Source organism: Streptomyces sp. NPDC002779 (genome assembly GCF_042888685.1).
GTDB lineage: Bacteria > Actinomycetota > Actinomycetes > Streptomycetales > Streptomycetaceae > Streptomyces.
The window spans coordinates 276,830-333,537 of the sequence record NZ_JBIAQC010000006.1; the positions used below are offsets into that span (position 1 = coordinate 276,830).

Annotated in this window: 49 protein-coding genes and 2 tRNA genes (2 of these 51 running past the window's edge); 26 read left to right on the forward strand and 25 right to left on the reverse strand. The window is 70.9% G+C overall.

Annotated elements, in window-relative coordinates:
• Together ACFYW5_RS19360 and ACFYW5_RS19365 are read right to left on the reverse strand one after the other, a co-directional pair.
• Positions 1 to 1,721, reverse strand: the 5' portion of a protein-coding gene (locus ACFYW5_RS19360; RefSeq protein ID WP_389418430.1) for an MFS transporter. The gene continues 148 nt to the left of window position 1, outside the view; 1,721 of the gene's 1,869 nt are visible here — the first part of the coding sequence; its start codon is at positions 1,719 to 1,721; its stop codon lies beyond the left edge, outside the window.
• A gap of 196 nt (positions 1,722 to 1,917) precedes the next feature.
• Complete coding sequence (locus ACFYW5_RS19365) at positions 1,918 to 4,434, reverse strand: D-alanyl-D-alanine carboxypeptidase (RefSeq protein WP_389418231.1); 2,517 nt, start codon at positions 4,432 to 4,434, stop codon at positions 1,918 to 1,920.
• Positions 4,435 to 4,652: 218 nt separating this feature from the next.
• On the opposite strand from ACFYW5_RS19365, the gene ACFYW5_RS19370 reads away from it, so the two are divergent.
• The 3 genes from ACFYW5_RS19370 (at position 4,653) to ACFYW5_RS19380 (ending at position 6,967) form a co-directional block, all read left to right on the forward strand.
• Positions 4,653 to 5,408: a GPP34 family phosphoprotein gene (locus ACFYW5_RS19370; RefSeq protein WP_389418232.1), complete on the forward strand. Its 756-nt coding sequence runs from the start codon at positions 4,653 to 4,655 to the stop codon at positions 5,406 to 5,408.
• A 292-nt stretch (positions 5,409 to 5,700) separates the two neighbouring features.
• Positions 5,701 to 6,558: a helix-turn-helix transcriptional regulator gene (locus ACFYW5_RS19375; RefSeq protein ID WP_250072021.1), complete on the forward strand. Its 858-nt coding sequence runs from the start codon at positions 5,701 to 5,703 to the stop codon at positions 6,556 to 6,558.
• 217 nt (positions 6,559 to 6,775) lie between these two features.
• The gene (locus ACFYW5_RS19380) at positions 6,776 to 6,967 is read left to right on the forward strand and encodes a DUF397 domain-containing protein (protein ID WP_389418233.1); all 192 of its coding nucleotides are present in this window, start codon (positions 6,776 to 6,778) and stop codon (positions 6,965 to 6,967) included.
• A gap of 230 nt (positions 6,968 to 7,197) precedes the next feature.
• On the opposite strand, the gene ACFYW5_RS19385 is transcribed toward ACFYW5_RS19380, so the two are convergent.
• Together ACFYW5_RS19385 and ACFYW5_RS19390 are read right to left on the reverse strand one after the other, a co-directional pair.
• Positions 7,198 to 7,707 carry a glutathione peroxidase gene (locus ACFYW5_RS19385; RefSeq protein WP_389418234.1) on the reverse strand — a complete coding sequence of 170 codons (510 nt, stop codon included), beginning with the start codon at positions 7,705 to 7,707 and terminating at the stop codon, positions 7,198 to 7,200.
• A 231-nt stretch (positions 7,708 to 7,938) separates the two neighbouring features.
• Positions 7,939 to 8,904, reverse strand: a complete 966-nt coding sequence (locus ACFYW5_RS19390; protein WP_389418235.1) for an ArsR/SmtB family transcription factor — start codon at positions 8,902 to 8,904, stop codon at positions 7,939 to 7,941.
• A 77-nt stretch (positions 8,905 to 8,981) separates the two neighbouring features.
• On the opposite strand from ACFYW5_RS19390, the gene ACFYW5_RS19395 reads away from it, so the two are divergent.
• The gene (locus tag ACFYW5_RS19395; protein ID WP_389418236.1) at positions 8,982 to 10,178 is read left to right on the forward strand and encodes an MFS transporter; all 1,197 of its coding nucleotides are present in this window, start codon (positions 8,982 to 8,984) and stop codon (positions 10,176 to 10,178) included.
• 88 nt (positions 10,179 to 10,266) lie between these two features.
• Positions 10,267 to 11,913 carry a cellulase family glycosylhydrolase gene (locus ACFYW5_RS19400; protein ID WP_389418237.1) on the forward strand — a complete coding sequence of 549 codons (1,647 nt, stop codon included), beginning with the start codon at positions 10,267 to 10,269 and terminating at the stop codon, positions 11,911 to 11,913.
• Positions 11,914 to 11,991: 78 nt separating this feature from the next.
• On the opposite strand, the gene ACFYW5_RS19405 is transcribed toward ACFYW5_RS19400, so the two are convergent.
• Positions 11,992 to 12,831, reverse strand: a complete 840-nt coding sequence (locus ACFYW5_RS19405) for a helix-turn-helix domain-containing protein (protein WP_389418238.1) — start codon at positions 12,829 to 12,831, stop codon at positions 11,992 to 11,994.
• 112 nt (positions 12,832 to 12,943) lie between these two features.
• Between ACFYW5_RS19405 and ACFYW5_RS19410 the strand changes: the two genes are divergently transcribed.
• A complete protein-coding gene (locus tag ACFYW5_RS19410) occupies positions 12,944 to 13,543 on the forward strand; it encodes an NADPH-dependent FMN reductase (RefSeq protein ID WP_389418239.1) in 600 nt (199 codons plus the stop codon).
• Positions 13,544 to 13,557: 14 nt separating this feature from the next.
• Here the strand turns inward: ACFYW5_RS19410 and ACFYW5_RS19415 are convergent, their stop codons facing one another.
• Positions 13,558 to 13,914, reverse strand: coding sequence for a hypothetical protein (locus ACFYW5_RS19415; protein WP_389418240.1), 357 nt, complete (start codon positions 13,912 to 13,914; stop codon positions 13,558 to 13,560).
• 270 nt (positions 13,915 to 14,184) lie between these two features.
• The gene (locus ACFYW5_RS19420; protein ID WP_389418431.1) at positions 14,185 to 14,436 is read right to left on the reverse strand and encodes a hypothetical protein; all 252 of its coding nucleotides are present in this window, start codon (positions 14,434 to 14,436) and stop codon (positions 14,185 to 14,187) included.
• Positions 14,437 to 14,605: 169 nt separating this feature from the next.
• Between ACFYW5_RS19420 and ACFYW5_RS19425 the strand changes: the two genes are divergently transcribed.
• Complete coding sequence (locus tag ACFYW5_RS19425) at positions 14,606 to 15,091, forward strand: DUF5994 family protein (RefSeq protein WP_389418241.1); 486 nt, start codon at positions 14,606 to 14,608, stop codon at positions 15,089 to 15,091.
• Positions 15,092 to 15,140: 49 nt separating this feature from the next.
• Here the strand turns inward: ACFYW5_RS19425 and ACFYW5_RS19430 are convergent, their stop codons facing one another.
• The 5 genes from ACFYW5_RS19430 to ACFYW5_RS19450 all read right to left on the reverse strand — a co-directional run bounded on the left by ACFYW5_RS19430 (position 15,141) and on the right by ACFYW5_RS19450 (position 23,520).
• On the reverse strand, positions 15,141 to 15,707 hold the full coding sequence (locus ACFYW5_RS19430) for a Uma2 family endonuclease (protein ID WP_389418242.1): 567 nt from the start codon (positions 15,705 to 15,707) through the stop codon (positions 15,141 to 15,143).
• A 263-nt stretch (positions 15,708 to 15,970) separates the two neighbouring features.
• Entirely contained in the window at positions 15,971 to 19,435 is a 3,465-nt protein-coding gene (locus tag ACFYW5_RS19435; RefSeq protein ID WP_389418243.1) for a type ISP restriction/modification enzyme, read from the reverse strand.
• A 676-nt stretch (positions 19,436 to 20,111) separates the two neighbouring features.
• Positions 20,112 to 20,184, reverse strand: a tRNA-Arg gene (locus tag ACFYW5_RS19440).
• A gap of 59 nt (positions 20,185 to 20,243) precedes the next feature.
• Entirely contained in the window at positions 20,244 to 21,818 is a 1,575-nt protein-coding gene (locus ACFYW5_RS19445) for a helix-turn-helix domain-containing protein (RefSeq protein ID WP_389418244.1), read from the reverse strand.
• Positions 21,819 to 22,242: 424 nt separating this feature from the next.
• The gene (locus ACFYW5_RS19450; protein ID WP_389418245.1) at positions 22,243 to 23,520 is read right to left on the reverse strand and encodes a M6 family metalloprotease domain-containing protein; all 1,278 of its coding nucleotides are present in this window, start codon (positions 23,518 to 23,520) and stop codon (positions 22,243 to 22,245) included.
• Positions 23,521 to 23,798: 278 nt separating this feature from the next.
• On the opposite strand from ACFYW5_RS19450, the gene ACFYW5_RS19455 reads away from it, so the two are divergent.
• Together ACFYW5_RS19455 and ACFYW5_RS19460 are read left to right on the forward strand one after the other, a co-directional pair.
• A complete protein-coding gene (locus tag ACFYW5_RS19455; RefSeq protein WP_389418246.1) occupies positions 23,799 to 24,446 on the forward strand; it encodes a TetR/AcrR family transcriptional regulator in 648 nt (215 codons plus the stop codon).
• Between the two features lie 94 nt (positions 24,447 to 24,540).
• Complete coding sequence (locus ACFYW5_RS19460; RefSeq protein ID WP_389418247.1) at positions 24,541 to 26,070, forward strand: MFS transporter; 1,530 nt, start codon at positions 24,541 to 24,543, stop codon at positions 26,068 to 26,070.
• Between the two features lie 127 nt (positions 26,071 to 26,197).
• Here the strand turns inward: ACFYW5_RS19460 and ACFYW5_RS19465 are convergent, their stop codons facing one another.
• The gene (locus ACFYW5_RS19465; protein ID WP_389418248.1) at positions 26,198 to 26,755 is read right to left on the reverse strand and encodes a MarR family winged helix-turn-helix transcriptional regulator; all 558 of its coding nucleotides are present in this window, start codon (positions 26,753 to 26,755) and stop codon (positions 26,198 to 26,200) included.
• Between the two features lie 100 nt (positions 26,756 to 26,855).
• Here ACFYW5_RS19465 and ACFYW5_RS19470 point away from each other — a divergent pair, with 100 nt between their 5' ends.
• Complete coding sequence (locus ACFYW5_RS19470; RefSeq protein ID WP_389418249.1) at positions 26,856 to 27,641, forward strand: dioxygenase; 786 nt, start codon at positions 26,856 to 26,858, stop codon at positions 27,639 to 27,641.
• A 38-nt stretch (positions 27,642 to 27,679) separates the two neighbouring features.
• On the opposite strand, the gene ACFYW5_RS19475 is transcribed toward ACFYW5_RS19470, so the two are convergent.
• Positions 27,680 to 28,210: a GNAT family N-acetyltransferase gene (locus ACFYW5_RS19475; RefSeq protein WP_389418250.1), complete on the reverse strand. Its 531-nt coding sequence runs from the start codon at positions 28,208 to 28,210 to the stop codon at positions 27,680 to 27,682.
• 169 nt (positions 28,211 to 28,379) lie between these two features.
• On the opposite strand from ACFYW5_RS19475, the gene ACFYW5_RS19480 reads away from it, so the two are divergent.
• The gene (locus tag ACFYW5_RS19480) at positions 28,380 to 29,378 is read left to right on the forward strand and encodes an RNA polymerase sigma factor RpoD/SigA (RefSeq protein WP_389418251.1); all 999 of its coding nucleotides are present in this window, start codon (positions 28,380 to 28,382) and stop codon (positions 29,376 to 29,378) included.
• A gap of 401 nt (positions 29,379 to 29,779) precedes the next feature.
• A complete protein-coding gene (locus ACFYW5_RS19485; protein ID WP_389418252.1) occupies positions 29,780 to 30,460 on the forward strand; it encodes a TetR/AcrR family transcriptional regulator in 681 nt (226 codons plus the stop codon).
• A 96-nt stretch (positions 30,461 to 30,556) separates the two neighbouring features.
• Here ACFYW5_RS19485 and ACFYW5_RS19490 read toward each other — a convergent pair whose 3' ends face one another.
• Positions 30,557 to 31,522 (reverse strand): helix-turn-helix transcriptional regulator, encoded by a 966-nt coding sequence (locus ACFYW5_RS19490; RefSeq protein ID WP_389418253.1) that lies wholly within the window; start codon positions 31,520 to 31,522, stop codon positions 30,557 to 30,559.
• A gap of 63 nt (positions 31,523 to 31,585) precedes the next feature.
• Here ACFYW5_RS19490 and ACFYW5_RS19495 point away from each other — a divergent pair, with 63 nt between their 5' ends.
• The 5 genes from ACFYW5_RS19495 (at position 31,586) to ACFYW5_RS19515 (ending at position 37,904) form a co-directional block, all read left to right on the forward strand.
• Positions 31,586 to 33,097 (forward strand): MFS transporter, encoded by a 1,512-nt coding sequence (locus tag ACFYW5_RS19495; protein ID WP_389418254.1) that lies wholly within the window; start codon positions 31,586 to 31,588, stop codon positions 33,095 to 33,097.
• Between the two features lie 222 nt (positions 33,098 to 33,319).
• A complete protein-coding gene (locus tag ACFYW5_RS19500) occupies positions 33,320 to 34,081 on the forward strand; it encodes a DeoR/GlpR family DNA-binding transcription regulator (protein WP_389418255.1) in 762 nt (253 codons plus the stop codon).
• Entirely contained in the window at positions 34,078 to 35,025 is a 948-nt protein-coding gene (gene pfkB, locus ACFYW5_RS19505; protein ID WP_389418256.1) for a 1-phosphofructokinase, read from the forward strand. The genes ACFYW5_RS19500 and pfkB overlap by 4 nt, the downstream gene beginning before the upstream one ends.
• A gap of 154 nt (positions 35,026 to 35,179) precedes the next feature.
• Positions 35,180 to 37,543, forward strand: a complete 2,364-nt coding sequence (locus ACFYW5_RS19510; protein WP_389418257.1) for a fructose-specific PTS transporter subunit EIIC — start codon at positions 35,180 to 35,182, stop codon at positions 37,541 to 37,543.
• Between the two features lie 106 nt (positions 37,544 to 37,649).
• The gene (locus ACFYW5_RS19515) at positions 37,650 to 37,904 is read left to right on the forward strand and encodes a hypothetical protein (RefSeq protein WP_389418258.1); all 255 of its coding nucleotides are present in this window, start codon (positions 37,650 to 37,652) and stop codon (positions 37,902 to 37,904) included.
• A gap of 13 nt (positions 37,905 to 37,917) precedes the next feature.
• On the opposite strand, the gene ACFYW5_RS19520 is transcribed toward ACFYW5_RS19515, so the two are convergent.
• The 3 genes from ACFYW5_RS19520 to ACFYW5_RS19530 form a co-directional block, all read right to left on the reverse strand.
• Complete coding sequence (locus ACFYW5_RS19520; RefSeq protein WP_389418259.1) at positions 37,918 to 38,664, reverse strand: DUF6227 family protein; 747 nt, start codon at positions 38,662 to 38,664, stop codon at positions 37,918 to 37,920.
• Positions 38,665 to 38,821: 157 nt separating this feature from the next.
• A complete protein-coding gene (locus tag ACFYW5_RS19525) occupies positions 38,822 to 40,039 on the reverse strand; it encodes an Ig-like domain-containing protein (protein WP_389418260.1) in 1,218 nt (405 codons plus the stop codon).
• A 163-nt stretch (positions 40,040 to 40,202) separates the two neighbouring features.
• Positions 40,203 to 41,243, reverse strand: a complete 1,041-nt coding sequence (locus ACFYW5_RS19530) for a P1 family peptidase (RefSeq protein ID WP_389418261.1) — start codon at positions 41,241 to 41,243, stop codon at positions 40,203 to 40,205.
• Between the two features lie 124 nt (positions 41,244 to 41,367).
• Between ACFYW5_RS19530 and ACFYW5_RS19535 the strand changes: the two genes are divergently transcribed.
• Positions 41,368 to 41,550 carry a hypothetical protein gene (locus tag ACFYW5_RS19535; RefSeq protein WP_389418262.1) on the forward strand — a complete coding sequence of 61 codons (183 nt, stop codon included), beginning with the start codon at positions 41,368 to 41,370 and terminating at the stop codon, positions 41,548 to 41,550.
• Positions 41,551 to 41,590: 40 nt separating this feature from the next.
• On the opposite strand, the gene mscL is transcribed toward ACFYW5_RS19535, so the two are convergent.
• From mscL to ACFYW5_RS19565, 6 genes are all read right to left on the reverse strand, one after another.
• Positions 41,591 to 42,067, reverse strand: a complete 477-nt coding sequence (gene mscL, locus ACFYW5_RS19540) for a large conductance mechanosensitive channel protein MscL (RefSeq protein ID WP_389418263.1) — start codon at positions 42,065 to 42,067, stop codon at positions 41,591 to 41,593.
• Positions 42,068 to 42,205: 138 nt separating this feature from the next.
• Positions 42,206 to 42,754: a hypothetical protein gene (locus ACFYW5_RS19545; protein WP_389418264.1), complete on the reverse strand. Its 549-nt coding sequence runs from the start codon at positions 42,752 to 42,754 to the stop codon at positions 42,206 to 42,208.
• A 212-nt stretch (positions 42,755 to 42,966) separates the two neighbouring features.
• Positions 42,967 to 43,800, reverse strand: a complete 834-nt coding sequence (locus ACFYW5_RS19550) for an S-methyl-5'-thioadenosine phosphorylase (RefSeq protein ID WP_389418265.1) — start codon at positions 43,798 to 43,800, stop codon at positions 42,967 to 42,969.
• A gap of 101 nt (positions 43,801 to 43,901) precedes the next feature.
• Positions 43,902 to 44,222 carry an FmdB family zinc ribbon protein gene (locus ACFYW5_RS19555; RefSeq protein ID WP_389418266.1) on the reverse strand — a complete coding sequence of 107 codons (321 nt, stop codon included), beginning with the start codon at positions 44,220 to 44,222 and terminating at the stop codon, positions 43,902 to 43,904.
• Between the two features lie 67 nt (positions 44,223 to 44,289).
• Positions 44,290 to 45,582, reverse strand: a complete 1,293-nt coding sequence (locus ACFYW5_RS19560; RefSeq protein WP_389418267.1) for an MFS transporter — start codon at positions 45,580 to 45,582, stop codon at positions 44,290 to 44,292.
• A gap of 293 nt (positions 45,583 to 45,875) precedes the next feature.
• Entirely contained in the window at positions 45,876 to 47,384 is a 1,509-nt protein-coding gene (locus tag ACFYW5_RS19565; RefSeq protein WP_389418432.1) for a potassium/proton antiporter, read from the reverse strand.
• Positions 47,385 to 47,652: 268 nt separating this feature from the next.
• Between ACFYW5_RS19565 and ACFYW5_RS19570 the strand changes: the two genes are divergently transcribed.
• Positions 47,653 to 50,424 carry a penicillin acylase family protein gene (locus ACFYW5_RS19570; RefSeq protein WP_389418268.1) on the forward strand — a complete coding sequence of 924 codons (2,772 nt, stop codon included), beginning with the start codon at positions 47,653 to 47,655 and terminating at the stop codon, positions 50,422 to 50,424.
• 30 nt (positions 50,425 to 50,454) lie between these two features.
• Here ACFYW5_RS19570 and ACFYW5_RS19575 read toward each other — a convergent pair whose 3' ends face one another.
• Positions 50,455 to 51,075: a 5-formyltetrahydrofolate cyclo-ligase gene (locus ACFYW5_RS19575; protein ID WP_389418269.1), complete on the reverse strand. Its 621-nt coding sequence runs from the start codon at positions 51,073 to 51,075 to the stop codon at positions 50,455 to 50,457.
• Between the two features lie 93 nt (positions 51,076 to 51,168).
• Between ACFYW5_RS19575 and galU the strand changes: the two genes are divergently transcribed.
• The 7 genes from galU to ACFYW5_RS19610 all read left to right on the forward strand — a co-directional run.
• Entirely contained in the window at positions 51,169 to 52,071 is a 903-nt protein-coding gene (gene galU / locus ACFYW5_RS19580) for a UTP--glucose-1-phosphate uridylyltransferase GalU (protein ID WP_389418270.1), read from the forward strand.
• A 5-nt stretch (positions 52,072 to 52,076) separates the two neighbouring features.
• Positions 52,077 to 53,399, forward strand: a complete 1,323-nt coding sequence (gene glp, locus ACFYW5_RS19585) for a gephyrin-like molybdotransferase Glp (RefSeq protein WP_389418271.1) — start codon at positions 52,077 to 52,079, stop codon at positions 53,397 to 53,399.
• Positions 53,400 to 53,516: 117 nt separating this feature from the next.
• Positions 53,517 to 53,996: a cyclic pyranopterin monophosphate synthase MoaC gene (gene moaC / locus ACFYW5_RS19590; RefSeq protein ID WP_389418272.1), complete on the forward strand. Its 480-nt coding sequence runs from the start codon at positions 53,517 to 53,519 to the stop codon at positions 53,994 to 53,996.
• The gene (locus tag ACFYW5_RS19595; RefSeq protein WP_389418273.1) at positions 53,993 to 54,508 is read left to right on the forward strand and encodes a molybdenum cofactor biosynthesis protein B; all 516 of its coding nucleotides are present in this window, start codon (positions 53,993 to 53,995) and stop codon (positions 54,506 to 54,508) included. Before moaC ends, ACFYW5_RS19595 begins: the two co-directional genes overlap by 4 nt.
• Positions 54,509 to 54,528: 20 nt before the next feature.
• Positions 54,529 to 55,149, forward strand: a complete 621-nt coding sequence (locus tag ACFYW5_RS19600) for a GNAT family N-acetyltransferase (RefSeq protein ID WP_389418274.1) — start codon at positions 54,529 to 54,531, stop codon at positions 55,147 to 55,149.
• 173 nt (positions 55,150 to 55,322) lie between these two features.
• The gene (gene glpR / locus ACFYW5_RS19605) at positions 55,323 to 56,582 is read left to right on the forward strand and encodes a gephyrin-like molybdotransferase receptor GlpR (protein WP_389418275.1); all 1,260 of its coding nucleotides are present in this window, start codon (positions 55,323 to 55,325) and stop codon (positions 56,580 to 56,582) included.
• Between the two features lie 59 nt (positions 56,583 to 56,641).
• Positions 56,642 to 56,708, forward strand: a tRNA-Ala gene (locus tag ACFYW5_RS19610); it runs 7 nt beyond the window's last position.

The following is a 56,708-nucleotide window of genomic DNA, read 5'->3' on the forward strand; positions in this document are numbered from 1 at the left end:
TCGTACGCCTTCGGCTCGCCGTCGGGACGGTCCTCGGAGGCCTCCGTCTCCCGGGGCGGGTCGAGCTTCCTGCCCTCGGCGTCGACGATGCTCAGCCACGGCGAGTACGGAATCCGGATCAGCACCCGCCCCGGCTTGCTCACCCGCATCGTCCACTCGCCCTGCTCGGCCCGCTCCACCACCGTGTTCGGCTCGGCCAGCGGCGCCGGGTCGAGCACCCGGAACAGCTGCCAGTTCGCGTCGCCCCACACCTGCTTCAGATACGGCATCCCGCGCTGCACCAGCTGCCGCTCACGCTCCCCGCCGTCCCCGTCCGGCTTGTCCTTCGGCAGCACGACGTAGTGCACGGCCCACCGCCTCAGCCACTCCAGATAGTTGGCCGAGTTCAGGGTGTCGTCGTAGAAGAGCGGGTTGCGCTCCATGTCGGCCTGGCGGTTCCAGCCGCGCGCGAGGTTGACGTACGGCGCGAGCGCGGAGGCCTCCCGGTGCGAGCGGACCGGTACGACCTCCACCCGGCCCTTCTCGGCGCCGACCTCCTGGAGCTCGTTGACCAGGGGGGCCAGCTCGCGGGCCCAGGAGGCGGCGGGCGTGGTGTGCACGATGTCGACGACCGACTTCACGCCGATCCACACGTTGAACCCGACGACCGACAGGACGATCGCGTACCACTTGCGCGAGCGCGGCACCGTGAACGGCAGCGCCGCCACCAGCGCCACCCCCGCGAACAGCATCGACAGCCGGGTGATGTTGGAGCCGATCTGCGAGCTGATCAGCCACACCAGGACGACCGACAGCGCGTACACCGCCGAGGTCAGCCGGACCGTCGTCCACTCCTTGGGGACGAGCAGCAGTACCAGCACCGCGGAGGCGAACGGCAGCAGCACCGAGAACACGTTCATCGGCTGCGTCCCGGAGAACGGGAACAGCCACGCCGACACCGCCACCACCGCGGTCGGCGCGAGCCCCAGCGCCCAGGCGCCCGGCCGCCGCTTCTGCAGGAACAGCGCCACCGCGACCAGCCCCACGAAGAGACCGGCCACCGGCGAGGCCATCGTCGCGAGGGCGGCCAGCGGGGCGGCGCACAGCGCCTTAGCCCAGCGCTTGTAGCGCCACGGGTACGGCCAGCAGAACACCACCGCCACCGCGCCGAGCGCGAACATCATGCCGAGCCCGAAGGTGACCCGCCCCGAGGCCGCGTTGCACAGCAGCGCGAACACCCCGGCCAGCGCCGCCCACAGCGGATTGCGCACGGAACGGCTGCGGATGAGGACGAGCGTGAGCAGCCCGGCGGAGACGGTCCCGGCGATCATCATCGTCGTACGGACGCCGAGCACCGACATCAGATACGGCGAGACCACGCTGTACGACACCGGGTGCATGCCGCCGTACCAGGCGAGGTTGTACGCGGAGTCCGGGTGGCGGCCGACGAACTCGGCCCAGGCGTCCTGGGCCGCGAGGTCGCCGCCGCTGTTGGCGGAGGTGAAGAACCAGACGATGTGCAGGACGCCGGCCAGGGCGGTGACGGACAGGACGGGGTGCCGCAGCAGGCGCTCACGTACGGTGAGGAAGGCGGCCTTCGCGCGGGAGTTCGCGGGGGAGGGAGGGTCCTCCTGGCGGTCCTTCTCGCGGTCCTGCGGGGAAGCTTCGGGTACGCGTATTCGCGGGCCGGCTTCCGGGCCCGGATCGGCGTCGTCGGCGTGTTTCGGCTCGGCGGTGGCCACCGTCAAGGCACTCCCGTGGTGTCCTGGCTGCTGTTCTGGCCGCGTCCCGTTTCCCGCGTGTTGTCGGCCCTGTCCCTGCGGGTTCCCCGGTCGCGCCGTGTGAACGACGACCTGACCCGATTCGTGACGCTAGCACGCAGCCCGCCGGGCGGCTCCCGGGGTGGGGGCCGCCCGGCGGGCTGCGCTGTGCGGCGGGTCAGCCGATGCGGGTCAGCCGGTCCGTGAAGCCCGGCTCGACGAGGTCCGACTTCAGCGCCACCGGCACCTTGACCGCGCCCGCGGTGCCGCCGTCGCCCACGGTGAGCGTGCCGACCTTGGTGCCCGCCTTCGCCTCGTGCGGTACGGCGTCGGCGGCGAAGTCCAGCTCCACCTTCAGGCCCGCCCAGCCGGCCGCCTTGACGTCCTTCGTGGCCACGACGGGAGTCCGGCCGCCGAGGCCGTCGTCCACGTAACCGACGACGTCGCCCTTCTTCAGCAGCGTCGCCGACTCCAGCGCGCCCTGCGCGGCCCGGATCAGCCGGTCGCCGGAGTCGAGCGCCGCGGCGAGGATGCCGCCGCCCGTGTCCGGCTGGCGCACCACGGCGCCGACGATGGTCCGCATCTCACCGCCCACCTCCTGCTTCGCGGCGAACACCAGGTTGCCGAGGGCGGAGGTGGTGGTGCCGGTCTTGATGCCGACGACGTTGTTCTTGCCGACGAGCTGGTTCCAGTTGCCGTGGTTCTGACCCTTGTAGTCGTCGTACGACATCATCGCGGAGACCTCGCGGAAGACCGGGAACTCCATCGCGGCCTTGGCGAGCTTGACCTGGTCCACGGCCGTGGAGACCGTCGTGTTGTTCAGGCCCGAGGGGTCGGTGTACGTCGTGTTGGTCATGCCGAGGTCGTCGGCGGCGGCGTTCATCTTCTCCACGAACCCCTTCTCCGACCCGGCGTCCCAGCGGGCCAGCAGGCGGGCCACGTTGTTCGCGGACGCGATGAGAATGCTCTCCAGGGCCTCGCGCTCGGTGATGGAGTCACCGGCGAAGACGTCCACGGTGGACTCCTGGCCGGCGTCCGACTGCTCCTCGGCGGCCTGGTCGATCTTGATCTTCGGGCCGTCCGCGCCGCTCTTGAGCGGGTGGTCGCGGAGGATGACGTACGCCGTCATGACCTTGGCGACGCTGGCGATCGGGACGGGCTTCTGGTCACCGGAGGAGCCGAAGGAGCCGATGCCCTGCACATCGAGCGCGGCCTGTCCGTCGGCGGGCCAGGGGATGTCGACCCGGGAGCCGTCGAAGGTGTACGTCGACTCCGCGGTGAGGTCCAGCGTGGGTGTCGGGAGCGGCCGTACGGCCTGCACGATCGCGAACACGACGATGAGCAGCAGGACGAGGGGGGTCCAGATCTTGACCCGCCTGACCAGAGTGCGGACAGGGGTCTCCGGCGGCGGCGGAGTGTTCGTCAGCTCGGCGAGCAGGTCCAGCGGGGGCTTGGGCGGCAGCGGCTGCTGCGTGGTGCGCTCGGGCCCGACCTGCGGAACAGCGGTCGTGACCTCCGACTTCGCCGGCATGTCCGGCTTGAGGGCGACGAACTTGCTGGTCGGCTGATCCACGGCGGGCCGGGGCCGGGACTGGGGCTGGGGCTGGACGGCCCGGAAGGCGGTGGTGGGCTGATCAACCCGACCGACTCCGCCCGCGGCGGCGTCTTGCTTCCCACCCGCACCGCCCGTGCGGCTTGCGTCGTCGCCTGCGGGTGGCCCCGCCGGGGGGACCTCGCCGTCGGCGGCTGCGGGGGTGTCCCGCGGGTCGGTCTTCCCGGCAGGCTGGGCATCGGCCGTCTGCGGCTCGACGTCCGCGTCGGTCTTCGCGTCAGCGGGCGCGCCCTTGGCGCCGTCCGGCTCCGCGTCGGCGGGAGCCTTGGCGTCCGAGGTGGGCGCGCCTGCGGCGGAAGCGGCGGCCGGGGTCTGCCCCGCGTGAGGGGCGTTGTCGTCGTCCACGGGAGGCTTGGCGTCCGTGGCGGTCTTCCCGCCCGCGGCAGCGCCCTTGGCGCCGTCCGGCTCTGCGTCGGCAGGCGTAAGGCTCTCCGCGTCCGTGGACGCCTCCGGCTCCGGGCGGTCGTCCTCGGGGGCCGCAGGCGCGTTCCGCTCCGAGGTGGCGTCCTCCGTGGCCGCAGGCGCGTCCCGCTCCGGTGTGGCGTCCTCCGTGGCCGCAGCCGGGGCCGCCTCGGCGTTGCCGCTCTCCGGCAGCTCCTCGGGCGTCCCGGTGGCGGCTTGCGCCGTCTCCTCAGCGTCGGCCTTGCCGCCAACGCCAGCGTCGGCCTTGCCGCCAACGCCAGCGTCGGCCTCGCCGCCGGCGCCGGTGTCCGCCTCGGCCTCGCCGCTCTCCTCGGCCGTATCCGACGCCCCGGCCCGCTCCTCCGCGCTACTCGAACCCTCCGCGCTACCCGGGCCCCCCGCCGGGTCGGTGTCCGTGGCTACCCATGCTGCTACCGCCGCGCGCAAGCGGTCGTCGTCGGGCTTGGGGGCGGCGGGCTCCGGGTCCGGCGTGGACTTCCTCGCGTCCGCCAGCTCTCGGGCCGACAGGACCCGCGTGGCCGTGTCCACGGCCGCGCGGGCCATGGCGAGACGGGGGTCGGTGGATTCGTTCCGCGCCTCCGGAACCGGACCCGCGCTCCCCGACGTCGGTTCTTCCGACGACTCGCGCTGCTTCGAACTGTCGGGGGACTCGCCCGCCACCGATGCCTCCTAAACCGTGCTCCGTCTGAACCGCCGCCGCCCGGGACACCGCTCCGCAGCGCTGTCCGAACCATGTACCAGTGTCCTGTGTGCGGGCTTGACCGACGCGTTAGACGAGAACGACATACCTACTGGTTCCCTTACAAACAGGTCACGCACCCTCGACAGACCAATGTGAGAGGGGTCACCCTGTCATTCATCCACGCGGGGAGGCATGGATGGGCAGGAGCCGCAGAACAATTCCGGAGGAGCTTCTGCTGCTGGCACTGGACCCGGCCACGGGTACCACTGCACAGCCGCAGTCGCTCGACCTCGGTCTGGCCGGAGCACAGCTAGTGGAGCTGGCGCTGGCCGGACGGATAGCCCCAGATGGGGATCGTATCGCCGTGGTGGTACCACGGCCGACTGGAGATCCGACTTTGGACTGCGCATTGGAGTTGCTGCGAAGGCGTGGCGCTCCCGTGCGTGCCGTCCACTGGATCGGCGGGCCCCGCCTGGGGCTGCGCCAGACCTACCTCTCGCATCTGGAGCGGTGCGGCATGGTGCATGCCGTGGCGGGACAGATGTGCGGGGTGCTGCCGACGACTCGCTACCAGGCGACCGACAACGAGATCAGCAGGGAGATCAGATCCCGGCTGGACTCCGCGATCCGCACCGGCGTACCACCGGACCCGCGGACCGCGGCGCTCGCCGCACTGGCGCACGCGGTCGGTCTCGGCAAGCACCTGTATCCGGGCAACGAGGGACGTTCCTCTCGCTCCCGGCTGCGGGACCTGATCAGACACGACCCCATGGGCGGTCTCGTCGCGCACGCCGTGATGGACGTCCAGAACGGCGTGGCGGCCCAGCCGCGCCGCAGCCCGGCACCGGCGGGCCGTCAGCCGTCCGCCGGAGGCAGGGCCGCACCGGAACCCGCCCGCGGTGTTCCGATGCAACCGCGCCGAGGTTCGATGGCGCGTGTCGTGGCGCACTGAGCCGCAGCTCCACGACGTGCACCACCGCATTCCGCACGACTGAGCGCCGCACCGCAGTCCCCTAGGCCCGGTACGGGAGCCGCTGGTCCGCGCGGGGTGGCGAGGCCGTATGTGTCCGGACGACGACACGGCCCCGCCGCCCCGCGCGGCCGCATGCGCAATGTGCCCGAACTGACGTGTACGCAGCGCATATCCACCGTTTCCCAGCGGTAGAAAGCACCTTGGTGGCAATCTGCTCAACAGCAGATACGCAAAGTCGCAAGCAGTACTTGCAGCCGGAGGTGCACGTCCCGTGGCGTCCAATGTCAATCCCACTGTCAGGCGCCGCCGTCTGGGTCAGGAGTTGCGCCGGCTCCGCGAGCTCAAGGGCATGACGGCCGAGGAGGTGGCCGAGCGGCTGCTGGTCTCCCAGTCGAAGATCAGCCGGCTGGAGAACGGCCGGCGCAGCATCAGCCAGCGCGACGTCCGTGACCTGTGCGGGGTCTACGAGGTCGAGGACGTCCGGATCGTGGACTCCCTGATGCAAATGGCCAAGGACTCCCGCCAGCAGGGCTGGTGGCACTCCTTCGGCGACATCCCGTACAGCGTCTACATCGGCCTGGAGACGGACGCGGCGAGCCTGCGGGTGTACGACCCCCAGGTCGTTCCGGGCCTGTTGCAGACGAAGAGCTACGCGGAGGCCCTGATCTCGGGCGCGCTGCCGGAGGTCGCGCCGACCGACGTCGACAAGCGGGTCCAGGTGCGCCTGCGCCGACAGGAACGTATCTCTGCCCCGGAGAACCCGCTCCGCCTGTGGGCCGTCCTGGACGAGGCGGCGCTGCGCCGCGAGGTGGGCAGCCGGCACGTGATGATCGAGCAGCTGGAGCACCTCATCGAGATGTCCCGGCTGCCCCATGTCACCGTGCAGCTCATCCCGTTCACCATGGGCGCCCACCCCGGCGTCAGCGGCCAGTACGCGATCCTGGAGTTCCCGGACGCCGCCGACTCCAGCGTGGTCTACATCGAGGGCGTGACCAGCGACCTCTACCTGGAGAAGGCGCAGGACGTACAGAAGTACAGCGTGATGTACGAGCACCTGCGCGCCCAGGCGCTGAACGCCGACCAGAGCCGCGAGTTCATCGCGAACGCGGCCAAGGACTACGCCCGCTGATCCGCGGCGCCGGAAGATACACCTTCGGCCAGTCCCGGCGGAAGTCCCCACTGGAATATGCCATCCAGTCGAGTGAATAGTCGCTCCGCGCATCGGTGGTGGCGAGTAGCGTCGATCACGCCACCGGACAACACCGTTGGCGAAAACGTGCCGTGCGGACCTCGAGACACCCGTCCGGCACGCGGACAGCACTCAGCAACTGGTTACCGGAGCGAACATGGCAATCAAGCAGGGCGTCACCGACACGTGGATCAAGTCCTCGTACTCGCAGGGCAATGGCGCCTGCGTCGAGATCAAGTCCCCGGTCCTGTCGGCAATGGCCGTCCGGGACTCCAAGGTCACCGAGGGTCCCGTCCTGGCGTTTCCCGCGACCGCGTGGAACGCCTTCGTGGCCTCGGTCAAGGCGTAAGGGGGGCTGCTTCCCTGAGTCCCGACCGACGATGACCGACAACTCCACAAGCACGACCCAAGAGCCCTCTCGACGAGCCCGCCGTCCTTGCCGAGGGGGCTCGGCTCGTGCCCGGCAGCCGCACACCGCGCCTGCCGGGCACGGCCGTTCACCTCACCGGGAAGGCGACGTCGCACACCGGGTCCCCGGCGCCCGCCGCGTCCCAGCGATGCGCCGGGCAAGGTCAACCGCTACTGGCCGAGGGCCTTCTCCACCGCGGTGACGATCTCCGCGGCGTCCGGCTCGGTCTGCGGGGAGAACCGGGCGACGACCTGGCCGTCCCGCCCGATCAGGAACTTCTCGAAGTTCCAGCGGACGTCACCACTGTGCCCCTCGGCGTCGGCGAACCCGACGAGCCGCTCGTACAGCGCGTGCCGCCCCTCACCGTTCACCTCGACCTTCTCGGTCATCGGGAAGCTCACGCCGTACGTCGCCGAACAGAACTCGGCGATCTCCGCGGCGCTGCCCGGCTCCTGCCCGAGGAACTGATTACAGGGCACCCCAAGCACGGTGAACCCCCGCTCCGCGTACCGCTCCTGCAGCCGCTCAAGCCCGGAGTACTGCGGCGTCAGCCCACACTTGGAAGCCACATTCACCACGAGCACAACCTGCCCAACGTACTGCTTGAGCTGCGCGGAACCCCCCTGCAGCGCCCCGATCTCCACACCAAGAGGACCACCATTACTGCCATCTACAGTCATACGGCGATGCTAGCCCCGTAGCCCGGCAGCCCCGTAGCCCCCTAGCCGCGGGCAGTCGTGCCGCAGGGCGGCACGGGTGGGCGCGGCGGCACCCCGCCAGCGCGGGCAAGCGGACCCCCCGTCCTGCGTAGCCCCTGGCACCGGTCAGCTCTCGCCGCCCCCTTCAGCCCGTGGCGGCACCTCACGAGCGCGGGCAAGCCGAATCCACCACCGGCAAAGCCCCGGTACCGGTCACGTCCCCGCTGCCTCCACCAGTACCTCCCCCGCCGCCGTACGCGCGTACAGCACCGACCGGCCCGCTCGACGCCGCTCCACCAGCCCCGCGTCCAGCAGCACCCGCAGATGCCGGCCGACCGACCCGAGCCCCTGCCCGGTCACCGCGACCAGCTGGCTCGTGCTCATCGGCGCCCCGAGCAGGACGAGCACCCCCGCCCGCGCGGAGCCCAGCAGCGCGCCGAGTCCCGTCGGCACGGCATGGCGGTCGTGCTGCGAGGCCAGCACACCTGTGCAGGGGTAGACCACCGCGTACCGCTCCCGCCCCTCCCACGACACCCACCCCGTCTTCGGCGTCACCGGCACGAACACCAGCTCCGCCCCCGAGATCTCCCGCGGCGGATACTCGTGCCGGTTCACCTGGAACCTGCTCCCGCCGAGCCACCGCGTCCCCGGCCGCAGCGAATCCAGCACCGCCGCCCAGCCGCTCCGGCTCACCTGCACGGTCCGGGCGACCACATCCGCCTCCAGGACCCGCCGGCGCCGGTCCCAGTCCGGCCGTACGGTCTCCTCCCAGACGTATCGCAGCAGCGCCGCCGCCCGCTCGGGCAGATCGTCACGGTCCAGCCCGGCGGGCAGCGGACCGGCGAGGGAGAGGACGAGATGGGCGCGCGCCTCCTCGGGGCGGGCCGCCCGCACCCGGGCCACGCCCTCCTCGAAGCTCTCCCCGTCCAGCGGCGTGGGGGTGAGGAAGTCGGCGATCCAGTCCCGCCCGAGCCCGGCCCGCACCAGCAGCCCGGTCACCGGATCGGCGGCGAGCAGCGCCCGGTAGCCGGGCAGGTGCGCGCGCAGCCAGTCCCGTTCCCCGGGATGCGCGCCCACCCCCGCGTGCAGCAGCTTCAGGCTCGCGAAGGTCTCCGCGAGCGGCGAGAGCACGAACCGGCTGCGCGCGAGCGTGTCCGCGTTGACCTGCCACCAGCCCATACCCACTCCCCCCGCATACTTTCGCGCCTGCGCGAAACATTAACCGCCCCTCCGAGCACCGCCCGAGACTCCCGCACATGCGCAGCGACAGCTACCAAGTCCTTTTCCGCACCCCCGAATTCACCCCCCTCTTCCTCGCCTCCTCGGCCCAGATCGCGGCCCAGACGGTCGGCGGCCTGGCACTCGGCACCCTCGTGTACCGGGCGACCGACTCCCCGCTGCTGTCGGCGGTGAGCATGTTCGGCCCCTCGCTCGCCCAGGTGCTGGGCGCCTCCCTCTTCCTCTCCGGCGCCGACCGCCTCCCCCCGAGGGCGACCCTGACCGGCCTCTCGGCGGCCTTCGCCGTGGCGACGGCGCTCCTCGCGGTACCGGGCCTGCCGATCTGGGCCGTCTTCGCCGTCCTGCTGGCGCAGGGCCTGATCGCCTCGCTCGGCGGGGGAGTCCGCTGGGGCCTGCTGAACGAGATCCTCGCCAAGGACGGCTACCTGCTGGGCCGTTCCGTCTTCAACATGACGAGCGGGCTCCTGCAGATCGCCGGATACGCCACGGGCGGCGCCCTGGTCGCGGTCCTGTCCCCCCGCCTGGTACTGCTGCTCTCGGCCGCGCTGTACGTCCTCGCGGCGGCCACGGTCCGCCTCGGACTCAACCCCAGGCCCCCGCGCGCCACCGGCCGCCCGTCGGTCGCGGCGACCTGGCGCACCAACGCCCTGCTGTGGTCCTCCCGCCCCCGCCGCACGGTCCTCCTCGCCCTGTGGATCCCCAACGGCCTGGTGGTCGGCTGCGAATCGCTCTACGTCTCCTACGCCCCCGAGTCCGCCGGCACCCTCTTCGCCTGCGCCGCCCTCGGCATGCTGGCCGGCGACGTGGCCGTGGGCCGCCTGATCCCGCCCGCCCGGCGCACCAGGCTCGGCGTGCCGATGCTGGTGCTGCTGGCCTCCCCGTACCTCCTGTTCGTGCTCGGTCCACCGGTGCCGCTCGCCGCGGCGGCCGTGGCGCTGGCGTCGGTCGGGTTCGGGGCGAGCCTGGTGCAGCAGGAGCGGCTGATGGCCCTCACTCCGGACGAACTGAGCGGACACGCCCTGGGTTTGCACTCCGCCGGGATGCTGACCATGCAGGGGGTGAGCGCGACGCTGGCCGGGTCGGTGGCCCAGCTGACCTCGCCCGCGACGGCGATGACGGCCATGGCGGCGGCGTCGCTGGCGGTGACGGCGTGGCTCGCGCGAGGGCTGCGCGCACCGGTGGCCGCGGAAAGCGAGGAGCGCGCATTGTCTTGACGTGTCCCTGGCGTAGTGGATACATGTGTGGGAGCGCTCCCACATTTTTCTTCCGAAGCTTTCCGGTGCTCATTTCTCAGGAGTCGCAGTGAGAACACACAAAAGCTCGGTGGCGGCGACGCTGCTGACGGCGCTGGCCACCCTGTTAGGTCTGCTGGTCCTGGGCGCGACCCCGTCCCAGGCCGCGGAACCGCGGGAGGTCGGGCCGCAGGCCGTGGGCCTGCACATCAGCAACGGCCGCCTCCTGGAGGCGAACGGCAACGACTTCGTGATGCGTGGTGTGAACCACGCTCACACCTGGTATCCCGGCGAGACCCAGTCGCTGGCCGACATCAAGGCGCTGGGCGCCAACAGCGTCCGGGTGGTCCTGTCCAACGGCCACCGCTGGACCCGTAACACGCCCGAGGACGTGGCCGCGGTCATCGCGAGCTGCAAGGCGAACCGCTTGATCTGCGTACTGGAGGTGCATGACACGACCGGCTACGGCGAGGAGGCGGCGGCCGCCACGCTCGACTCGGCGGCGGACTACTGGATCGGCCTGAAGGACGTCCTGGCCGGCCAGGAGGACTACGTCATCGTCAACATCGGCAACGAACCCTGGGGCAACACGAATCCGGCGGGCTGGACGGACCCGACCATCGCCTCGGTGAAGAAGCTGCGGGCGGCCGGTCTGCAGCACACGATCATGGTGGACGCGCCGAACTGGGGCCAGGACTGGCAGAACGTGATGCGGACCAACGCCCAGGCGGTGTACGCGGCGGACCCCACCGGCAACCTCATCTTCTCCATCCACATGTACAGCGTGTACGACACGGCGGCGGAGATCACGGACTATCTGAACGCCTTCGTGGCGGCGAAACTGCCCATCTTGATCGGTGAGTTCGGCGGCCCGGCGGACCAGTGGGGCGATCCGGACGAGGACACCATGATGGCCGCGGCGCAGCGGCTGGACCTCGGCTATCTGGCCTGGTCCTGGAGCGGCAACACCGATCCGATCCTGGACCTGGCGATCGGCTTCGACCCCAACCGGCTGAGCTCGTGGGGGCAGCGCATCTTCCACGGCGCGAACGGCATCGCCCAGACGTCCGAGGAGGCAACGATCTTCAGCGGCGGGGGCACCGACACCCAGGCCCCGACCGCCCCCGGCACCCCCACGGCGTCCGCGGTGACCTCGACGTCGGCGACGCTGAACTGGCCCGCGTCGACTGACAACGTTGGCGTCACGGCGTACGAGGTCGTCCGGGTGACGGGGACGACGGAGACCGCCCTGGCGGCGTCGACGACGACCTCGGCGGCCCTCACCGGCCTGTCCCCGAACACGACGTACACGCTGGCGGTGTACGCGAAGGACGCGGCGGGCAACCGCTCGTCCCGCTCGGCGACGACGACGCTGACGACGACCAGCCCGCCCACCGGCACTTGCGCGGTCGCCTACCGCGTGGTGAACGAATGGCCGGGCGGCTTCCAGGCGAACCTGACCGTCCGCAACACCGGCACCGCCCCGGTCAACGGCTGGACCCTCGGCTTCTCCTTCCCGGCGGGCCAGACGGTGACCAACATGTGGGGCGGAGTTCCGACCCAGACGGCGGCCGCGGTCCGGGTGGCCCCGGCGTCGTACACCACGACGATCCCGGCGTCGGGTTCCGTCACGATCGGTTTCACCGGCACGCGGGGCACGACGAACCCGTCCCCGACGGCCTTCACCCTGAACGGCGCGACCTGCACGACGAGTTGACCGTCCGATCCCACGACGAGTTGACCTTCTGATCCTTCGGGAGGGGCCCGCGGCCGGCGCCGCGGGCCCTGCCGTCCGTCAGGAGATGGCCCGCAGCCGGCCGCCGCCCGGCGGGCGCCGGAGTTCCTCGACGGCCCCGGCCGTGGCCTCGTCGGCGGGCAGGAGGACGACCAACTGCTGGTCGTCCGCAGTGAGTTCAAGAATCTCGCGGCGCAGCCGGAGTTCGGGTCCGGCGGGGTGGTTCAGGCGCAGCTCGCCCCGGTGCGGAACGGTGTGCCGGTTCAGCCGACGGGTGAAGTCGGGCCCCGCGACGGGGGCGAGTTCCGATGTGAACCACTCGGAGTTCTCGATGGAGGGCGCGAGCCACAGATCGAAGACCTGCTCGTCGGCGATGTCGTCCCAGTCGGCGAAGAACGCCCGGGCGCGCGGGTCGGTGAAGAGGTACCGGGTGAGGTTCGGGGCGTCGGAGTCGAGCAGCCCGGTCCCCCTGGTCACCGCCTCGTATCCGCTGGTACGGGCGAGGAGGTCGCCCAGCCTGTTGGTCACCACCGCGATGCCCGGCTCCAACAGGCGCAGGGTCTCCAGGACGGTCGCACGGACCTCCCGGCGCGGGGGCGCGGGCCGGCTGTGCGCGGTGCACTCACCGCCGGTGATCTTGGCGAGGTAGCGCAGGTGGTTGCGTTCGGCGGGGTCGAGGCTGAGGGCGTCGGCGAGCGCGTTGACGACCGCGATGGAGGGATTGCGGTCGCGGCCCTGTTCGATACGGGTCAGATACTCGACGCTGATACCGGCCCGGCCGGCGAGATCGAGCCGCCGCAGCCCCGGTGACCGGCGGCGCCCGCGCTCGGGCAGCCCCAGCGACGCGGGCTGGATGCTGTCGCGCTTGGCTCGGATGAAGTCCCCCAGTGGCGTGCCCATACCGGGAGCATAGGTCGCCGCCGTCCGCTCGCGGAGGGCTCAGCGTGGCCCTGCGGGGGCCAGCCTGAACACGGTCTGGCTGCCTCCGGCGCGCGCCCTGATCGTGGTGGGTATGCAGAAGACGAACAAGCACAAGCTGGTGGTCATCGTCGGCAGCGTCCGGGACGGACGCTTCGGCCCGGTCGTAGGTTCATGGGTCGCCGAACAAGCCGCGGCGCACGGGGGGTTCGAGGTCGAGGTCGTCGATCTGGCCGACATCGACCTCCCGTTGGCCCTGCCGGCGGCCCCGCCGAAGTTCGCGGGCGACGACTATCCCCGTCCGGCCGGGATGGCGCCGCTGACGGCGGCCCTGGAGAGCGCGGACGCGTTCATCGTGATCACCCCCGAGTACAACCACAGTTACCCGGCCTCGCTGAAGACGGCCATCGACTGGCACTTCACCCAGTGGACGGCCAAGCCGGTCGCCTTCGTCAGCTACGGCGGAGCGGCGGGCGGCCGCCACGCGGTCCTCCACCTGGAGAACGTCCTGACGGAACTCCACGCGGTGACCATCAGGGACGGCCTGGCCTTCCCCATGTACTTCACCACCTGGCAGGACGGCCGCCCCCTGGACCCCGAGACCCCCGGCTACGCCAAGACCCTCCTGGACCAGCTGTCCTGGTGGGCAGGTGCCCTGCGCACGGCACGAGAGGCGGCCCCCTACCCGGGCTGAGCCCTCCCGCTCCGCTAGAGCTGGAGCATCCGCTGGGTGATCTCCCGGTACTGCCGCAGCGCCTGCCGTAGATCGTCCTGCGCGCCGGGCTCCTGGTCCTGCCACCCGGCGCGCAGCAGGCGTCGCCGTTCCGCGAGGGCGTTCACCAGGTGGGCGGTGGCCTCGTCGTAGGCGTTCTCTGCCTCTTCCAGCGCCTCGCGCGGACTGTCGGCGAAGGTGTTCATGGCGTGCCGAAGGCGCGTGAGGACCTCGTCCCTCTCGGCCGACGGCAGCAGCGGCTCCGGGCCCTGGGGACGCCGTTGGGCGGAGCCCTGGCTCTGGCTCTGGCCCTGGCCCGCGGGCTGCTGGGCGCGTGTCTGGTCGTACATCATCAAGGACCGCTTCCGTTCCGCCCGAAGGCGCCGTCGGTCTCCGCGACGGCCTGTTCCAGCACACGAAGACCCTGTCGACCCTGCCGCGGCACCGAGGCCGCCTGTCCCGACTGCCCCCGCACCGCCCGGTCAGTCAACGTCCGGCGGCACCGCATGTCAACGCGGCGACCTCGCGTCCGACGGAGGAGCGAGGTCCGGGACACGAGGGAGGAGCCCGCGGACCCGCTCATGGCGGTGGCGACCGGTGCCCCACACCTCATCCGCGCCGGCTCACTCCGCTTCGCGGTCGTCCTCCCCGGAGCGGCTGGTCTCCAGCCAGGACCGTGCCGGTTCCGCGGGGCGGGTGGTGTCCACGGTGAGCTGAAGCCGGGTCCCTCCCTTGCCGTCCGCGGGATAGCTGCGCTGCTCGGTGGCGGCGAAGCACTGACGGAGAACCTCCGCGACACGACGGGCGACCTCGGGGGAGGCCGCGACGATACCTACCTCGGCGTACCCGTCCGGGGGTGTTTCCGTGGACTGCATGGAGACCTCGACATGGCGCACTGAGCAACGGGAAGGATCTTTCACTCTACTCCCGCCCGCCCCGTGTTCCTCGCGCCTGACCGGCAGGCCAGGGCATCGGCCCGGGCTGCGGAGTACGGTGAAAGCCAGGCAGTCACTGCGTTTTCCTCCTGTCAGGCAGGCGAGTGCGATGTCCGACTCCGGCTCCCCGCGCGTGACCAGGCTCCCGCCGGACGCCGTCCACCAGGCCGTGCGCCCCGGGACGGCAGTCGTACGGCTGGAGACGACACAGGACCGCCAGGCTGTTCTCGACGGAGCGTGGTGGCCGTGGTCCCGGGACATCACCGCGGAGCTCCCCAGCCTGATCGCCGCCCTGACCGAGCACGTCGGACCGGTCACCCGGGTCGGCCTGGACGCCAGTGCGTGGGAGGCGCTGCCGACGAGGCTGGTCATCGATGACCGGGTCGTCCACATCGACTCCTTCCCGGTCGGCGACGACACGGTCCTCATCACCCCCGCCGAACAGGACCTCTTCTCCCTGCTGGTGATCCCCCCGCACGCAACCCCGGACGCCGCACGCGCAGCAATGACCGAAGCCGTCCGCACCGGCAACATCACCCAGGCCGACCAAATCCTCATCCACACGGGCACGCACAGGGCGGCACCGGATCCCTGAGAGCGACCGGACGAAGCCGAGACCAGCGGGTGGTCAGACAGCCAGATGGTCAGACCTGGCCGAGGTCGATCTCCACGGGGAAGGGGGCCGCTGCCTTGACGACGCCGGTGAACACGTCTCCGTCCCGGTAAGCCTTCGTCGCGGGGTCGAGAATGCAGGTGTACACGAGAGGAACGCCGGTCGCGGCCTGCTCGACCCTCCAGTAGAAGCCGATGCCCGCCTTGGCGTACTGGTCGACCTTCACGATCCGGTCGGTGGTCTCCGAGCCCGGCGACACCACCTCGACGACCATGAGGATGTGCTCAGGCCGGGTGGGGCTGACGTCGATCGTGTCGGCGCGGTACACGACGACGTCCGGGCGGCGATTGGTGAGCGGGACGTCCTGCAGCCGGACGTCGAAGTCCGTGTCAGCGTTCCACTCCGGGCCCGAGGCGGCATCCAGGGCGTTCGCCAGAATCCGGGCCAGTCGGCTGTGCCGCTTGGACGCACTCGGACGCACTACGGCCATCCCGTCCACGATCTCGATGCCGGCGCACTGCTCATCGGACCAGGACTCGTACTCCTCCGCCGTGATCTGCTCATGCATCCACGCCGGAGCCATCATCTCGGCCGCCATGAAGCACCTCCCGAACACGTCTGCCGCGGGCCCGACCCCACTGGCTTCAGCGTACTGTCCGCCCTTCACCCGGCACGCTGATCTCGCTCACGCGGCCGACGCCGGGCCGCTGCCCTGCGGCCCACCCATCATGATCAGGGCCGTGCTCGCTGACCTGAACCTGCAGGTGCCCCAGCGCGTACAGACCCGCTGCCGGGCAGAGCAGCACCCGTCTCTCACATAAACGGCCCCGGACGATGATCGGTCCGGGGCTTCCTTACGTGTCAGGTCCGACCACGATGCCGTCGGTTACGAGGGCTGGGCCGCACAGGTGAGCGTCGCCCGGGAGCCGCGGCACCTAGGGAGTCACTCGGGGGGGACAGGGGCTCGACCGGCCCAGGCGGTTGGCCATCGACTGTTTCCAGGCCGGGCAGAAACGCGTGGTCCGGGCCAGGGCGTGCGCTCTCGGCGCGCTTAGGTGCCGGGAGGACGCGGCGTCGATTCAGCTCAGCCACATCGATCAGGGGTGCGGCCACGATACGGTCGAGCAACTCTGCCTGCTGCGACTCCAAGGCAGTTAGATGACTGAGTACGGCGAGTATCTCCACGAGTTCTCGACTCCATTCGTGCTCCCAGTGCTCGGGGCGCTCGCGGTCGAGTTCGCTGGTCACCTTGCCAGCCGTGCGGCTGCTGCGGTAAGCGAACCAGCTGTCGAGTACGTTGCGTCCGCCGGTGGTGTAGTTACGCATGCGCGGCGTGACGCCAGTGAAGACGCCCCCTTCGATGATCAGGTGTTCGTTTTCGGAGTCGTAGGTGATCGTGGAGGGGAGTGCATCAGGCGCAACTTCTCGGGCGTACGTTATCTCGGGATGCAGGCGTCGCCACCAACTTGAAGTGCCTGCGGGGCGGCCGTCACCTGGGTTGATGCTCCGTGTACCGAAGGTGGAGGCCCACAGTATGTGGTGTCCCAGGCTGACGGCCTCACGCCAGAGGCCACCAGCGGCGGTCAAAGGGACGCGTACGCCGAGTGAGTTGAGGTCATCTGCATACCGCTCCGTGAAGGTGGAATGGGCGGTGACGGCGGCGATGTAGGCCAGCACGTCTTCTGGAAGAACCCTTTGTAGGCCGTATGAGTTGGCGAGATGGTGCAACAGCCCTGGGGCCATGTTGGGGGTGCCGTCCGCGTGCAGGAGCGGCAGCACACGACCGCCGTTGCCATTGAAGTAGTGCATATCGGGGATGAGAGCGGTGAAGAGCAGCGCCGGGCCCTTCTGCAGCCGTTGCGAGTGCTGTTCCACAACGAAGACCTGGCCGTCGATGGCGGCTTGCCACAGCTCCGGGCGGGCAAAGTCGATGACTCGCCCGTCGGGTATGAGCCATTGGCGGTCTAGGGCCCTGCGAGCGATGCGTATCGGAGCAGGACAAGGGCCGTGCTCGTCGCGGAGGAGGGTCGGTGGATGGGGGTGACCGGGTATCTGTAGGGCCGCCTTGTCCAGGGTGCGGTCGCGAGTCTCTTTGAACAGCGCCTTCTGCGCCTCGGCGTCACGTTCATGGACGAGGCGTTCCCATCGTCGGCGCAAGGTGGACTTGGATGGGCTAAAGACCCAGTTCCGATTGGGCTTTATTCCTGGTTTCCGCCAGGGCATGAGGTCGGTGAGCGCGGGAAAGGCATCCCAGCCACTGTGGGAGGCGGGTGTAAAGGGGGCTTGGTTGGCAGGCCGGGAGGTGCGCCAGGTGGGACCGTTGATGTGCAGGTTGTGCAATTGCTCTTCCTTGTCCTCGCGAGTGCCATGGACAGCTGTGTAGTGGACGGGAGCTAGCTGGTCTTGCTGCTCGCCCTGTTTTCGAACAAAAATGGCGATGGCCAATTCCTGCTGGACGCCGGGAAAAAAGCGGCTGTTGAGTGGAGGTCTCTTCGTTTCGGGGGTGAGGTCGATGACCCAGCCCTCGGTGCAAGTGCGGCGCAGGTATGAACGCATGCCCTGAAAGCCGGCGCCGCGGATGAACCCGCCGGTACTGACGAAGCAGACAACGCCGTGACGGTAGTCGTCATATTGGTCGAACACCTTATGGGTGGCCCAGCGCCAGAAGTAGGTGCACAGGCTTTTCAGCTTGTTCTCGTACACCCCGGCCGCACCATGCAGCCGGAAGGCGTCCAGCGGTGGGGCGCCTCGGTCCGGTGAGCCATTTTCGATCCATCCACCCTGGCCTTCCGCCTGTTCCCGGTGGGGAGGATTGCCGATGACGACAGTGATGCGGCCTTCACGCTGGATGAAGCTGGCGGCTTCAGCGTCGTCGCGCAAGGGACCCCACAGGGCGCCGTAGCGGTTGAAGAGTTCGCTCGGCCGCCAGGGGTCGGCAAGGGTGTCGGCTAGATGTAGGCGCATGTCGCGCAGTCGGACCCGGGCGTTTAGAGAACGCAGCATTTGCCCCACACGCATCTGTGCAACGGCGAAAGCGCCCATCTGCTTTTCGAAGCCGACCAGCCGGCCTGCGAGCTCTTGGACGGATTCGGCGCGGAAGCCATCATTGCCACCCTCGGACTGCTTGCGGGCGACGAGGTCGATGATGCCGGTGAGGAAGGTGCCGGTGCCCATGGCCGGGTCGATGATGGACACGCCGGGGTCGGCGAAACCGTCCGGACAACCCAGCGTAGTGATCAAGACTTCGTCGACAAGACGGATCATCTCCTCCATCAGCGGCGCTGGGGTGTAGTAGGTGCCGGAGTCCTTGCGGAGGTCGGGGTCGTACTCCTGCAGGAAGTGTTCGTAAAGGTGGATGTGGAAGCCGGGTTCGCTGGCCAGCGCGTTCCGCCAGTCGATGGCGTCGATAACGCGAACGAGCATGTCGAGGCTGTCGCGAAATTCTCCCTCGACCTGGTCGGTGAGGATCTGCAAAGCGCGCCCCATGACGGAATGCTCCGCTCCCAGGCGGCGGCCGACCTCATGCAGGCTCATCCTGGCCAGGGAGCTGTCATGGCCATCGGCGGCGTCCGAACTGGCGAGCAGGAGTGCGAAGGTGACGGATTGGGCGTAGCGGTCGGCGAAGGCCGCGCGTTTGTCTCGATCATCGGTGGTGGGAAAGAGATCTATTTCGAGAGTGGAGGCCAGGTCTGTGAAGGGACGCCGGTGGCGGGGGAGGCTGGCTTCGGCGTCGAGCCGGTCGTGGACGGCATCGCGCAGGAGGGTGCACAGCGGGGCTACGTGAGCGACAACTTCGCGCATGGATGTCAGTGGATGCGGCTGCCAAGTGAAGAACGCCGTCAGCATTGATTCGAAGGCGGCTTCGCTGGCTGCCGGTAGTCGCAGGCGGGAGCCGGCCGTACGCAGATCGCCCTCGAAGTGGATGGTGTCGCCGTGTTGCCGACCTGAGCGATACATGATCCAGGTCTGGCCGTTGGTGTAGATCAAGTTGGGGAGCTTCGCCATACCCTCCCACTGCCGTCGATCGCGTTGGTTGAGCCCGCCAGGATGGATCACGCTTTTGTCGGGGCTCTTCAACTCGACGTAGCCGACGATGTTGCGGGATAACTTCCCGATCCGCACAGCCAGGTCGGGGCGGATTCGGTGCGCGGCGATTGCTACTTCGGCATGGAGAACGGCCCGTAACCCCAACACGTTCGCTCCGTCAACAAGAAGCGTCTCCACGGCACGACGGATCGCGGCTTCCTTTTGCCCGTGTAGCAGTGCCTGCTTGCACGCTGCACCGAACTCGCTGATGATCCGCCGAAACCCGTCCCTGCGCTGCATCCCGCCCCCAGAGGCCAGCACACTCCCGGTATCCAACTCAACACACGGTAAGTGCAACATCACCGACCGTCGAGAGGGCGTCAGGCGTGGACGCAAGCCTGTCACCTGGTCATGCAGGGGTGTGCCAGATGCCAGCGCAAGCCCTCATCCCTGACCTTGCCATCGCACTCGGGGCATACGACCGACCCCGCAGTCATCTTCACTGAGTCTGTTGCCTCAGCGAGGGCGAGGGGCAGGTCGGCGCGCTCGAAGATTCGCTGACTCAGCAAGCAGCATCACCCGCAGCAGTTCGCTGACCTCCCTTGTGAGGCCTCGCAGTGGGCGTACCCGAAGAATCTTGCGTCGACGGCGTGGGCCTTCGGGTGTCAGCCGAAACGACCGCCGCCTTGCGTGCAGCACGACGGACGTGCCCTAGTTCGCCACGCTCCTCAAGATCGCCGCTGGTCAGGATCGGCTGCACGTAGTAGCCCCAGTAGCGCGGTTCACGAAGGCTGCATCAGGCCCTCCATGCGGTCGACCTGCTTCTCATAACGGTGCCGAGCCGACTCGTCCTTCGCGGGCCCGTCGAGTAGGTCCCCCCACCTGCCCGCAGCTGCATGTGTGCCATATGTGTGCTGCGAGTACGAAGGCCCTTCCGTCCGCCGGACGGAAGGGCCTCTGGGCAGATGTTTCTCTGTGCCCCCGGCAGGATTCGAACCTGCGACACCCGCTTTAGGAGAGCGGTGCTCTATCCCCTGAGCTACGAAGGCGGACGGGGTGCCCCCGGAAGGGCACAGGCGTCAGGGTACCGGATTGCGTCGGGGTGGGGTCAGGTGATCGGGACGCGGGTGAAGCGGGAGGCGGCGTGGAGGTCCGCTTCGATGGCCTGGGCCGTTGAGCGGAGGGGCGGGAGCATCGTGCGGACGCACTCCTCGGGGGTGTGGCGTGCCGCGTGCATGGCCACGCCGACCGCGGCCACCCGGGTGCCCGTGCGGGCGTCATGGATCGGGACGGCGAGGGTGCGCAGGCCCGCCTCCCGTTCCTCGTCCAGCAGGGCGTGGTCCCGGTCGGGGGAGAGGAGTACCTGGCCCAGTGCCGTTTCCGCGGCCGGGGCCCGGGTGCCCGGGGGGATCGTCACGCTCATGACGCGGTGGGCCGTGGCTTCCGCCGTGTGGACGATCTCCTTGCCGTCGGGGGACAGGGTCGCGAGGGTTGCCGACTCCTGGAGCCGGGTCGTCAGGTCCGTCAGGTGAGGGGTCGCCAGGCGGGGGAGCGTCGTTCGGGAGAGCGGGGGGAAGCCCAGCGACAGGACCCTGGGGGTCAGGGCGTACGTGCGCTCGTCCGGGCGGGTCACCAGGCCCAGGTGCTCGTACGTGATCAGTGCTCTGCGTGCCGTCGCCCTGGCCAGGCCCGTCGCCTGGGCCACCTCCGTCAGCGTCAGGCGCGCCCGGCCCTCGCCGAACGCCGTCAGGACCGTCAGGCCCCGGGCCAGCGACTCCACGAAGTCCCGGCCCAGTTCCCGCTTCGACCCGCCCGTCCAGGCCGCCAGGGCGGAGGGCGGCGGGGCCGGTGCCGCGGCGGGGGCCCTTCTCAGTTCCCGTTCCATCGTCGCCACCGCCCGCCGCAGCCTCGGCAGCAGCGCCTCGCGCAGGTCCGTCGCCGGGTGGCGGCTCGTGTGGCTCACCACGCTGGCCACGCAGGCGATGCGGTGCGTGCCGGGAGCCCGTACCGGAACCGACAGCGCCACCAGTCCCGGTTCGATCAACTGATCGTCCAGCGCCCAGCCGTCCTCCCGGGCCCGCGCCACCCGGTCGGTGAACTCCTCGTCCCCGCAAGGCCGTTCCCTCGGCGGTACGGCCGGGAAGGCCCTGTTCTCCGGGTCCCGCGCCCTGCGCGCGCGCCAGCCGTGCCAGTCCTGCTCCGTCCACTGCGTGCCGAACAGCGGTCCCGGGGCGGTGCGTTCGGCGGGGAGGAGGTCGCCGATGCGGAAGCTCAGGGACATCGCGCGGCGGCGGGTGGCCTGGTGGATGAAGCGGATGCCGTCGGCGTCGGGCACGGCGAGGGAGACCGACTCGTCCAGTTCGTCGGCCAGCGCGTCGGCGTGGGCCGCGAGGAGTGCGGGCAGGCGCAGGGACGCCAGGTAGGCGTTGCCGAGGTCCATCAGACGGGGGGCCAGGATCACGTCCCGGCCGTCGAGACGGACGTACCCCATGCGGGCGAGGGTGGAGGTGATGCGGTCGACCGTGGAACGGGCGAGGCCCGTGGCCCGCTCCAGCCCGCTCGGGCTCATCGTGCCGCCGGCCTCCGTCAGCTCCCGCAGCACCGAGACCCCCCGGATCAACGGCGCGACCACCTCGGCCGGCACAGCGGCCTCATCGACGACGGTCGTGGTCTGCACGGGCATCAGCCCTCCGATACGGCGATCTCACCACGCCTACGGTAATCCCACGCCGGAACCGCCACGCCCGCGAGCCCGCGCCCCGCGCCCCTCGCCCCTCGCCCGAGCCCGCTGTGCCCGCGCCGCCGCCGACGCCTGCAGTGCCCGCCGACTCCGAGCCGCCAGCCGGAGCCCGTACCGCCCGCCGGGCCCAGCACCGCGCCCCGGATCCCGCCGCCCGCTCCCGCCCGAGCCCGCAGCGCTCGCCGGATCCCGCGACGCCGCTGATCCCGCGCCGCCCGCCGAGCCCGCAATCCCGCAACGTCCCAGGATCCCGCGCCGCCCGACCGAGCCCGTGCCACGACCCGTCCCCCACACCCGACCTGCCCCCGCGCGCGAGCCTCACGCCTCCTCCCCCGACGCCCTCCTCCCCCGACCCCCTCTCACCCCCTCACTTCCGGGTAACCCGCACCACATGGTCCCCCGACAGTTGCGCTGTCACCGTGATGCGGATCCCCCGTTGTGGGTCCTTGAAGTTTTCGCCGGGGCGGAAGGGGGCGTCCGAGAGTTCCGCGTGGACGTTCGGGCTGCGGGTGCAGCCGCCGCTGTCGCGGGCGCTGTCGAAGACCCGTACCGGACCCTGGCCGGTGTCCACGTCCGCGTCGACCTTGTAGATCAGTACTCCCGGCCGGCAGACCGCCTCGTCGTTGCCGCCGCGGGTGCGCAGTTCGACGGCGTATCCGGTACGGCCGTCCAGCGGGACGAAGACCAGCTTCGGGCCGCCGGCGCGGGACAGCGGGGTCAGCCGGTACTCCGATGTCCCGGGCGCCGTCGCGCAGCGGACCTGGTCCGCGTCCAGCCAGCCCAGCTTCCATTTGTGCCAGCCGAGCAGGTCGTTGTTGGCGCCCCAGTCCTCGCTCATGATGTCCCAGTGGCCGACCGCGCCCCCGCCCTCCTGGGTGTAGAGGTCGGGCAGGCCGAAGACATGGCCGTTCTCGTGGGGGAGGACGCGATAGCCGGTGCGGTCGTAGGTGCCGGAGCCGTCGTCCTGGCGGGAGTAGACGAAGGAGGCGTTCGCGACGGGGACGCCGTCGGCGACCGGCGCCTCGGTGTTGCCGGCGAAGGTGACCGACAGGACCGTGTCCAGGGCGGAGGGGCCCGCGTTCGGGGTGACCAGGACGTTCAGGAAGTCGTAGCGCCGGAAGTCCACCTTCGGGTCGGCCGCGGCCACGATGTCCTGGACCAGCTCCCGGTAGCCGGGGTCGAAGGGGGCGCCGCGTTCTATGCCGTACTCCGCGAAGGGCTTCGGCATGCGCAGCCAGCCGGGTATCGGGGTCTCGGCCCGGTAGTCGAGGCGGCCGTAGGAACTGGTGCGGAACCAGTCCCGGGTCTGCGGGAAGAACTCGCGGAAGCGGTCCCGGGCGCGGCCCTGGCCGCGGGCGTCGGAGAAGTCGACCATCAGGGTCAGGGCGCGGACCGTGCCGGTGGAGCGGGAGTAGCCGCCCGGGGTGGGGACGCCCTCGGACATCTGGACCGAAGGGCTGCCGCTGATCATGCAGGGGCCGAGCGCGGAGGTGCGGGACAGGGCTATCGGGCCGGCCTTGGCCGTCGTACCGCCCGCCGAGAGGTGTCCGGAGCCGGCCGAGGTGCTGATCGCGAAGGTCAGCGCGGTCACGGAGGCGAGGGCTGCCGCCCGGCGGGGGCGTATCCGACGGTTGGACGGCTGCATGCAGGGGCCCTTCGTCCACGGCAGCCGCCGGACCGGCTGCGCCCTTGCGATCACCCTCGGCCGAGGGGAGCGCGGGCGCGCGCTGGATGAGCCCGAACGTGGCACTCGGACAGCCCGAACGAGCCCCGACAGGATGTGACTCAGGTCACAGGAAATCTCTCCTAGGGCGGGAAATAACCGGGGATCGTTTCCCCGTTTAGACCTGTGTCCGCCGCGAAACGGGGAGAGGTTCCCCGGATCGCATCACAGCAGCAACACAAGCCACTCTGGAGTACGCCGTGCAGACCGCAGCCCCCGCGCCGCACAAGGTGACCCGGCCGCGCGCCGACGCCCTGCGCAACCGGGAGCGGATCGTCACCGCCGCCCGGGAGATGTTCGTCGAGCACGGTCCGGACGTGCCGCTCGACGAGATCGCCCGCCGGGCCGGCGTCGGCAACGCCACGGTGTACCGCAACTTCCCGGACCGCGACGCGCTCGTCCGCGAGGTCGTCTGTTCCGTCATGGACCGCACGGTGGCCGCGGCCGAGACCGCGCTCGCCGAGAGCGGCGACGCCTTCGAGGCCCTGGAGCGCTTCGTGCACACGTCCGCCGACGAGCGGATCAGCGCGCTGTGCCCGATGATCTCCAGCACCTTCGACCAGAACCACCCGGACCTGGAAGCCGCGCGCGAGCGCAGTGAGCAGGTCATCGAGGCGGTGATGGAGCGCGCCCGGGCGGCCGGGCAGCTCCGTACGGACGTCGGTGTCGGGGACCTGATGGTCGCCGTGGCCCAGCTGAGCCGGCCCCCGGCGGGCACGGGCTGCATGGACGTCGACCGCTTCGTCCACCGCCACCTTCAGCTCTTCCTGGACGGACTGCGGGCCCCGGCCCGTTCCGTCCTGCCCGGCACGGCCGTGACCCTGGAGGACCTGCGCCAAGCCGATTAGTCCAGCCCGCGACACCAGTCCCTGTCTGCATCGCCTTATTCACACCTCTTTATTCACACTCTTTCCGTCACGAAGTCCCGAAGTGGGTACCCCCATGTCTCAAGCGGCCGTAAAGGCTCCATCCGTTCCTGATGCCAACCGCTGGAAAGCGCTCGTCTTCATCGCGCTCGCCCAGCTGATGGTCGTCCTCGACGCCACCATCGTGAACATCGCGCTTCCCTCCGCCCAGCAGGACCTCGGCATATCCGACGGCAACCGGCAGTGGGTCGTCACGGCCTACGCCCTCGCCTTCGGTGGTCTGCTGCTCTTCGGTGGCCGGATCGCCGACCTGTGGGGCCGCAAGCGCGCCTTCGTCGTCGGTCTCGCCGGCTTCGCCGTGGCCTCCGCGCTCGGTGGCGCCGCCACCAACGAGGCGATGATGTTCGGCGCCCGCGCCCTCCAGGGTGTCTTCGGCGCCCTCCTCGCGCCCGCCGCGCTCTCGCTGCTCGCCGTGATGTTCACGGACGGCAAGGAGCGCGCCAAGGCGTTCGGCATCTACGGCGCCATCGCCGGTGCCGGCGGTGCCGTCGGCCTGATCCTCGGCGGCTTCCTCACCGAGTACCTGGACTGGCGCTGGACGTTCTTCGTGAACATCCCGTTCGCCGTGGTCGCCGCCGCCGGTGCCTGGTTCGTCATCCGTGAGCCCGAGGGCGCCCGCAACCGCAACCCGCTCGACATCCCCGGCGTCCTGCTGTCCACCCTGGGCCTGGTCGCGCTGGTCTACGGCTTCACCCGCGCCGAGTCCGAGGGCTGGGGCGAGTCGGTGACGGTCGGCATGTTCGTCGCCTCCGTGGTCCTGCTGGCCGCGTTCGTCGTCACCGAGGCCAAGGTCAAGGCCCCGCTGCTGCCGCTGCGCGTGATCACCGACCGCAACCGCGGCGGGATCTACCTCTCGCTGGGCCTCGCCATCATCGGCATGTTCGGTCTGTTCCTGTTCCTGACCTACTACCTGCAGATCGTGCAGGGCTACTCGCCGGTCAAGACCGGCTTCGCCTTCCTGCCGATGATCGTGGGCATGATCACGGGCTCGACCCAGATCGGCACCCGGCTGATGACCCGGGTCGCGCCGCGGCTGCTGATGGGCCCCGGCTTCCTGGTCGCCGCGGTCGGCATGCTGATGCTGACCCAGCTGGAGGTCGACTCCTCCTACACCGCCCTGCTGCTGCCCGCGATGCTGCTGCTCGGCCTCGGCATGGGTACGGCGTTCATGCCGGCCATGTCCCTGGCCACCATGGGCGTCAAGCCGCAGGACTCCGGTGTCGCCTCCGCGATGGTCAACACCTCCCAGCAGGTGGGCGGCGCGATCGGTACGGCGCTGCTGAACACGATCGCCGCCTCGGCCACCACCACCTACGTCGCCGACCACATCGGCGGCGCCGGCACCCCGGCCCAGCAGCAGCTGGTCCAGCTGGAGGCCATGGTCGAGGGCTACACCACCGCGATCTGGGCGGCCGTCGGCATCCTGGTCGCCGCCGCGCTGATCGCCTTCACCTTCGTCAACGCCGGCAAGCCGGGCACCGGCCCGGTGGCCTCGTCCGAGGACGGCGCCGAGGAGGAACTGCCGGTGCCGGTCGTCGCCCACTGACGACGGACTGACGACGGACCCCTTCGGGACGACTGACCCCTTCGGGACGACCGACCCGTACGGACGGGGAAGGGGACGCCCCAGACGTACGACCCAGGATCTGCCCTGGTTTCGCTGAGTGAGCGGCTCAGCGGAGCCAGGGCAGGTCCGCACCCGCTTCATCGGGCTCCAGTCCCTCGGCGACGATCCGCATGATCTCGCCGAGGGACTTTCGCTGTTCCGGGGTGAGCCGGTCGAAGAGCGCGCCCCGCACGGCGGCCACATGGCCCGGCGCGGTCCGCCGCAGCACCGCGAGCCCCTCGTCGGTCAGCACCGCGAACTGGCCGCGCTTGTCCGAGGGACAGTCCTCGCGGCGCACCCAGCCGTTCTTCTCCAGCCGCGCGACGGCGTGGGAGAGCCGGGAGCGGGTGATCTTCGCGTACATCGCCAGCTCGGTCATCCGCAACCGCCGCCCAGGGGAGTCGGCGAGCTTGACCAGCAGTCCGTAGTAGATGTGCGGCATGCCCGCGTCGCGCTGGAGCTGGCGGTCCAGGTGGTCCTCCAGCAGCGTGGTGGCCTGGAGGTAGGCGCGCCAGACGCACTGCTCCTCGTCGGTGAGCCAGCGGGGCGCTTCAGCGGATGCGGAAGCGGACGTGAATTCGGGCGCGGACGCGGACGCGGATTCGGGTGCGGATGCCGTGTTCATGGCTTCACTCTACGAGCCGCCTCCTTGAAACTTAAAACAAATCCCCCTACTCTGGGCGTGAGGTTTAGACTTCAAGTAATCGTCCGGAGGAGCCGCCGCCATGTCCGCCGCCACCCAGGAGCGCATGCCCGCGCTCTACCTCAGCCACGGCGCCCCGCCCCTCGCGGACGACCCCGTCTGGCCCGGCGAACTCGCGGCCTGGTCCGCGCGGCTGCCCCGCCCCAAGGCGATCCTCATGGTCTCCGCCCACTGGGAGGAGGCCCCGCTCGCCCTCGGCGCGGTGCAACCCGTCCCCCTCGTGTACGACTTCTGGGGCTTCCCCGACCACTACTACCGGGTGACCTACGACGCCCCCGGCGCCCCCGCCCTCGCCGAGTCCGTACGCAAACTGCTGCGCGCCCCGGGCATGCCCGTGCAGGACATCCCGGACCGCGGCCTCGACCACGGCGCCTACGTCCCGCTGGTGGAGATGTACCCGGCCGCCGATATCCCCGTCCTCCAGATCTCCATGCCGACCCTCGACCCGGCCCGGCTCATGGGGACCGGCCGGAAGCTGGCGCCGCTGCGCGACGAGGGCGTCCTCATCGTCGGCTCCGGCTTCTTCACCCACAATCTCGCCGCGCTCCGCCAGAGCGGCATCCCCGCCTGGTCCGCGGAGTTCGACGACTGGGGCCGACGGGCGCTGGAGGACCAGGACTGGGACGCGCTGCTGGACTTCCTGCACAAGTCCCCGGCCGGGCGGTACGCCCATCCGCGCACCGAGCACTTCGCCCCGCTGTTCGTGACCATGGGCGCGGCCGGGGCGGGGGGCGATCCGGCCGTGCCGAAGTCGGTGATCGACGGATTCTGGCTGGGACTGGCGAAGCGGTCGGTGCAGTTCGGCTGAGCCGGGGCGATCCGGACGGCAGGGCCCGGACGCCGCGCTTACAGCGGCTTCTCGTACCAGGCCACGTCCCAGTACCGGCCGAACTTGCGGCCCACTTCGCCGTACGTCCCGACGTGCTGGAAGCCGAAGCGCTCGTGCAGCCGGGTGGAGGCCTCGTTCGGCTGGGCGATGCCCGCGTAGGCGCGGTGCAGGTCCTCGTCGGCCAGGGCCGCGAAGAGCGCCTGGTAGAGCAGGGTGCCGACGCCTCGGCCGCCCGCGTCCGGGGCGAGGTAGACCGTGACCTCCACGGACGTGGCGTACGCGGGCTTCGGCCGGTAAGGGCTGGATGTGGCGTACCCCAGAATCCGCTGTGAGTTCCCTGTGGGGTCCCCCTCCACGGCAACCATCAGCCGGTACGGCCCGTCTTCAGGGTGGGAGAGCAGCCAGGGGCGGCGCTCTTCCGGAGTGAAGACCGCCGTGTCGAAGGTGATCGGCGTGTGTCGTACGTAGTGGTTGTAGATGTCGGTGAGGGCTCCGAGGTCACCCTCGACTCCCGCCCTGACCTGCACCTCTGTACGTGCCGTCAACATCACTCCTCCCTGTGTGGCCGGACAGGGTACTGCATGATCAGAAAAATAGGGGGACGCGGTGGGAATTCTGTCCTGATTCCAGTCGTTGTTTCCATCGGAAGCAGGGCACCCGGGAGAGTGCCGGGCAACCAAGGACCACCCGCCAGCCCACCATCGCAAGGGAGCACGCATGGCAACCCGTGCCGTCGCCCGTCGTCAGTCCGCCACCGGCGGGACGACCGATGCGGCAAACAGTGTTCGCGCCCATGGCGGCGAGATCGCCGATCGCGACCTGGTCGGCATGTACCTCGACGAGATCGCGCGCACACCGCTGCTCGACGCCGCCAAGGAGGTCGAGCTGTCTCAGATCATCGAGGCGGGTGTGTTCGCGCAGCAGGTGCTCGACGGATACGAGGAGTCCAAGGCGGACGCCTCCCGTCAGGAGCTCGAGGCGCTGGTCGCCGAGGGGGAGCGTGCCAAGGACGTCTTCATCCGCTCCAACCTCCGCCTGGTCGTCGCCGTCGCCCGCCGCTACCCGCGCAGCGGACTGCCGCTGCTGGACCTGATCCAGGAGGGCAACGCCGGCCTGGTGCGCGCGGTCGAGAAGTTCGACTACCGCAAGGGCTTCAAGTTCTCGACCTACGCCACCTGGTGGATCCGCCAGGCGATCACCCGCTCGATAGCCGACCAGTCCCGCACCATCCGGCTCCCCGTCCACCTGGTGGAGGAGCTGGGCCGGATCCGGCGCGTGCAGCGCGAGTTCAACCGTGAGCACGGCCGGGACCCGGAGCCCACCGAGATCGCCGCCGAGCTGGCCACCACCCCGGAGCGCGTCACGGACGTCCTCGACTGGGCCCGCGACCCGGTGTCGCTGAACATGCCGGTGGACGACCAGGGCGAGACCCAGTTCGGTGACCTGCTGGAGGACACCTCCGCGGTGTCGCCCGAGCAGTCGGTGCTGACGCTGCTGCGCAGCGAGGAACTGGACGATCTGATCGGCCGCCTCGACCAGCGCACGGCCTCCATCATCAAGATGCGATACGGCATCGAGGACGGCCGCGAGCGCACCCTGACCGAGGTCGGCAAGGAGCACGGTCTGACGCGCGAGCGCATCCGGCAGATCGAGAAGCACGCGCTGATGGAGCTGAAGAAGCTGGCCCGGGACACCGGGTTCGACGCCGCCGCCTGACCCGGAACGCGAGTCCGGGGGCGTGCGAACGCCTCCGGCGCGTACGCCGGGTGGCGAAAGACCGCGCAAACATGGCGCCGTAACGCCGCTTCAACTCCCGGGACCCTGGGAACAACCTTTCAGGGTCCAGGAGTTCGGTCCCCGCGATCCCCCCTCGCGGGCCCTCCTGAACCACAGTCCCGCCGTCACCCCCCCCCGGCGCCGGGACTCTCCCAAGCCGGACCTCGGCGCCCTCCCCCCCTGGGCGCCGGGGTTCGGCTCTTTTCCGGGGCGGGCAGGGCGCTCGACGGCAGGCGGGGCGTTCGACGGCAGGCATGCTGGAAGGCGGGTCACCCCGTACCTGAACCCCGGGGTGGCCCGCCGAATGGCAGATTGTGTCACAGAGGCATAGCCTGCCGAACGTGAGCAGCCCCACCCCAGCACCACACTCCGCCGCACCCCTCTCCCTGAGGGAACGGCGCAAGGCGGAGACCCGTATGCAGATCGCCCGCGCCGCGGCCGCCCTCTTCGTCCGGCAGGGCCTGCGGGCCACCCGCGCCGAGGACATCGCCCAGGCCGCCGGGATCGCCCCGCGCACGTTCTACCGGTACTTCGCCACCAAGGAAGAGGCCGTCGCCCCGCTGTACGCGGCGGGCGCCGAGCGCTGGGCGCAGGCGGTACGGCTTGCGCCCGCCGGACTGTCCGTGCCCGAGGCACTGGAACACGCGGTGCGCCACACCCTGACACCGGGGGTGGGGGTGTCGGCGTCCTCCTGGGAATGGGTGCGCACCCTCATCCGTCTCGCCGCCGCCAGCCCCGCGCTGGGCAAGGTGTGGGCGGAGGTCTGTCACGCCTCCGAGCGGACGCTGGCGGAGGCGTTGGGGGAGCGGCTCGGTCTTGACGGCGGGGACAACGTTGCCGGTCCTCCTACCGAGCTGCGGTTCGCGGCGGCCGTGGCGGGCGCGGCCGTACGGGTCGCCGTGGAGTCCTGGGCGGCGGGGGAGGCACGGCCGGAGGGAACCGAGGGTCCGGGCGCCCTGGCCCTGCGGCATCTCGCGGTGCTGCGGGACTTTCCGTGGGGGGAAGTGGCGGGGCGCGGGTGAGCCCGGTGGGGCGGCGCGCGTGAGTCCGGCGGGGCGGGGGCGGCCGTAGCAGCCGTACACTTCAGGTTTTCGCCGCCGTAGCAGCAGCCGTGCGCGTCAGGCCTTCGCCGCCCTGCTCAGGCGCCCGCCCAGTTCCCGTACGCAGCGCACCAGTTCCGCGGGTTCGTGCACGGTGAACTCGCAGTCGGCCATGGCCAGCCGTACCGCCATCCACTCCACCGCGTCGCCGGTCGTGGCGCGCAGGCGGCAGCTGTTGTCGTCGACCGGCTCCGGGGTGCCGAGCCACTGGGGCAGGCGGGCCGCGATGTAGGAGGCGGGGGCGGCGAAGGTGACCGCGATCTCGTAGGTCTCCTGGCGGCGGTACATGGACTGGCGCAGATACTCCGCGGCGCTGCCCGTCGGCAGCTCCCGGGGCGTGAAGCGGGCGCCCGTCGCGAAGGGGTTGCTGACCCGGTCGACGCGGAAGGTCCGCCAGTCGTCGCGGTCGAGGTCGTAGGCGACGAGGTACCAGCGGCGGCCGGTGGAGACCAGGCGGTACGGCTCGGTGAGGCGGCGGGATTCCGTGCCGTCGCCCGCCCGGTAGGCGAACCGCAGCCGCTCCTGGCCGGCCACCGTCGAGGCCATCACGGTCAGGGTCTCCGGTGCGATGGACGCGCCGTCGCCGCTGGTCAGCGGGGTGGTCGCGGCCTGGAGGGTGGCGACGCGGTGCCGGAGCCGACTGGGCAGGACCTGCTCCAGCTTGGCGAGCGCCCGGACGGACGCCTCGTCGACGCCCTCCACCGCGTGCCCGGCGCCGGCGCGCAGACCGACCGCGATGGCGACCGCCTCCTCGTCGTCGAGGACGAGCGGCGGCATCGCCTTGCCCGCGACGAGCCGGTAGCCGCCCTCGGAGCCCTTGGTCGCCTGCACCGGATAGCCGAGTTCGCGCAGCCGGTCGATGTCCCGCCGGACGGTGCGCCGGGAGACCCCGAGCCGGTCGGAGAGCTCGCCGCCGGGCCATTCGCGGGGTGTCTGGAGGAGGGAGAGGAGCTGAAGGAGCCGGGCCGGGGTGTCTGTCGTCATGCGTCCGAGGATGCCGCAGAACTAGGACATGATCTGACCTACTCGGGATCTAACTTCTTCCACATGACCCAAGAGACGACACCCGTCGGAGACAAGCGGCGCTGGTTCGCCCTGGCGATCGTGATGACCGCCGCGTTCATGGACCTCGTCGACGTCACGATCGTCAACATCGCGATCCCGTCGATCCAGCACCACGACGGTGCCACCGACAGCCAGATCCAGTGGATAACCGCCGGATACGCCCTCGCCTTCGCGGCGGGCCTGATCACCGGCGGCCGCCTCGGCGACATCCACGGCCGCAAGAAGCTGTTCCTCATCGGCATCGGCGGCTTCACCCTCGCCTCCGCGCTCTGCGGCTTCGCCGCGAACCCGGAGATGCTGGTCGCCTCCCGCATCCTCCAGGGCGCGATGGCGTCGCTGATGGTGCCGCAGGTGCTGTCGATCGTGCACGCCACCTTCCCGGCGCACGAGCGCGGCAAGGTGTTCGGCCTGTTCGGCGCGGTCGTGGGGCTCGGCGCGGTCAGCGGTCCACTGCTCGGCGCCCTGCTCACCGAGTGGAACCTCTTCGGTCTGGAATGGCGCCCGATCTTCCTGATCAACCTGCCGGTCGGCATCGCCGGCCTGATCCTCGGCAGCCGCTACATCACCGAGTCCAAGGCGGCGAAGGCCCCCCGGCTCGACCTGGTCGGCGTGGGCCTGGTGACGCTCGGACTGCTGATGCTGCTCTACCCGCTGACCCGCGGCCGTGAGCTGGACTGGCCGCTGTGGGGGTATGTGTCGATGGCCGGCGCGCTCGTCGTGCTCGGGGTGCTGGTGGCCTTCGAGAAGCGCAAGACGGCACGGGACGGCTCCGCGCTGATCGAGCTGTCCCTGTTCAAGGTGAAGAGCTTCGCGGCCGGTATCGCCGTACAGACCGTGTTCGGGGTCGCTCTCGGCATCTTCTTCCTGGTGTGGACGCTGTACATGCAGCTGGGCCTGGGCTGGGGCCCGATGAAGGCCGGGCTGACCGGGGTGCCGTTCTCGCTCGCGGTGTCCACGGCGGCGGGTCTGTCGGTGCAGAAGCTGGTGCCGCGCTTCGGGCGCAAGGTGCTCCAGGCGGGTGCGCTGGTGATGGGGCTGGGCGTCCTTGTCTACCTGTGGGAGTCCGAGCGGTACGGCCTCGGCATCGAGCCGTGGCAGATGGCGCTTCCGCTGGCCGTGATGGGCGTCGGCATGGGGCTGATCGTCGCTCCGCTGACCGACGCGATCCTCTCGGAGGTGCCGCGCGAGCACGCCGGTTCGGCGTCCGGGCTGCTCAACACGGTGCAGCAGATGGGTTACGCGGTGGGCCTCGGGCTGGTGTCGCTGGTGTTCTACGGCGTGCTCGACGACCGGCTGGGTGCCGGGAGCGCCGCCGGACCGGCCTTCGTGGACGCGTTCCAGAATGCGCTGGGGTGGGTGGCCGGGGTGATGGCCGCGATCTTCCTGCTGATGTTCGTGCTGCCGCGGCGGCCCGCGCAGCACCTGGAGGGAACGGACGGGACGGAACTCGTGGGCGATCGGGACGAGGTGAAGGAGCCGGTGCCCGTCGCCTGATCCGGCGGAGTTCGAACCCGGTACTGGGACCAAGGGCCCCGCGCTTCGGCGCGGGGCCCTTCCTCGTGCCCGACGATGCGCGTCCCCTCTCAAGTCCTTTCGCGCCCCGCTCCCCGAGTCCGTTCATGCCCGAATCGCGCCCGAACCTGTTTACTTTCCCGAAATCACGGCGTAGTGTCCGGCGAAACCACAAGTTCGGGCACTGGTCGGAGGCGAACGGACATGTACGCACCGGAGCGGCAGCAGGAGATCCTCCGGATCGCCCGGGACGGCGGCCGGGTCGACGTGCTGTCGCTGGCCGAGGAGTTCCAGGTGACGGCGGAGACGATCCGCCGGGACCTGAAGGCGCTGGACCGGGCGGGCCTGCTGCGCCGGGTGCACGGCGGCGCGATCCCGGTCGGCCGCCTCGACTTCGAGCCGGACCTCGCCGAACGCGAGTCCACGGCCGCCGACGAGAAGGACCGCATCGCCAAGGCCGCCCTGGCCGAACTGCCGGCCGAGGGCACGATGATCCTCGACGCCGGTACGACGGTCGCGCGGCTCGCGGGGGCCGTCCCGCTGGAGGCCTCGCTCACCGTCGTCACCCACAGCCTGCCGATCGCGGCCCGCCTGGCCGACCACCCCGGCATCCAGCTCCATCTCGTCGGGGGGCGCGTACGGCACCGTACGCGCGCCGCCGTGGATGCCTGGGCGCTGCGGGCGTACGGCGAGATCCGGGCCGATGTCCTCTTCGTGGCGGCCAACGGCTTCTCCGCCGAGCACGGTCTGACCACCCCCGACCTCGCCGAGGCCGCGGTGAAGCGCGCTGCGGTGGCAGCGGCCCGCCGGGTGGTGCTGCTCGCCGACTCCGCCAAGCACGGCCAGGAGCACTTCGCCCGCTTCGGCGACCTGAGCGATGTGGACCTGCTGATCACCGACAGCGGGCTGAGCCCCGACGACGCCGCCGCCATCGAGCGCGGCGGCACGGAAGTAGTGCGCGCATGATCCTCACCGTCACCCCGAACCCGTCCCTGGACCGCACCTACGAGGTCCCGGCCCTGGAGCGCGGCGAGGTCGTCCGCGCCACCGGAGAACGCATGGACCCGGGCGGCAAGGGCGTCAACGTCTCGCGTGCCGTCGCCGCCGCCGGACGCCGCACGGTGGCGGTGCTGCCCCTGGGCGGTGCGCCCGGCGCGGTCGTCGCCGAGCTGCTCGCCGTGCAGGACATCGAGGTCACCGCGGTGCGGATCGCCGGAGCCACCCGCTCCAACATCGCGCTCGCGGAACCGGACGGGGTGCTCACGAAGATCAACGCGCCGGGTCCGGAACTCACGGCCGCGGAGCAGGAGCTGCTGCTGGAGACGGTGCGGGAGCAGTCGCGGGACGCGGACTGGATCGCGTGCTGCGGCAGCCTGCCGCGCGGTCTCGCCCCGGCCTGGTACGCCGATGTCGTCGCGCGGGCGCACGCGGGAGGCGCGCGGATCGCCCTGGACACCTCGGGGCGGGCGCTGCTGGAGGCGCTGCGGGAGCGGCCCGACGTGGTGAAGCCGAACGCCGAGGAGCTCGCCGAGGCGGTCGGCCGGCCCCTGTCCACGGTGGGCGACGCGGTGAAGGCGGCCGAGGAACTGCGTGGGATGGGCGCGGGCGCCGTGCTCGCCAGTCTGGGCGCGGACGGACAGCTGCTGGTGGACGGCGCGGGCACCTGGTTCGGCAGCGCGCGCGTGGACGTGGTGCGCTCCAACGTCGGCGCGGGTGACTCCTCGCTCGCCGGCTTCCTGATCGCGGGCGGCAGCGGCCCGGAGGCGCTGGCGTCCGCCGTGGCGCACGGCGCCGCCGCCGTACAGCTGCCCGGCAGCGTGATGCCGTCGCCGGGCGACCTGGACCCGTCGGCCGTCACGGTCACCGCCGAGGTGCCGGTGAACCGGGTACTGAAGGAGCCGGTGTCATGACGTACGCACCGCTCACGCCTCGCGCACCGGCTACGAAGTGGCGAGGGGCCCCGTTACTCGCCTCCGTCCCCGCCACCCCCTTCCCCCACTGCACCCCCGTCCCCACCCTCGCCCACCCCACTTCCCGGGCGACACGCGTGCGAAGGAGCCCGCGATGAGCGACCTCATCACCGCGGACCTGGTCGATCTCGACCTGGCCGCCGACACCAAGGAAGCGGCGGCCCGTGCCCTCGCCGAGCGCATGGTGGCCCTGGGCCGGGTGACCGACCTCGACGGCTTCCTCGCCGACGTCGCCGCCCGCGAGGCGCAGATGCCGACCGGCCTCGACGGCGGCATCGGCATCCCGCACTGCCGCAGCGAGCACGTCACCGAGCCGACACTCGCCTTCGGGCGCAGCGCGGCGGGCGTCGACTTCGGGGCGGCGGACGGTCCGGCGGACCTGATCTTCCTGATCGCGGCACCCGCCGGCGCGGACGACGCCCACCTGACGATCCTGTCCTCCCTGGCGCGCCGGCTGATGAACGCCGCCTTCACGGACGCCCTGCGGGCAGCGCGGGAGGCGGAGTCGGCGGCGGCGCTGATCCGGGGGGATGAGGTGGCGTCGACTCCGGAGGCCATCGGAGCGACCGAGGCATCGGGGGCGCAGGCTGTGGCTGACGGCGCCTCAAAGGGTGCGCGGGGCGCGGAGGGGAGCGCACGCGGCGCGGGCGATGCGGACGGCGGCGTGAACGGCGTGGGCGGCGGCGTGAACGGTATGGGCGGCGCAGGCAGCGCGGGCGGCGGCGTGCACGGCGCAGGCAGCGCAGAGCAGAGCGTGCACGGCGCAGACGGCGCGGAAGAGAGCGCGAGCGGCGTGGAACAGAGCGTGGGTAGCGCGAGCGGGGGCACGCCCGGCGCGCACGGCGGCGCCAAGGACTCCGCTGCGGTGCCGGTGGCGGCCTCCGCCGGCACCGCAGCGGTCAGCACCGACCCGGCACCGGGTGCGGACGCCGAGAGCGGCACCGCACCCGGTGGGTGCCCCTTCCGTATCGTCGCCGTCACCTCCTGCCCGACCGGCATCGCGCACACCTACATGGCGGCCGAGTCCCTGGAGAGCGCCGGGCGCGACGCGGGCGTCGAACTGGTCGTCGAGACGCAGGGCTCGGCCGGATTCGCCCGGCTCGACCCGGCGGTCATCGCGGCGGCGGACGGCGTGATCTTCGCGCACGACGTGCCCGTACGGGAGAAGGACCGCTTCACGGGCAAGCCGACCGTCGACGTCGGCGTGAAGGCGGGCATCAACCGCCCCGCCGAACTCATCGCCGAGGTCCGCGAGAAGGCGGCGCGCGGCGAGGTGAGCGCCGGGGCGCCCGCGGGCACGGGCACGCCGGTCGAGCGCGCCGGTGAACCCGGCGAGGGCTACGGCACCAAGCTCCGCACCTGGCTGATGACCGGCGTCAGCTACATGGTCCCGTTCGTCGCCGCGGGCGGCCTGCTGATCGCCCTCGGGTTCGCCATCGGCGGCTGGGAGATCAACAAGGCTCCCTCGGTCATGGACCACTTCACCTGGACCCAGGTCGACAGCTGGGGCGCCCTGCTCTTCCAGATCGGCGGCGTCGCCTTCGGCTTCCTGGTCCCGGTCCTGGCCGGGTACATCGCCTACGGCATGGCGGACCGACCGGGCCTGGTTCCCGGCTTCGTCGGCGGCGCGATCTCGCTGACCATCAACGCGGGCTTCCTCGGCGGCCTCGCGGCCGGTCTGATCGCCGGCGCGGTGGTGATGGCGATCCAGCGGGTGCGGATCCCGCCGGTGCTGCGCGGCATCATGCCGGTGGTGGTGATCCCGCTGATCTCCACGCTGATCGTCGGCTTCCTGATGTTCGTGGTGATCGGCAAGCCGATCGCCGAGGCCCAGCAGGCCATGACGGACTGGCTGGACGGTCTCTCCGGCACCAACGCCGTCCTCCTCGGCGTCCTGCTCGGCCTGATGATGTGCTTCGACCTCGGCGGCCCGGTCAACAAGGTCGCCTACGCCTTCGCCGCGGCCGGTATCGCCGTCGCCGACCCCAGCGACTCCGCGATGCAGGTCATGGCCGCGGTGATGGCCGCCGGCATGGTCCCGCCGCTGGCGATGGCGCTGGCCACCACGGTCCGCGGCAAGCTCTTCACCCGGACCGAGCGCGAGAACGGCAAGGCCGCCTGGGTCCTCGGCGCCTCCTTCATCTCCGAGGGCGCCATCCCGTTCGCGGCGGCCGACCCGCTGCGCGTCATCCCGGCCTCCATGGCGGGCGGCGCGGTCACCGGAGCGCTGTCGATGGCGTTCGGCGCCACCCTGCGCGCCCCGCACGGCGGCATCTTCGTGGTCCCGCTGATCGGCAACCCGCTGCTGTACCTGGTCGCCATCGCGGCGGGCGTCTGCGTCACCACCGCGCTGGTCGTCGTCCTCAAGGGCATGCGCAGGCCGGTCCCGGGCACGGCGCCCACGGAGCCCGGCACGGCGCCGACGAGCGCGGAGTCGAAGCAGCCGGTGGCCGCCTGAGGACACCGGGTCGCCCCTATTGGGGAGCTGTGAGTGGTTCACGGCACCTGCGAGATACGTCACGGTCCGGGGTCAAAGTCCCGGACCGTGGTGTGTACTGGGCCGCATGCCTGAGCACGTCTCGATCTACCAACTGCTGGGCGTGGGCCTGCTCGTCCTGCTGACGGTCACCTGGGTGATCGGCCTCGCCCGCGTCCTGCGCGCCGTCCGCGCGAGCGCCGCCCCGTGGCCCGCCGGCCCCGCCCTGCCCGCCCTCCCGCACCAGCGGCAGGCGCCCCCGCAGCTGGAGTCGGTACAGCTCACCCCGGCCGAACAGGACGCCTTCGCGGGCCTGGTACGGCAGCTCAGCGACGGACGCTGAACACCCGCGTCCGTTACGACACCTGCGCCGCCCGGCGCTCCATCGCGTCCCGCGCCGCGTCCTCGCTGACGTACACCTCGCACATGTGCCGCCCGTCCGGCGTCGCCGTGTGCTCGACCTCCCACAGGGAGATCTCCCTGCCGTCGCGCAGCAGGAAGGCGTGCTCGTAGAGCGAGAAGCCCAGCCCGGCGCGCCCCGCGCGGCACGGGCGTCCGAAGGCCTGGGTGATCTGGTGCGCGAACGCCGTGGCCAGCAGCGCGGCGGTCGCCGCGTCCGGCCGGTCAGTGTTCTCCGCCCGGCGCAGCAGCCGGCGCGCGTGGTCGGCGGAGTCGTCCGTCACATAGGCGTGGCGCGGCGCGTGCACCGGCGACAGCTGCACCGTCACCGGCAGCTCGAAGTCCGGGGCGTCCGGCGGCAGCGGCAGCCGTCCGGTCGCCGCGCGCAGCTCCTCCTCGTCGGCGTACACCTCGTGCTGCGGCATGCTGCCCCGCGCGGTGTTGTGGACCAGCTCCCACAGGGTGAGCGCCGAGCCGTCGGCGAGCAGCCAGGTGTGCCGGTACGTCTCCCGGTGCCGTCCCGCGCTGTGGTGCGCGGAGTGCAGCGAACTGTCGTGCGCCAGCGCGCAGTCGAGCCGCCGTATCACCTCGTCGGGCAGCTCGAACGAGTTCAGGGCACGGCCGAGCAGTCGCGCCAGGTGCTCCTCCGGAGACTCCGGCGACTCATGGGATTCGTACGCTGCCGTCTCGTACGGAACGCTCAAGGTTTCTCCCGGCGTTGCTGCATGTCACCTTGTGGGTGCATACCGTAGCCCCTCGGTCGGACATCATGTCCGGGAACCGAGAAAACGTACGCACGTAAAACGCCCGGGCCGCCCGGACGGTTCCCACATGCCCTTACGAACCATCAGAACACCCTGCTCAGGCGGCACTTCCCGCGGTCCACTCGCTCCACGGCATGTTCCATCCGTTGAGGCCGTTGTCCGGCGCCACCGACTTGTCGGGGGAGTTCTTCACGATCACCACGTCGCCGAGGAGCGAGTTGTCGAAGAACCACTTCGCCGTCGTGTCGCTCTGCGCGCCCCGCACGTCCTGCAGCCCCACGCACCCGTGGCTGGTGCCCTGCCGCCCGAAGGGCGGGTTGGCCTTGTTGTACCAGTAGTTGCCGTGCAGGAAGGTCCCCGAGGTCGTCAGCCGCATCGCGTGCGGCACGTCCGGGATGTCGTAGGCGTCGGCGAGATTCACCGTCTGGCTGTTCATCCGCGTCTTCACGAGCTTCTCGGAGATCACCATCTGCCCGTTGTACGTCGGGAACTCCGCGCTGCCCGCCGAGATGGGCACCGACTTGAGCGTCTTGCCGTCCCGCACGACCGTCATGGTCTGCGTGTCGACGTCCACTGTGGAGACCTGCGAGCGCCCGATGGTGAAGGTCACCGTCTTCTTCTGCACCCCCTGGACGCCGTTCGCGCCCTCGACCCCGTCCAGGTCGATCTTCATGGTGACCTTGGAACCGGCCTTCCAGTACTCCTCGGGCCGGAAGTCGAGCCGCCGCTCCCCGAACCAGTGGCCCACGACCTTCTGCCCGCTGCTCGACGTGACCGTGATCCCCGACCGCACGGCCTTCTTCTCGCTGATCGCCTTGTCGAAGGTGAACGACACCGGCATCCCCACACCCACCGTCGTGCCGTCGTCCGGCGTGTATGTCCCGATGAAGCTCTTCTCCGGCGTGACCGTGGTGAAGCTGGAACCGGCCGCGACGCTCTTGCCGTCCGCGTCCTTCGCCTTCGCCGATATCTCGTACTCGGTCCCGCGCTCCAACTGCTCCTTCGGCTTCCAGCTCGCGCCGTCCGCCGATATCGCCCCAGGCAAGGCCTCCCCCGTATCCGCCTCCGTCATCCTCACGTCGGTGAGCTCGCCGTCACTGACCTTCACCCGGGTCGAGTTGATCGACGCGTCCGACGAGCCGTCCTTCGCCGAGATCACTATCTTCGCGGCCGACGTCCTGGCGGAGTCCCCGCCCTTGCCGTCCTCGTTCTTGGCGTCGGCGCTGCTGCCGCAGGCGGTGAGGCCGAGCGCGCCGGCCATCAGCACGGCACAGGTCCCCAGTACGCGCCGTGCTGCTTTGTCCGGCGTTGTCACAAGCTGCTCCAAGTTCGCGTGATGTGCGTGGTCTGATCCGGTGCGTGCAGAGAGAGGGAATCCGCGAGGGGTCGGGTTCCCTCCCCGCGCGGTGAACGCCATCACGTGACAGAACCGCGACATTCACGGGCGGAGGTGGTGGAGCGGGAGCACCTCGCGCCGCTCAGGCCCCCACGGCACCACTCCCGTACAGCTCCCCGTACGACGGCCATGCCCCACCCGGCCCGTCCACCGACTCCGCGGCCCGCACCGCGCGGACGATCGCCCGCGTCACCACGTCCGCGCCCGCGGCGAGGATCTCGTTCAGCGCGAGCGGGTTCGCGGCGTCGAGCGGGCGGGCGCCCGTGGCCAGCGCGAACACCGTGTCGCCGTCGCTGAGCAGATGCACCGGCCGCACGGCGCGCGCGATGCCGTCGTGGGCGGTACCCGCCATCTTCTGCGCCTGCGCCTTGGAGAGGTCCGCGTCGGTGGCGACGACGGCGAGGGTCGTGTTCAGCGGGGGAGGTGCGTTCCTCGCCGAGACCTCGGCGAGCCGCCGCAGCGCGCTGCCGTGGACGCCCGCCTCGGGATACTCCACCCGCCCCTGGAACAACTCGCCGTACAGTACGCCCGTTTCCGGATCCATCGCTCCCCCCGCCGCGTTCGCCACCACCAACGCCCCGACGGTGACCCCCGACCCGAGCACCACGCTCGCCGTCCCCACCCCACCCTTCAGCGTCCCGACGACCGCCCCCGTCCCGGCCCCGACGCACCCTTCCCGGACAGGGGCGCCGGACGTACTCGCCGCGGCCTCCTCGACCGCCGCGCGCCCGATCGCCGCGTCCGGCCGGGCCCGGAAGTCGCCGCCCCGCCCCAGGTCGAAGACGCACGCCGCGGGCACCACGGGCACGACGTGCGCCGGATCCGGGCCCACGCGCACCCCGCGCCGCTGCTCCTCCAGCCAGGCCATCACCCCGGACGCCGCGTCGAGCCCGTAGGCGCTGCCGCCGGTCAGGACGATCGCCTCGACCTTCTGCACGAGGTTGCGCGGATCCAGCGCGTCGGTCTCCTTGGTGCCGGGTCCGCCGCCGCGAACATCGACCGAGGCAACGGCCCCGCCCTCCGGAGCGAGGACGACAGTGGTGCCGGTGAGCCAACCGCCACCGATGCGCGTCGCATGCCCCACCCGCACACCGGCGACGTCCGTCAATGCGTCAACTGTCATGGAGTCAGTGTCGTCCAGCCCGAGCCGGGTCGAACCCGCCGCACGCCGCCTCCGTGCCTGCGCAACGGCAGGCCCGCCACCACCGACACGACCACCACCGCCGACAGGGCCGTACCCTTGAGGTATGGACACCGCCCCCGACCCCGAGCGGCGTGAGCCGAAGGCCGCGCTGATCTTCGACGACCCGCTGGACCAGCAGTCCTCGGACGACACGGACAGCGGATGGGGCGAGCGGCCCGGCGCCGGCGGCGACAGCGCGGCCGACCTGAAGCGCTTCCTCGACGAGAAGCCGCCCCACCACCTCTGAACCCGGCCGGCCCCCGCCCGCAGGATCCCTGAGAGCGCCGCTACGACTCGTTGCGCCCCGACCCGCGCTGCGCGACCAACTCGTCGCGGATCTCCTTCAGCACCTCCAGCTCGGTCAGCTCGATGATCTCCTGGGTGCCTTCCTTCGACTTCCGGCGGGCCTCCTGACGGGCCAGGTACTTCGACATCGGCAGCACCATCAGGAAGTAGACGACCGCCGCGGTGATCACGAAGCTGAGCGCCGCCCCCAGGACCGAGCCCCACAGGATCATCACGCCGCTGGTGACCGAGCCGTCCGCCGCCTTCTCGCAGGGACCCTTCAGACACGAGCTGTAGCTGTCGAGGTTCTTGGTGCCGATCGCTCCGACGAGCGGGTTGATGACCCCCTTCACCACCGAGTTGACGATGTTGGTGAAGGCGGCGCCGATGACCACCGCTACTGCCAGATCGACGACGTTCCCGCGCATCAGGAAGGCCTTGAAGCCGTCCAGGACGCTCGGTTCCTTCTTCTCGATCACCTCGGGGACTCTCCTCGCACGCGCACGTTGTGGAACGGACCGCTCCGCAACCTACGTCAGGGCCGGGCCGATCTGTCCAGTCGGGTCGCGGGATCGTACGACGTGACAGGCAGTCACGCACCAGGCGGACCACACGACTCAGCACAGCGTCACCGCCAGCCGTGCCGTCGCGCTGGCGCCCACGAGCCGCGCCGCGGCGGAGCGCGGCACCGTCAGCACGACCAGCGCGCCGCTGTCGACTTCGTCGTCCAGGGGCTCGGGCACCTTCGTCACCCGCACCCCCCGTGCGACCACGCGCGCGCCTCCGCCCGAGGCCGTCTCCTCGGCGGCGATGACGTCCACCCGGTCACCGGGCCGCAGCAGGCGCACCGTCGCCCCGTCGGCGATCCGCACCGGCGCGGTCACCATCTCGACGGCGCGCCGCTCCCGTACGGGATCCGCCGCCGGATGCCCACGCGCCCGGTCCGTGTCCCGCGGGCCCGCCGCCACGAGCGCGGCGGCCGTGACGGCCAGCCCCGCGGCCACGGCCCGCCGTCGATGCCGTACCAGCCGGCGGAGTCGGAGCCGCCCGCCGCGCACCCGCACCGGCGCGAAGTGGGGCACCTCGCAGGTCGGAGGAGCGTCGGTGCCGAGCGGGCGCGGAGACAGAGGGGAGGGAGAGGGTGAAGGGGACTGACCGAGGGACATGGGGAGCCACCACCTGCCACGAGAGAACGGCTTGCGAGTCCACGATGTGGCTTCGCGCCGCTGCCCGCCGGGACCGGTGGACAACCGAGAGGCTGTGGACAACTCCCCCACCCGAACGGGAGGTTCCGCCCTGGCCACGCCGACCAGGAACGGATGTGGCCTCCGCCCACAGACACGCCCCGCGGATCCACAGCGGACCCACGCCCCGGGCCCTACGGCAGCTCGAACCCGGGGTCCATCCCCCCGAGCGCGGACGTGCACAGACAGTCCCGCTCCTCGTTCGCGGGCAGCGCGGCCACCGCGTCGAACAGCACACCCCGCAGCCGGTCCACGTTCGCCGCGAACACCCGCAGCACCTCGTCGTGCGAGACGCCCTCGCCGGTCTCGGCGCCCGCGTCGAGGTCGGTGACCAGCGTCATCGACGTGTAGCAGAGCTCGAGTTCACGGGCGAGCGTCGCCTCGGGGTGACCGGTCATGCCCACCACCGACCAGCCCTGTGCCTGGTGCCACAACGATTCCGCACGGGTGGAGAAGCGCGGCCCCTCGATCACGACCAGCGTCCCGCCGTCCACCGGCTCCCAGTCCCGCCCGCGTGCCGCCTTCAGCGCGGCCGTCCTCGCGGCCGGGCAGTACGGGTCGGCCAGCGACACATGCACCACGTTGGGCATGGCGCCGCCGGGCAGCGGCAGCCCGTCGAAATAGGAGGCTGCCCGCGACTTCGTCCGGTCGACCAGCTGGTCCGGCACCAGGAGCGTGCCCGGCCCGTACTCCGGACGCAGACCGCCCACCGCGCAGGGGCCCAGCACCTGGCGCACCCCCACCGAACGCAGCGCCCACAGGTTGGCCCGGTAGTTGATCCGGTGCGGCGGCAGATGGTGGCCGCGCCCGTGCCGGGGCAGGAAGGCGACGCGCCGGCCGGCGATCTCGCCCAGGAAGAGGGAGTCGCTGGGGGGCCCGTACGGGGTGTCCACCTGGATCTCGGTCACGTCGTCCAGGAACGAGTAGAAGCCCGAGCCGCCGATTACACCGATCTCTGCGTTCGCCATGCGGTCACACTAACCGCCGTCCGCCCGCCGCCGAGAGGGGCCGCGGGAAACGCGGAGGACCCCACCGTCCGGTGGACGGCGGGGTCTTCGTGAGCGTTGTGCTACGCGGCGGAACTGCTGCTGGTCGAGGTGCCCGAACCCGACGACGTCGAGCTCGACGACTTCGCGTCCGACGACTTCGAGTCCGACGACTTCGCGTCCGAGGACGTCGACGACTTCGACGCCGGCGAGGTGCTCGACGAGGAGCCGCGGCTGTCGTTGCGGTAGAACCCGGAGCCCTTGAAGACAATGCCGACTGCGGAGAACACCTTCTTCAGGCGGCCACTGCAGTCGGGGCACTCGGTCAGGGCGTCGTCGGTGAACTTCTGCACCGCCTCGAGGCCCTCGCCGCACTCGGTGCACTGGTACTGGTAGGTCGGCACTGTCTTCCTCCTGGCACTCTCACTCAATGAGTGCTAACGACGATCCATAGTGACGTATTCCTCGGGATCAGTCCACCGTCACCGGCACTCGGTGACCGACGCCACGTGCGACGGTACGGCTTCGGGGGCGTGCCGCGAGCCGGGAACGCAGGGCCAGGAGCGTCGCCAGGGCGAGCAGCGTGCCGACCGTCGGGACCAGGAATCCGGCGCCGTCCCAGAAGCGGTCCTCCAGCTGTCCGGCGACCGTGACGGCGGCCGCCTGGCCGAGGGCCACCGCGCCGGTCAGCCAGGTGAAGGCCTCGGTGCGGGCGCCGGCCGGGACCAGGCCCTCGACCAGGGTGTAGCCGGTGATCAGGGCGGGCGCGATGCACATGCCGACCAGGAGGCCGAGGCCCGCCAGGACGAGCACCGAGTGCGCGGCCCACAGGCCGGAGGCGGCGAGCGCGAGGGCGGCGTAGCCGAGGACGAGGCGGCGCTGCGGGGCCACCTTCCAGGCGATGGCGCCGCAGGCGAGGCCGGAGATCATGTTCCCGGCGGCGAAGACGCCGTACAGGACGCCGTTCAGACCGGGCTCGCCGATCGACTCGGTGAACGCGGCCAGCGACACCTGCATGCCGCCGAAGACGGAGCCGATGCCGAGGAAGGTCACGATCAGCACGCGCACCCCGGGGATGCTCAGCGCGGAAACGCGCTGCACGCGTGCGTGCCCGTCGACGGTGACGGAGGGCTGCGTGCTCTTCTGCGCGGCGAACAGCAGGCCGCCGATCAGTGTCAGCGCGGCCTCCGTGACCAGGCCGGCGGCCGGGTCGACGGTGGTGCACAGCGCGGTGGCGAGCAGCGGGCCCATCACGAAGGTCAGCTCGTCGGTGACGGACTCGAAGGCCGCCGCGGTGGTCATCAGGGGCGAGCCCTGGAGCTTCACGCCCCAGCGGGCCCGGACCATCGGCCCGACCTGCGGAACCGAGGCGCCGGTGGGCACGGCCGCCACGAACAGCGCCCACAGGGGGGCGTCCGCCAGCGCGAGCGCGGTCAGGGTCAGACCCGCCAGCGTGTGCACCAGCACGCCGGGGATCAGGACGGGACGCTGCCCGTACCGGTCGGCGAGGCGCCCGGTGTACGGGGCGAACAGCGCCATGGAGACGCCGGTGACGGCCGCCACGGCGCCCGCGGCGCCGTAGGAGCCGGTGGTGTGCTGCACGAGCAGCACGATGGAGATGGTGAGCATCGCGAACGGCTGGCGTGCCGCGAAGCCGGGGAGCAGGAACGTCCAGGCGCCGCGGGTGCGCAGCAGCTGTCCGTATCCCGGGCGGGAGGAAGCCGGCGAGGTCGTCGACGGCTCGGTGGTGACCGTGGATTCCACGGCCCGTGCCTTTCTGCCGCCTGGTAGCGCGGCCCCGGTCAGGGGCGGTGCCGAGAGCTGTCCTCTTGCGCGGAACTGCGGTAGATACCGGCGCCACTGCGGGAGGGCGTCACGGCCGCCATACGGTCGCGCCAGCTCTGCGTCAGGCAGAGTTGGTTCGATCAAGGTGCGCCTTCATCGTACAGGGATCACCGGGTCGTGACCCTGTGAAAACGAGCACCACAGCGCCGGAGCGCCTGTGAATGAACGGGTGGGTGTGAAAAGTTTGAAATACACCTATACCGGACAGAGCGTCAACGATCGGGGGCGTCCCCGTTCGTCCCCAGCCAACCGGCCAGCTTGCCGCCCCGGCCCACCGCCCGCAGGCGCCGCTCGGCGGCGTCCCGCACCGGGTCGGTGGCGACCACGAGCAGTTCGTCCCCGCGCCGCAGCACCGTCGTGGGCAGCGGCACGAACGAGGTCCCCTCCCGCACCACCAGGGTGACGGCGGCGCCGCCGGGCAGCCTCAGCTCGTTGATCTCGACGCCGTGCATCTTCGAGCCCGGCGGGATCACGACCGACAGCAGGTGCCCCCGCAGCCGCTCCAGCGGCGCGGACTCGATGCCGAGGTCGGCGGCGGCGTCCGCGTCCCCGCCCAGGTGCAGCTTGCGGGCGAGCCAGGGCAGGGTCGGGCCCTGGACCAGGGTGTAGACGACGACCAGGACGAAGACGATGTTGAAGATCCGGCGGCTGTCCTCGACGCCGCCGACCATCGGGATGGTCGCCAGGATGACGGGGACGGCGCCGCGCAGACCGGCCCAGGACATCAGCGTCTGCTCCTGCCACGGCACCCGGAACGGCGTGAGGCAGAGCACGATGCTGAGCGGGCGGGCGATCATCGTCAGCACCAGGCCGATGACGAGGGCGGGCAGGATGTCGTCGCCCAGTTCGTGCGGGGTGACCAGGAGGCCCAGCAGGACGAACATGCCGATCTGGGCGATCCAGCCGAGCCCGTCGGCGAACCCGCGGGTGGCCGGCCAGTGGGGCAGCCGGGCGTTGCCCATCACCATCGAGGCGAGGTAGACCGCGAGGAAGCCGCTGCCATGGGCCAGGGCGCCCGCCGCGTACGCGACGACGGCGATGGCCATGACGGCGATCGGGTAGAGGCCGGAGGCGGGCAGCGCCACATGGCGCAGGCCCCAGACGCCCAGCCAGCCCACCGCGATGCCGATGGCGGCGCCGATGGCCAGTTCCAGCAGTATCTCGCCGACCAGCACGTACCAGTGCTCGACGGGACCGGCGTGCGAGAAGGCGACCACAAGGATGACCACGGGTGCGTCGTTGAAGCCGGACTCCGCCTCCAGGGTGCCCGTCACGCGCGCGGGGAGGGGGATTTTCCGCAGGACGGAGAAGACCGCGGCGGCGTCCGTGGAGGACACGATGGCCCCGACGATGAGCGCCTGACGCCACTCGAGACCGGTCAGGTAGTGCGCGGCCGCCGCCGTCACGCCGACGCTCACCGCGACGCCCGCCAGCGCCAGCGCGGTGGCGGCGGGAAGGGCCGGCTTGATCTCCTTCCACTTCGTGCCCAGACCGCCCTCGGCGAGGATCACGACCAGGGCCGCGTACCCGATGACCTGCGTCAGCCCGGCGTTGTCGAACTTGATGTCGCCGATGCCGTCCTGGCCCATGGCGACGCCGATGCCCAGGTACACGAGCAGGCTGGGGAGCCCGCTGCGCGAGGAGATCCGGACCGCTGCGACGGCGACGAGCAGGACGAGCGAGCAGACGAGCAGGAGCTCGTTGAGGTCGTGGACAGTCAGCGGCCGTTCCCTTTCCCTGGCTCACGGGCACACGCGCGTGAGCTCCGTACATAGGACACGAAGTGGCGGACTCCGTACCCAACTACTTCGTTACCTTACCTAACTCTTGACGATTTCTTGACGCTTCGCCGGTCATGATCGAACGCTCGTCCTTCCCGGTTCCCCACTCCGCGTCAAGTGGCACCGGGCCCTGCGCCTATGGTTGCTCCAGCGCTCATTCGAAGTCACAGCCCCGCCTGCCGCTCGCGTTAGGACAGCAAGGACAGCGATGCCCCCCAACACCACCGCCTCTACGGGTCAGCAGCCCGGCAAGTCCGGCAGGAAGAAGGGGCGCAAAGCCCGTCTGATCGTGCTCGTGCTCGTGCTGGCCCTCATCGGGGGCGTCGCGTACGGGGCGTACTGGTCCATCAGTACCGTTCGCGCCTCCTTCCCGCAGACCAAGGGCTCGATCTCGCTCGACGGCCTGTCGGGCCCGGTCGACGTGAAGCGCGACGGCTACGGCATCCCGCAGATCTACGCCTCCTCCGACGAGGACCTGTTCATGGCGCAGGGCTACGTCCAGGCGCAGGACCGGTTCTACGAGATGGACGTGCGCCGTCACATGACGTCCGGGCGCCTGTCGGAGATGTTCGGCAAGAGCCAGGTCGACAACGACGAGTTCCTGCGCACCCTGGGCTGGGACCGGATCGCCAAGGAGGAGTACGACAGCAAGCTGTCGGACGCCACCAAGAAGTACCTCCAGGCCTACGCCAAGGGAGTCAACGCCTACCTGGCGGGCAAGGAGGGCAAGGAACTCTCCCTGGAGTACGCCGCCCTCGGTTTCGCCAACGACTACAAGCCCGCGCAGTGGACCCCGGTCGACTCGATCTCGTGGCTGAAGGCGATGGCCTGGGACCTGCGCGGGAACATGGAGGACGAGATCGACCGCGCCCTGATGACCAGTCGTCTGGGCCCGCAGCAGATCAAGGACCTCTACCCGCAGTACCCGTACGACCGGAACAAGGCGATCGTCCAGGAAGGCCAGTACGACGAGCTGACCGGGACGTACGGGCAGGGGAGCGGCACGTCCGACGGCACCGCAGGGGCTGGAACGCCCGCCGGGGACGCGTCCGCGGCCGGAACCTCCACGGACGGCACCGCGGGCCTGCAGAGCCAGCTCTCGGGCCTCTACGGCGTCCTGGAGGACCTCCCCACGGCCGTCGGTGTGAACGGCAACGGCATCGGCTCCAACTCCTGGGTCGTCTCCGGCAAGCACACCATCACCGGCAAGCCGCTGCTGGCCAACGACCCGCACCTGTCGGCGTCGTTGCCGTCCGTCTGGTACCAGATGGGCCTGCACTGCCGCAGCGTCTCCAGCAAGTGCCAGTACGACGTCACCGGGTACACCTTCGCGGGCCTGCCCGGTGTGATCATCGGCCACAACCAGAACATCTCCTGGGGCATGACCAACTCCGGTGTCGACGTCACCGACCTGTACCTGGAGAAGCTGACCGGCGAGGGCTACCAGTACGACGGCAAGGTCAAGCCGTTCACCACCCGCGAGGAGACCATCAAGGTCGCCGGCGGCAGCGCCAAGACGATCGTCGTCCGCGAGACCAACAACGGTCCGCTGCTCTCCGACCGCAGCGACGAACTGGTCAAAGTCGGCAAGAAGGCCGCCGTCGACACCTCGGCGCCCGACCGCGGCGACGGCTACGGCATCTCCCTGCGCTGGACCGCCCTGGACGCGGGCACCTCCATGGACGCCGTCTTCGCGATGAACCGGGCGGCGAACTGGAGCGACTTCCGCGCCGCGGCCGCCCTGTTCGAGGTGCCCTCGCAGAACCTGGTCTACGCCGACACCGAGGGCAACATCGGCTACACCCTGCCCGGAAAGATCCCCACGCGCGCGGAGAACGTCGACGGCTCGATCCCGCAGCCCGGCTGGGACTCCAAGTACCGCTGGACCGGCTACATCCCGCAGGGCGAGCTGCCCTTCGAGTTCAATCCCGCGCGCGGGTACATCGTCACCGCCAACCAGGCCGTGATCGACCAGGACAAGTACCCCCACACGCTCACCACCGACTGGGGATACGGCACGCGCAGCCAGCGCATCATCGACCTGATCAAGTCGAAGACCGACGACGGCGGCAAGATCTCCACCGACGACATGCGGCAGATGCAGCTGGACAACAGCAGCGAGATCGCCAAGCTGCTGGTGCCCAAGCTGCTGAAGATCGACATCGACGACAAGGACGTCCGCGAGGCCCAGAAGCTCCTGGAGGGCTGGGACTACACCCAGGACGCCGACTCGGCCGCCGCCGCCTACTTCAACTCGGTCTGGCGCAACATCCTCAAGCTCGCCTTCAGCCACAAGCTGCCCAAGGAAGTACGGGTCAAGGGCCAGTGCCTGTGGGTCGACCCGGTGAACACCACCGGTCCGGCGGACGAGACGGAGAAGGTCCGCGAGTGCGGCCAGCGCGACGCCGAGCAGGCCCAGCCGGACGGCGGCGACCGCTGGTTCGAGGTCGTCCGCACCCTGATGGACGACGAGAAGAGCGACTGGTGGACGACGCCGAAGTCGGGCACCCGCCCCAAGGCCGACAACCGTGACGAGCTGTTCGAGCGCGCCATGATCGACGCCCGCTGGGAGCTGACCGCCAAGCTCGGCAAGGACATCGACACCTGGAGCTGGGGCCGGCTGCACCGCCTGTTCCTGAAGAACCAGACCCTCGGCACCGACGGCCCCGGCTTCCTCCAGTACGTCCTCAACCGCGGCCCCTGGAAGCTCAGCGGCGGCGAGGCGGCGGTCAACGCCACCGGCTGGAACGCCGCGGGCGGCTACGACGTGGTCTGGGTGCCGTCGATGCGGATGGTGGTCAACCTCGGCGACCTCGACAAGTCGAAGTGGATCAACCTCACCGGCGCCTCCGGACACGCCTACAGCGCCCACTACACCGACCAGACGGACAAGTGGGTCGACGGCGAGCTGCTGGACTGGTCCTTCTCCGACGGCGCGGTCGACAAGAGCACGAGCGACACCCTGGTCCTGAAGCCATGAGCGGCGGCCGGTGAACGGACGGAAGGGCGCTCAGGGCGCCGGGAAGCGGCGTACGCGCGTCGGCGTCACGACCGCGTGCACCGGCCGGTCGTGCGGCTCCGCCGGGACGTGCTCGACGACCTCCGTGTCGTACAGCAGCACCACCAGCGCCGGGTGCGCGTCCGCGCGCTCCAGGCGGGCGAGCACCCGGTCGTAGGAGCCGCCGCCGCGGCCCAGGCGCATGCCGCGCGCGTCGACCGCGAGCCCGGGCAGCAGCACCACGTCCGCGGTGGAAACGGCGTCGGGTCCGAGACGTTCCCCGGACGGCTCGAACAGGGCCATCCGGCCGCCGTGCCGGACCCGCGCGAGGGAGCCGTCGCCGCTGTACGCGCCCCAGTCGAGGTCGTTGTCGGGCAGGAGCGCGGGGAGCAGGACGCGCACGCCCCGCGCGCGCAGCGCGTCCAGCAGCGCCGGCGTGCCCGGCTCGCTCCCGACGGAGACGTACGCCGCCACCGTGCGCGCCTGCGCCAACTCGGGCAGCTCCAGCGCGCGGCCCGCCAGCGCGACCGCCGACTCCCGCAGGTCATCGGCCGTCAACCTGTTTCTCACCGCGAGGAACTCTCGCCGCAACGTTCGCTTGTCAGGCTCAGCCGGACGTCCGATCTGACGCAATGGTCGTACCCGTACCCTTTCAATACGCTCATATGAGAGCTAATTAACCGGAGCCACAGATTCACTACAAAGGCACCGGATAAGGTTGCGCGCATGACTCAGTCGCACCCTCGGATCAGCAAGGCTGTCATCCCCGCAGCAGGTCTCGGCACCCGGTTCCTGCCGGCCACCAAGGCCACTCCCAAGGAGATGCTGCCGGTCGTCGACAAGCCGGCGATCCAGTATGTGGTCGAAGAGGCCGCCTCGGCGGGCCTCGACGACGTCCTCATGATCACGGGCCGCAACAAGCGTGCCCTGGAGGACCACTTCGACCGCAACTACGAGCTGGAGTCCGCCCTTCAGAAGAAGGGCGACGCCGGCCGGCTCGCCAAGGTGCAGGAGTCCAGCGACCTCGCGACCATGCACTACGTGCGCCAGGGCGACCCCCGGGGTCTCGGCCACGCCGTGCTGTGCGCGGCCCCGCACGTGGGCGACGAGCCCTTCGCCGTCCTCCTCGGCGACGACCTCATCGACCCGCGCGACCCGCTGCTCAAGCGGATGGTCGACGTCCAGGAGCAGCACGGCGGCAGCGTCATCGCGCTCATGGAGGTCGCTCCCGAGCAGATCCACCTCTACGGCTGTGCGGCCGTCGAGCCCACCGAGGACGGCGACGTCGTCAAGGTGACCGGCATGGTGGAGAAGCCCGATGCCGCGGACGCCCCGTCGAACTACGCGATCATCGGCCGGTACGTCCTCGACCCGCACATCTTCGGCATACTGCGCAAGACCGAGCCCGGTCGCGGCGGCGAGATCCAGCTCACCGACGCCCTCCAGCAGCTCGCCGAGGACGAGAAGGTCGGCGGCCCGGTGCACGGCGTCGTCTTCAAGGGGCGCCGCTATGACACCGGTGACCGTGGCGATTACCTGCGTGCCATTGTCAGACTCGCATGCGAACGTGAAGACCTGGGCCCGGACTTCCGGACCTGGCTTCGCCGTTACGTAGCCGAGGAGATGTAGCCACTTTGAGCAGCGCCGCGCCCCGCACCACCGGCCGGGACCACCTGTGGTCGGTGGACGAACACCTGGAGGACATCCTCGCGACCGTCCGCCCCCTCGAACCCATCGAGCTGCAACTCCTCGACGCCCAGGGCTGTGTCCTGGTCGAGGACGTCACGGTGCCGGTCTCCCTGCCGCCGTTCGACAACAGCTCCATGGACGGGTACGCGGTGCGCGTCGCCGATGTCGCGGGCGCGAGCGAGGAGTTCCCGGCGGTCCTGGAGGTCGTCGGGGACGTCGCCGCGGGGCAGGCGGAGCTGCTTCAGGTGGGCCCCGGCCAGGCCGCCCGCATCATGACCGGCGCCCCGCTGCCGCCCGGCGCGGAGACGGTCGTCCCCGTCGAGTGGTCCGACGGCGGCCTCGGCGAGGGCCCGGTGGCCGGGATGCGCGCGCGCAGTCTCGCCCCCGAGGGCGCCTCCGGACACGTGCACGTGTACCGGCCCGCCGCGGCACGCGCGCATGTGCGCGCCAAGGGCAGCGACGTGAAGGCCGGTGACCGCGCCCTGGAGGCCGGCACCGTCCTCGGCCCGCCGCAGATCGCGCTGCTCGCCGCGATCGGCCGCGGCACGGTCCGGGTACGCCCGCGCCCGCGCGTGGTGGTGATGTCGACCGGCAGCGAACTCGTCCAGCCCGACGAGCAGTTGCGCGACGGCCAGATCTACGACTCCAACAGCTTCGCCCTCACCGCGGCCGCCCGGGACGCCGGTGCCATCGCCTACCGCGTGGGCGCCGTCGCCGACGACGCCGAGACGCTCCGCGACACCATCGAGGACCAGCTGGTGCGCGCCGACCTCATGGTCACCACCGGCGGGGTGAGCGTCGGGGCGTACGACGTCGTCAAGGAGGCGCTGCAGTCCGTCGCCGACGAGGACGAGGCGGGCAGCGGCATCGACTTCCGCAAGCTCGCCATGCAGCCCGGCAAGCCCCAGGGCTTCGGCTCCATCGGCCCCGACCACACCCCGCTGCTGGCCCTCCCCGGCAACCCCGTCTCGTCGTACGTCTCCTTCGAGCTGTTCGTCCGTCCCGCGATCCGCACCCTCATGGGCCTGGAGGACGTCCACCGGCCGCGCGCGACGGCGACCCTGACGGCGGACAAGGCGCTGACCTCGCCGAAGGGGCGCCGGCAGTTCCTGCGCGGCAGCTACGCCGACGGTGCCGTGACCCCGGTCGGCGGCGCCGGATCGCACCTGGTCGCCGCCCTCGCGCACGCCGACGCGCTGATCGTCGTCCCCGAGGACACCGAGTCCGTGGAGCCCGGCGCCGAGGTCGAGGTCGTACTGCTCGGCTGAGCGCACGCGCGCGTGCCGGTCCTGCTCCGGTGCGCGCGCCGACTTGGCGGTACCGTGTCGCGCACAGCAGGCCCAGCGCCGCACCGCCACGGGCCCGGACCGGGAGCGCCACACAGCATGAGTACGCAGGACCGACTGACCCACATCGACGAGGCGGGCGCGGCCCGCATGGTCGACGTATCGGAGAAGGACGTGACGGCGCGCACCGCCCGCGCGAGCGGGCGCGTCCTGGTCTCGCCCCGCGTGGTCGAGCTGCTGCGCGGCGAGGGCGTGCCCAAGGGCGACGCGCTGGCCACCGCGCGGATCGCGGGCATCATGGGCGCCAAGCGCACCCCGGACCTGATCCCGCTGTGCCACCCGTTGTCGGTGTCAGGTGTGACACTGGACCTGTCGGTCGCGGACGACGCCGTGGAGATCCGGGCCACCGTGAAGACCACCGACCGCACGGGCGTCGAGATGGAGGCCCTCACCGCGGTCTCCGTCGCCGCGCTCACCGTGATCGACATGGTCAAGGCGGTCGACAAGGGAGCGGTCATCACCGACGTACGGGTGGAGGAGAAGACGGGCGGCAAGTCGGGCGACTGGAGCCGGGCATGACCGCCGGGACCCGCCGCGCCCTCGTCGTGACCGCCTCCAACCGCGCCTCCGCGGGCGTCTACGCGGACAAGGGCGGCCCCCTGATCGCCGAAGGGCTGAAGCGCTTCGGGTTCGCCGTCGACGGCCCGCAGGTCGTGCCCGACGGGGATCCCGTGGAGGCCGCGCTGCGTGCCGCCGTGGACGCCGGGTACGACGTCGTCGTCACCACCGGCGGCACCGGCATCTCACCGACCGACCGCACGCCCGAGGCGACCCGCGCGGTGATCGACCACGAGGTGCCGGGCATCGCGGAGGCGATCCGGGCGTTCGGACGCGAGAAGGTGCCGACCGCGGCGCTCTCCCGGGGACTGGCCGGGGTCGCCGGTCGCACGCTGATCGTCAACCTGCCGGGCTCCACCGGCGGGGTGAAGGACGGACTCGCCGTCCTGGAGCCCTTGCTGGTGCACGCCGTCGACCAGCTCCGCGGCGGCGATCACCCCAGACCCGGCGCCGGCAGCGGGGGTGCGAGCTGAACAGCCCTTCCTGGCCCGTCGTGCTGGCGGACGGCGATGTCGTCCTCCGGCCGATAAAGCTGCGCGACCAGCGGGCCTGGCGCGAGGTCAACCGGCGCAACCGGGACTGGCTGCGCCCCTGGGAGGCGACCATTCCGCCGCCCACCCCCAGCGGGCCGATCACGCACCGGCCGACCTACCGCCAGATGGTCCGGCACTTGCGCTCCGAGGCGAACGCGGGCCGCATGCTGCCCTTCGTCATCGAGTACCAGGGCCGTCTGGTGGGGCAGTTGACGGTCGCCGGGATCACCTGGGGCTCCATGTGCTCGGGGCACGTCGGCTACTGGGTGGACGAGAGCGTCGCCGGCCGCGGGGTGATGCCCACGGCCGTGGCGCTCGTGGTGGACCACTGTTTCCGGACCGTCGGACTGCACCGCGTCGAGGTCTGCATTCGCCCGGAGAACGGACCGAGCCGCCGGGTGGTGGAGAAACTCGGATTCCGTGCGGAGGGGCTCCGGCCCCGTTATCTCCACATCGACGGCGCCTGGCGCGACCATCTCGTGTTCGCCCTCACGGCGGAAGAGGTGCCGGACGGGCTGCTGAGCCGCTGGCGCCGGACACACCGCACACGCAGGGGAATCCCGCACAACCCCGGTAATTGAATAAGTGTTCGAAATTGATCGCAGTGTGACCGTCTCGGCACCCTGAATTACCCGTCCTGTGCGATCTGCTGATCGCATCGGTCACAAAAAAATTTCGAAATATCAGCCAGATCGTGCGACACACCGGCTCAATTGGCAGATGGCCTCACACAAACCCCTCTACCGTGTGAGGCGTGAGCAGCAGCGGCCTCATCTACGCAGTCATTGTCGGGGCCTGGGCCGCCTACTTGGTGCCGATGTGGCTCCGTAGGCAGGACGAGCTGAACGAGGCCCGTCCGACGGAACGCTTCAGCACAGCCATCCGGTTGCTGTCCGGACGGGCCGGGATGGAGCGCCGGTACGCCAAGGACCTGCGTGCGCGCTCCGCCGACGAGGGGGAGCCCAGCGCCGTCGACCCGGACGGTGTCACCGCATCGGTGGACGTCCGGGCCTTCGCCATGCCTCCGACGCGCCCCCAGGCGCAGGCGGTGGTGCCCACGCGCGCGGAGGAGCGGGCGCAGGAGCGCGCGGAGCAGCGGGCCCAGGAGCGGGCGGAGGAGAGGGAACGGCCCGAACCGGCGCGCGCGCAGCCCGCCGCCCCGACGCCCGAACCCGCCCCGGCCCAGCAGCCTCAGAAGGCGGTCCCCGCCGCACGGCGCACACCGCCCACGGCCGCCGCCGAGGCAGCCGCGGCGCGCGCCCGGCGCACCAAGGTGCTCGCCCGCCGACGGCGTACCACCGTGATGCTCTTCCTCGCCTTCACCTGCGGCACGATCGTCGCCGCCGTCGGAGGGCTCGCCTTCCTGTGGGCGCCCGGCGTGCCGGCCGTGCTGCTCAGCGGATACATCGCGTATCTGCGCAGCCAGGAGCGCCGCCGCTTCGCCTACCAGATGGACCGCCGTCGTGCCGAGGTCGCCGCGCAGCGGCTGAAGGAGCGCGCGCGCCAGCCGCGTCGGCGCACCCCCGCCGACCCCGGCGCGCACCCGGAGGAGCCCGGCGAGGGACCCGCCGCGGGGACCGACCCGGGGCTGTCGGCGCTGGCCGCGGACCGGCGGGCGCTGGTCGAGCAGACCGATCACGCCGAGTGGGTCGACCAGCAGCGCGAGCGTCAGCGGCGGCCGGGGCAGGGCGACAGCTGGGACCCGGTGCCGGTGCCGCTGCCGACGTATGTGACCGCGCCGGTCGCGCCGCGGGCCACCGCCGATGTGGATCTCGGGGCGCCGGACGCGTGGAGCTCGGCGCGTTCCAGCGCGGTCGCGCCGGAGCACGAGACGGAGTCCCGCGCGGACGCGGCCGGGCAGCCGGAGGCGGCGGCCGACGAGGAGCCGGCGGACGGCGGCGGGCGCAGTGACGCCCGCCGGGCCGCGTCCGCGCGGCGGGCCCGTGAGCGGGGACGCACCCCCCTGTTCGACCAGTACGACGACGGCGGGCGGCCGCGCGCGGCCAACGAGTAGGCGCCGGGAACGGATTTCCAGGCGGGCGGATCGGGATGCTAGAGTTTCACTCGTTGCAAGGGCCTGTGGCGCAGTCCGGTAGCGCACCTCGTTCGCATCGAGGGGGCCAGGGGTTCAAATCCCCTC

Bases quoted from the DNA above. Each gene is read 5' to 3' on its own strand.
- ACFYW5_RS19370 (WP_389418232.1), top strand. From the start codon at position 4,653: ATGGGCAGGAGCCGCAGAACAATTCCGGAGGAGCTTCTGCTGCTGGCA.
- ACFYW5_RS19470 (WP_389418249.1), top strand. From the start codon at position 26,856: ATGTCCGCCGCCACCCAGGAGCGCATGCCCGCGCTCTACCTCAGCCAC.
- ACFYW5_RS19550 (WP_389418265.1), bottom strand. From the start codon at position 43,800: ATGGCGAACGCAGAGATCGGTGTAATCGGCGGCTCGGGCTTCTACTCG.
- ACFYW5_RS19410 (WP_389418239.1), top strand. From the start codon at position 12,944: ATGCAGAAGACGAACAAGCACAAGCTGGTGGTCATCGTCGGCAGCGTC.
- ACFYW5_RS19545 (WP_389418264.1), bottom strand. From the start codon at position 42,754: ATGTCCCTCGGTCAGTCCCCTTCACCCTCTCCCTCCCCTCTGTCTCCG.
- ACFYW5_RS19535 (WP_389418262.1), top strand. From the start codon at position 41,368: ATGGACACCGCCCCCGACCCCGAGCGGCGTGAGCCGAAGGCCGCGCTG.
- ACFYW5_RS19465 (WP_389418248.1), bottom strand. From the start codon at position 26,755: ATGAACACGGCATCCGCACCCGAATCCGCGTCCGCGTCCGCGCCCGAA.
- ACFYW5_RS19460 (WP_389418247.1), top strand. From the start codon at position 24,541: ATGTCTCAAGCGGCCGTAAAGGCTCCATCCGTTCCTGATGCCAACCGC.
- ACFYW5_RS19570 (WP_389418268.1), top strand. From the start codon at position 47,653: ATGCCCCCCAACACCACCGCCTCTACGGGTCAGCAGCCCGGCAAGTCC.
- pfkB (WP_389418256.1), top strand. From the start codon at position 34,078: ATGATCCTCACCGTCACCCCGAACCCGTCCCTGGACCGCACCTACGAG.
- ACFYW5_RS19495 (WP_389418254.1), top strand. From the start codon at position 31,586: ATGACCCAAGAGACGACACCCGTCGGAGACAAGCGGCGCTGGTTCGCC.
- ACFYW5_RS19430 (WP_389418242.1), bottom strand. From the start codon at position 15,707: ATGGCGGCCGAGATGATGGCTCCGGCGTGGATGCATGAGCAGATCACG.
- ACFYW5_RS19405 (WP_389418238.1), bottom strand. From the start codon at position 12,831: ATGGGCACGCCACTGGGGGACTTCATCCGAGCCAAGCGCGACAGCATC.
- ACFYW5_RS19425 (WP_389418241.1), top strand. From the start codon at position 14,606: ATGTCCGACTCCGGCTCCCCGCGCGTGACCAGGCTCCCGCCGGACGCC.
- ACFYW5_RS19595 (WP_389418273.1), top strand. From the start codon at position 53,993: ATGACCGCCGGGACCCGCCGCGCCCTCGTCGTGACCGCCTCCAACCGC.
- ACFYW5_RS19390 (WP_389418235.1), bottom strand. From the start codon at position 8,904: ATGGGCTGGTGGCAGGTCAACGCGGACACGCTCGCGCGCAGCCGGTTC.
- moaC (WP_389418272.1), top strand. From the start codon at position 53,517: ATGAGTACGCAGGACCGACTGACCCACATCGACGAGGCGGGCGCGGCC.
- ACFYW5_RS19435 (WP_389418243.1), bottom strand. From the start codon at position 19,435: ATGCAGCGCAGGGACGGGTTTCGGCGGATCATCAGCGAGTTCGGTGCA.
- ACFYW5_RS19510 (WP_389418257.1), top strand. From the start codon at position 35,180: ATGAGCGACCTCATCACCGCGGACCTGGTCGATCTCGACCTGGCCGCC.
- ACFYW5_RS19395 (WP_389418236.1), top strand. From the start codon at position 8,982: ATGCGCAGCGACAGCTACCAAGTCCTTTTCCGCACCCCCGAATTCACC.
- ACFYW5_RS19415 (WP_389418240.1), bottom strand. From the start codon at position 13,914: ATGATGTACGACCAGACACGCGCCCAGCAGCCCGCGGGCCAGGGCCAG.
- ACFYW5_RS19475 (WP_389418250.1), bottom strand. From the start codon at position 28,210: ATGTTGACGGCACGTACAGAGGTGCAGGTCAGGGCGGGAGTCGAGGGT.
- ACFYW5_RS19480 (WP_389418251.1), top strand. From the start codon at position 28,380: ATGGCAACCCGTGCCGTCGCCCGTCGTCAGTCCGCCACCGGCGGGACG.
- ACFYW5_RS19500 (WP_389418255.1), top strand. From the start codon at position 33,320: ATGTACGCACCGGAGCGGCAGCAGGAGATCCTCCGGATCGCCCGGGAC.
- ACFYW5_RS19450 (WP_389418245.1), bottom strand. From the start codon at position 23,520: ATGCAGCCGTCCAACCGTCGGATACGCCCCCGCCGGGCGGCAGCCCTC.
- ACFYW5_RS19515 (WP_389418258.1), top strand. From the start codon at position 37,650: ATGCCTGAGCACGTCTCGATCTACCAACTGCTGGGCGTGGGCCTGCTC.
- ACFYW5_RS19490 (WP_389418253.1), bottom strand. From the start codon at position 31,522: ATGACGACAGACACCCCGGCCCGGCTCCTTCAGCTCCTCTCCCTCCTC.
- ACFYW5_RS19445 (WP_389418244.1), bottom strand. From the start codon at position 21,818: ATGCCCGTGCAGACCACGACCGTCGTCGATGAGGCCGCTGTGCCGGCC.
- ACFYW5_RS19530 (WP_389418261.1), bottom strand. From the start codon at position 41,243: ATGACAGTTGACGCATTGACGGACGTCGCCGGTGTGCGGGTGGGGCAT.
- ACFYW5_RS19420 (WP_389418431.1), bottom strand. From the start codon at position 14,436: ATGCAGTCCACGGAAACACCCCCGGACGGGTACGCCGAGGTAGGTATC.
- ACFYW5_RS19385 (WP_389418234.1), bottom strand. From the start codon at position 7,707: ATGACTGTAGATGGCAGTAATGGTGGTCCTCTTGGTGTGGAGATCGGG.
- galU (WP_389418270.1), top strand. From the start codon at position 51,169: ATGACTCAGTCGCACCCTCGGATCAGCAAGGCTGTCATCCCCGCAGCA.
- ACFYW5_RS19380 (WP_389418233.1), top strand. From the start codon at position 6,776: ATGGCAATCAAGCAGGGCGTCACCGACACGTGGATCAAGTCCTCGTAC.